Origin of the sequence: Arthrobacter flavus, from assembly GCF_039526005.1 — a bacterium.
GTDB classification, from domain to species: domain Bacteria; phylum Actinomycetota; class Actinomycetes; order Actinomycetales; family Micrococcaceae; genus Arthrobacter_D; species Arthrobacter_D flavus.
In genome coordinates, this window is sequence record NZ_BAAAIJ010000007.1 from 1 (window position 1) to 54,737 (window position 54,737).

At 62.5% G+C, this 54,737-nt stretch carries 58 protein-coding genes and 3 tRNA genes (1 of these 61 running past the window's edge); 24 read left to right on the plus strand and 37 right to left on the minus strand.

Annotation, left to right across the window (positions count from 1 at the left end; translation table 11 throughout):
• Positions 1-641: 641 nt before the first annotated feature.
• Entirely contained in the window at positions 642-1,493 is an 852-nt protein-coding gene (gene dinD / locus ABD059_RS02235; protein WP_343877510.1) for a DNA damage-inducible protein D, read from the minus strand.
• A gap of 221 nt (positions 1,494-1,714) precedes the next feature.
• On the opposite strand from dinD, the gene ABD059_RS02240 reads away from it, so the two are divergent.
• The gene (locus ABD059_RS02240) at positions 1,715-2,305 is read left to right on the plus strand and encodes a hypothetical protein (protein WP_343877512.1); all 591 of its coding nucleotides are present in this window, start codon (positions 1,715-1,717) and stop codon (positions 2,303-2,305) included.
• A gap of 807 nt (positions 2,306-3,112) precedes the next feature.
• Here ABD059_RS02240 and ABD059_RS02245 read toward each other — a convergent pair.
• The 12 genes from ABD059_RS02245 to ABD059_RS02295 all read right to left on the minus strand — a co-directional run bounded on the left by ABD059_RS02245 (position 3,113) and on the right by ABD059_RS02295 (position 8,050).
• A complete protein-coding gene (locus ABD059_RS02245; protein ID WP_343877513.1) occupies positions 3,113-3,457 on the minus strand; it encodes a terminase in 345 nt (114 codons plus the stop codon).
• A 177-nt stretch (positions 3,458-3,634) separates the two neighbouring features.
• Positions 3,635-4,474, minus strand: a complete 840-nt coding sequence (locus ABD059_RS02250) for a hypothetical protein (protein WP_343877514.1) — start codon at positions 4,472-4,474, stop codon at positions 3,635-3,637.
• A 59-nt stretch (positions 4,475-4,533) separates the two neighbouring features.
• Positions 4,534-4,728, minus strand: a complete 195-nt coding sequence (locus tag ABD059_RS02255) for a hypothetical protein (RefSeq protein ID WP_343877516.1) — start codon at positions 4,726-4,728, stop codon at positions 4,534-4,536.
• Positions 4,729-4,733: 5 nt separating this feature from the next.
• Positions 4,734-4,904, minus strand: coding sequence for a hypothetical protein (locus ABD059_RS02260; protein WP_343877518.1), 171 nt, complete (start codon positions 4,902-4,904; stop codon positions 4,734-4,736).
• Between the two features lie 5 nt (positions 4,905-4,909).
• Positions 4,910-5,122, minus strand: a complete 213-nt coding sequence (locus ABD059_RS02265; RefSeq protein WP_343877519.1) for a hypothetical protein — start codon at positions 5,120-5,122, stop codon at positions 4,910-4,912.
• Positions 5,119-5,346 (minus strand): hypothetical protein, encoded by a 228-nt coding sequence (locus tag ABD059_RS02270; RefSeq protein WP_343877520.1) that lies wholly within the window; start codon positions 5,344-5,346, stop codon positions 5,119-5,121. The genes ABD059_RS02265 and ABD059_RS02270 overlap by 4 nt, the downstream gene beginning before the upstream one ends.
• A gap of 125 nt (positions 5,347-5,471) precedes the next feature.
• Positions 5,472-6,707: an AAA family ATPase gene (locus ABD059_RS02275; protein WP_343877522.1), complete on the minus strand. Its 1,236-nt coding sequence runs from the start codon at positions 6,705-6,707 to the stop codon at positions 5,472-5,474.
• Positions 6,707-6,910 (minus strand): hypothetical protein, encoded by a 204-nt coding sequence (locus ABD059_RS02280; protein WP_343877523.1) that lies wholly within the window; start codon positions 6,908-6,910, stop codon positions 6,707-6,709. The genes ABD059_RS02275 and ABD059_RS02280 overlap by 1 nt, the downstream gene beginning before the upstream one ends.
• Positions 6,904-7,167 (minus strand): hypothetical protein, encoded by a 264-nt coding sequence (locus ABD059_RS02285; protein ID WP_343877525.1) that lies wholly within the window; start codon positions 7,165-7,167, stop codon positions 6,904-6,906. Before ABD059_RS02285 ends, ABD059_RS02280 begins: the two co-directional genes overlap by 7 nt.
• A 21-nt stretch (positions 7,168-7,188) precedes the next feature.
• Positions 7,189-7,413 carry a DUF6011 domain-containing protein gene (locus tag ABD059_RS17690; protein ID WP_377959510.1) on the minus strand — a complete coding sequence of 75 codons (225 nt, stop codon included), beginning with the start codon at positions 7,411-7,413 and terminating at the stop codon, positions 7,189-7,191.
• A complete protein-coding gene (locus tag ABD059_RS02290) occupies positions 7,410-7,781 on the minus strand; it encodes a hypothetical protein (protein WP_343877526.1) in 372 nt (123 codons plus the stop codon). Before ABD059_RS02290 ends, ABD059_RS17690 begins: the two co-directional genes overlap by 4 nt.
• A 53-nt stretch (positions 7,782-7,834) precedes the next feature.
• On the minus strand, positions 7,835-8,050 hold the full coding sequence (locus tag ABD059_RS02295) for a hypothetical protein (protein WP_343877527.1): 216 nt from the start codon (positions 8,048-8,050) through the stop codon (positions 7,835-7,837).
• Between the two features lie 408 nt (positions 8,051-8,458).
• Between ABD059_RS02295 and ABD059_RS02300 the strand changes: the two genes are divergently transcribed.
• Together ABD059_RS02300 and ABD059_RS02305 are read left to right on the plus strand one after the other, a co-directional pair.
• Positions 8,459-8,989 (plus strand): helix-turn-helix domain-containing protein, encoded by a 531-nt coding sequence (locus ABD059_RS02300; RefSeq protein WP_343877528.1) that lies wholly within the window; start codon positions 8,459-8,461, stop codon positions 8,987-8,989.
• The gene (locus ABD059_RS02305) at positions 8,976-10,139 is read left to right on the plus strand and encodes a tyrosine-type recombinase/integrase (protein WP_343877529.1); all 1,164 of its coding nucleotides are present in this window, start codon (positions 8,976-8,978) and stop codon (positions 10,137-10,139) included. Before ABD059_RS02300 ends, ABD059_RS02305 begins: the two co-directional genes overlap by 14 nt.
• A gap of 11 nt (positions 10,140-10,150) precedes the next feature.
• Here ABD059_RS02305 and ABD059_RS02310 read toward each other — a convergent pair.
• From ABD059_RS02310 to ABD059_RS02320, 3 genes are all read right to left on the minus strand, one after another.
• Positions 10,151-10,226: transfer RNA gene (locus tag ABD059_RS02310), tRNA-Phe, on the minus strand.
• A 57-nt stretch (positions 10,227-10,283) separates the two neighbouring features.
• Positions 10,284-10,357: transfer RNA gene (locus tag ABD059_RS02315), tRNA-Asp, on the minus strand.
• 87 nt (positions 10,358-10,444) lie between these two features.
• Positions 10,445-10,517 (minus strand) — tRNA-Glu (locus ABD059_RS02320).
• Positions 10,518-10,648: 131 nt separating this feature from the next.
• Here ABD059_RS02320 and ABD059_RS02325 point away from each other — a divergent pair.
• From ABD059_RS02325 to ABD059_RS02335, 3 genes are all read left to right on the plus strand, one after another.
• Positions 10,649-11,008 (plus strand): metallopeptidase family protein, encoded by a 360-nt coding sequence (locus tag ABD059_RS02325; RefSeq protein ID WP_019483327.1) that lies wholly within the window; start codon positions 10,649-10,651, stop codon positions 11,006-11,008.
• 43 nt (positions 11,009-11,051) lie between these two features.
• On the plus strand, positions 11,052-11,972 hold the full coding sequence (locus ABD059_RS02330) for a cation diffusion facilitator family transporter (RefSeq protein ID WP_343877531.1): 921 nt from the start codon (positions 11,052-11,054) through the stop codon (positions 11,970-11,972).
• 178 nt (positions 11,973-12,150) lie between these two features.
• Positions 12,151-13,674 carry a C40 family peptidase gene (locus ABD059_RS02335; RefSeq protein WP_343877533.1) on the plus strand — a complete coding sequence of 508 codons (1,524 nt, stop codon included), beginning with the start codon at positions 12,151-12,153 and terminating at the stop codon, positions 13,672-13,674.
• A gap of 51 nt (positions 13,675-13,725) precedes the next feature.
• On the opposite strand, the gene ABD059_RS02340 is transcribed toward ABD059_RS02335, so the two are convergent.
• Positions 13,726-14,748: a universal stress protein gene (locus tag ABD059_RS02340; RefSeq protein WP_343877535.1), complete on the minus strand. Its 1,023-nt coding sequence runs from the start codon at positions 14,746-14,748 to the stop codon at positions 13,726-13,728.
• 374 nt (positions 14,749-15,122) lie between these two features.
• Between ABD059_RS02340 and ABD059_RS02345 the strand changes: the two genes are divergently transcribed.
• Positions 15,123-15,656 carry an FAD-binding protein gene (locus ABD059_RS02345; RefSeq protein WP_377959511.1) on the plus strand — a complete coding sequence of 178 codons (534 nt, stop codon included), beginning with the start codon at positions 15,123-15,125 and terminating at the stop codon, positions 15,654-15,656.
• Between the two features lie 107 nt (positions 15,657-15,763).
• Here the strand turns inward: ABD059_RS02345 and ABD059_RS02350 are convergent, their stop codons facing one another.
• From ABD059_RS02350 to ABD059_RS02365, 4 genes are all read right to left on the minus strand, one after another.
• Entirely contained in the window at positions 15,764-16,675 is a 912-nt protein-coding gene (locus tag ABD059_RS02350; protein WP_343877540.1) for a glycine betaine ABC transporter substrate-binding protein, read from the minus strand.
• A gap of 64 nt (positions 16,676-16,739) precedes the next feature.
• Positions 16,740-17,684, minus strand: a complete 945-nt coding sequence (locus tag ABD059_RS02355) for an ABC transporter permease (RefSeq protein WP_343877542.1) — start codon at positions 17,682-17,684, stop codon at positions 16,740-16,742.
• Positions 17,681-18,898, minus strand: coding sequence for a quaternary amine ABC transporter ATP-binding protein (locus ABD059_RS02360; protein ID WP_343877543.1), 1,218 nt, complete (start codon positions 18,896-18,898; stop codon positions 17,681-17,683). Before ABD059_RS02360 ends, ABD059_RS02355 begins: the two co-directional genes overlap by 4 nt.
• Positions 18,899-19,445: 547 nt before the next feature.
• The gene (locus ABD059_RS02365; protein ID WP_343877545.1) at positions 19,446-20,051 is read right to left on the minus strand and encodes a copper resistance CopC family protein; all 606 of its coding nucleotides are present in this window, start codon (positions 20,049-20,051) and stop codon (positions 19,446-19,448) included.
• A 112-nt stretch (positions 20,052-20,163) separates the two neighbouring features.
• Here ABD059_RS02365 and ABD059_RS02370 point away from each other — a divergent pair, with 112 nt between their 5' ends.
• Positions 20,164-21,615, plus strand: a complete 1,452-nt coding sequence (locus ABD059_RS02370) for an NCS2 family permease (RefSeq protein ID WP_343877908.1) — start codon at positions 20,164-20,166, stop codon at positions 21,613-21,615.
• Positions 21,616-21,658: 43 nt separating this feature from the next.
• Here the strand turns inward: ABD059_RS02370 and ABD059_RS02375 are convergent, their stop codons facing one another.
• Entirely contained in the window at positions 21,659-22,489 is an 831-nt protein-coding gene (locus tag ABD059_RS02375; protein WP_343877547.1) for a 3-hydroxybutyrate dehydrogenase, read from the minus strand.
• Positions 22,489-23,889: an MFS transporter gene (locus ABD059_RS02380; RefSeq protein WP_343877549.1), complete on the minus strand. Its 1,401-nt coding sequence runs from the start codon at positions 23,887-23,889 to the stop codon at positions 22,489-22,491. Before ABD059_RS02380 ends, ABD059_RS02375 begins: the two co-directional genes overlap by 1 nt.
• 147 nt (positions 23,890-24,036) lie before the next feature.
• Between ABD059_RS02380 and ABD059_RS02385 the strand changes: the two genes are divergently transcribed.
• Positions 24,037-24,945: a LysR family transcriptional regulator gene (locus ABD059_RS02385; RefSeq protein ID WP_343877551.1), complete on the plus strand. Its 909-nt coding sequence runs from the start codon at positions 24,037-24,039 to the stop codon at positions 24,943-24,945.
• A 21-nt stretch (positions 24,946-24,966) separates the two neighbouring features.
• Here ABD059_RS02385 and ABD059_RS02390 read toward each other — a convergent pair whose 3' ends face one another.
• From ABD059_RS02390 to ABD059_RS02405, 4 genes are all read right to left on the minus strand, one after another.
• Complete coding sequence (locus tag ABD059_RS02390) at positions 24,967-25,824, minus strand: spermidine synthase (protein WP_343877553.1); 858 nt, start codon at positions 25,822-25,824, stop codon at positions 24,967-24,969.
• Positions 25,824-25,958 (minus strand): hypothetical protein, encoded by a 135-nt coding sequence (locus tag ABD059_RS02395; protein ID WP_343877555.1) that lies wholly within the window; start codon positions 25,956-25,958, stop codon positions 25,824-25,826. The genes ABD059_RS02390 and ABD059_RS02395 overlap by 1 nt, the downstream gene beginning before the upstream one ends.
• A gap of 32 nt (positions 25,959-25,990) precedes the next feature.
• Positions 25,991-26,479: a GNAT family N-acetyltransferase gene (locus tag ABD059_RS02400; RefSeq protein WP_343877557.1), complete on the minus strand. Its 489-nt coding sequence runs from the start codon at positions 26,477-26,479 to the stop codon at positions 25,991-25,993.
• 95 nt (positions 26,480-26,574) lie between these two features.
• A complete protein-coding gene (locus ABD059_RS02405; protein WP_343877559.1) occupies positions 26,575-26,916 on the minus strand; it encodes a thiamine-binding protein in 342 nt (113 codons plus the stop codon).
• A gap of 131 nt (positions 26,917-27,047) precedes the next feature.
• Between ABD059_RS02405 and pta the strand changes: the two genes are divergently transcribed.
• The 6 genes from pta to ABD059_RS02435 all read left to right on the plus strand — a co-directional run bounded on the left by pta (position 27,048) and on the right by ABD059_RS02435 (position 35,579).
• Complete coding sequence (gene pta, locus ABD059_RS02410; RefSeq protein WP_343877561.1) at positions 27,048-29,141, plus strand: phosphate acetyltransferase; 2,094 nt, start codon at positions 27,048-27,050, stop codon at positions 29,139-29,141.
• 141 nt (positions 29,142-29,282) lie between these two features.
• Positions 29,283-30,269 (plus strand): helix-turn-helix transcriptional regulator, encoded by a 987-nt coding sequence (locus tag ABD059_RS02415; RefSeq protein WP_343877563.1) that lies wholly within the window; start codon positions 29,283-29,285, stop codon positions 30,267-30,269.
• A 148-nt stretch (positions 30,270-30,417) separates the two neighbouring features.
• Positions 30,418-32,088: an MFS transporter gene (locus ABD059_RS02420; protein WP_343877565.1), complete on the plus strand. Its 1,671-nt coding sequence runs from the start codon at positions 30,418-30,420 to the stop codon at positions 32,086-32,088.
• Positions 32,089-32,130: 42 nt separating this feature from the next.
• Complete coding sequence (locus ABD059_RS02425; protein ID WP_343877566.1) at positions 32,131-33,660, plus strand: leucyl aminopeptidase family protein; 1,530 nt, start codon at positions 32,131-32,133, stop codon at positions 33,658-33,660.
• 10 nt (positions 33,661-33,670) lie between these two features.
• Entirely contained in the window at positions 33,671-34,726 is a 1,056-nt protein-coding gene (locus tag ABD059_RS02430; RefSeq protein ID WP_343877568.1) for an AI-2E family transporter, read from the plus strand.
• Between the two features lie 121 nt (positions 34,727-34,847).
• Positions 34,848-35,579: an META domain-containing protein gene (locus ABD059_RS02435; protein ID WP_343877569.1), complete on the plus strand. Its 732-nt coding sequence runs from the start codon at positions 34,848-34,850 to the stop codon at positions 35,577-35,579.
• Positions 35,580-35,646: 67 nt separating this feature from the next.
• On the opposite strand, the gene ABD059_RS02440 is transcribed toward ABD059_RS02435, so the two are convergent.
• Positions 35,647-36,036 carry a nuclear transport factor 2 family protein gene (locus ABD059_RS02440; protein ID WP_343877571.1) on the minus strand — a complete coding sequence of 130 codons (390 nt, stop codon included), beginning with the start codon at positions 36,034-36,036 and terminating at the stop codon, positions 35,647-35,649.
• Positions 36,037-36,167: 131 nt separating this feature from the next.
• Between ABD059_RS02440 and ABD059_RS02445 the strand changes: the two genes are divergently transcribed.
• Entirely contained in the window at positions 36,168-37,301 is a 1,134-nt protein-coding gene (locus ABD059_RS02445; protein ID WP_343877572.1) for an acetate/propionate family kinase, read from the plus strand.
• A 46-nt stretch (positions 37,302-37,347) separates the two neighbouring features.
• Here the strand turns inward: ABD059_RS02445 and ABD059_RS02450 are convergent, their stop codons facing one another.
• Both ABD059_RS02450 and ABD059_RS02455 read right to left on the minus strand, forming a co-directional pair.
• Positions 37,348-37,659: an AzlD domain-containing protein gene (locus ABD059_RS02450; protein ID WP_343877573.1), complete on the minus strand. Its 312-nt coding sequence runs from the start codon at positions 37,657-37,659 to the stop codon at positions 37,348-37,350.
• Complete coding sequence (locus tag ABD059_RS02455) at positions 37,656-38,378, minus strand: AzlC family ABC transporter permease (RefSeq protein WP_343877574.1); 723 nt, start codon at positions 38,376-38,378, stop codon at positions 37,656-37,658. The genes ABD059_RS02450 and ABD059_RS02455 overlap by 4 nt, the downstream gene beginning before the upstream one ends.
• Before the next feature lie 111 nt (positions 38,379-38,489).
• On the opposite strand from ABD059_RS02455, the gene ABD059_RS02460 reads away from it, so the two are divergent.
• Positions 38,490-39,665, plus strand: a complete 1,176-nt coding sequence (locus ABD059_RS02460; RefSeq protein WP_343877576.1) for a zinc-dependent alcohol dehydrogenase — start codon at positions 38,490-38,492, stop codon at positions 39,663-39,665.
• A gap of 106 nt (positions 39,666-39,771) precedes the next feature.
• On the opposite strand, the gene ABD059_RS02465 is transcribed toward ABD059_RS02460, so the two are convergent.
• Together ABD059_RS02465 and ABD059_RS02470 are read right to left on the minus strand one after the other, a co-directional pair.
• Entirely contained in the window at positions 39,772-41,571 is a 1,800-nt protein-coding gene (locus tag ABD059_RS02465; RefSeq protein WP_343877578.1) for a glycoside hydrolase family 15 protein, read from the minus strand.
• A 49-nt stretch (positions 41,572-41,620) separates the two neighbouring features.
• Positions 41,621-42,493, minus strand: a complete 873-nt coding sequence (locus tag ABD059_RS02470) for a glycerophosphodiester phosphodiesterase (protein WP_343877579.1) — start codon at positions 42,491-42,493, stop codon at positions 41,621-41,623.
• A 194-nt stretch (positions 42,494-42,687) separates the two neighbouring features.
• On the opposite strand from ABD059_RS02470, the gene ABD059_RS02475 reads away from it, so the two are divergent.
• Entirely contained in the window at positions 42,688-43,893 is a 1,206-nt protein-coding gene (locus tag ABD059_RS02475; protein WP_343877910.1) for a DUF445 domain-containing protein, read from the plus strand.
• 135 nt (positions 43,894-44,028) lie between these two features.
• Here the strand turns inward: ABD059_RS02475 and ABD059_RS02480 are convergent, their stop codons facing one another.
• Positions 44,029-44,778 (minus strand): hypothetical protein, encoded by a 750-nt coding sequence (locus tag ABD059_RS02480; RefSeq protein WP_343877580.1) that lies wholly within the window; start codon positions 44,776-44,778, stop codon positions 44,029-44,031.
• Positions 44,779-44,886: 108 nt separating this feature from the next.
• A complete protein-coding gene (locus tag ABD059_RS02485; protein WP_343877581.1) occupies positions 44,887-45,156 on the minus strand; it encodes a GlsB/YeaQ/YmgE family stress response membrane protein in 270 nt (89 codons plus the stop codon).
• Positions 45,157-45,529: 373 nt separating this feature from the next.
• Here ABD059_RS02485 and ABD059_RS02490 point away from each other — a divergent pair, with 373 nt between their 5' ends.
• From ABD059_RS02490 to ABD059_RS02515, 6 genes are all read left to right on the plus strand, one after another.
• A complete protein-coding gene (locus ABD059_RS02490) occupies positions 45,530-45,784 on the plus strand; it encodes a DUF6458 family protein (RefSeq protein ID WP_343877582.1) in 255 nt (84 codons plus the stop codon).
• A gap of 147 nt (positions 45,785-45,931) precedes the next feature.
• Positions 45,932-46,699: a DeoR/GlpR family DNA-binding transcription regulator gene (locus tag ABD059_RS02495; RefSeq protein ID WP_343877583.1), complete on the plus strand. Its 768-nt coding sequence runs from the start codon at positions 45,932-45,934 to the stop codon at positions 46,697-46,699.
• Positions 46,696-47,706 carry a 1-phosphofructokinase family hexose kinase gene (locus ABD059_RS02500; RefSeq protein WP_343877584.1) on the plus strand — a complete coding sequence of 337 codons (1,011 nt, stop codon included), beginning with the start codon at positions 46,696-46,698 and terminating at the stop codon, positions 47,704-47,706. The genes ABD059_RS02495 and ABD059_RS02500 overlap by 4 nt, the downstream gene beginning before the upstream one ends.
• Positions 47,706-49,760, plus strand: coding sequence for a PTS fructose transporter subunit IIABC (locus ABD059_RS02505; RefSeq protein ID WP_343877585.1), 2,055 nt, complete (start codon positions 47,706-47,708; stop codon positions 49,758-49,760). The genes ABD059_RS02500 and ABD059_RS02505 overlap by 1 nt, the downstream gene beginning before the upstream one ends.
• Before the next feature lie 22 nt (positions 49,761-49,782).
• A complete protein-coding gene (gene ptsP / locus ABD059_RS02510; RefSeq protein WP_343877587.1) occupies positions 49,783-51,480 on the plus strand; it encodes a phosphoenolpyruvate--protein phosphotransferase in 1,698 nt (565 codons plus the stop codon).
• Positions 51,481-51,504: 24 nt separating this feature from the next.
• Positions 51,505-51,780, plus strand: coding sequence for an HPr family phosphocarrier protein (locus ABD059_RS02515; protein WP_343877589.1), 276 nt, complete (start codon positions 51,505-51,507; stop codon positions 51,778-51,780).
• A 12-nt stretch (positions 51,781-51,792) separates the two neighbouring features.
• On the opposite strand, the gene ABD059_RS02520 is transcribed toward ABD059_RS02515, so the two are convergent.
• The 3 genes in view from ABD059_RS02520 to ABD059_RS02530 are tightly spaced (at most 5 nt apart) and all read right to left on the minus strand, a layout consistent with a single transcriptional unit that may run on beyond the window.
• Positions 51,793-53,349 carry a tripartite tricarboxylate transporter permease gene (locus ABD059_RS02520; RefSeq protein ID WP_343877590.1) on the minus strand — a complete coding sequence of 519 codons (1,557 nt, stop codon included), beginning with the start codon at positions 53,347-53,349 and terminating at the stop codon, positions 51,793-51,795.
• The gene (locus ABD059_RS02525; RefSeq protein WP_343877591.1) at positions 53,342-53,884 is read right to left on the minus strand and encodes a tripartite tricarboxylate transporter TctB family protein; all 543 of its coding nucleotides are present in this window, start codon (positions 53,882-53,884) and stop codon (positions 53,342-53,344) included. Before ABD059_RS02525 ends, ABD059_RS02520 begins: the two co-directional genes overlap by 8 nt.
• A 5-nt stretch (positions 53,885-53,889) precedes the next feature.
• Positions 53,890-54,737, minus strand: the 3' portion of a protein-coding gene (locus tag ABD059_RS02530; RefSeq protein WP_343877593.1) for a Bug family tripartite tricarboxylate transporter substrate binding protein. 148 nt of this gene lie beyond the right edge of the window; 848 of the gene's 996 nt are visible here — the last part of the coding sequence; its start codon lies off the right edge, out of view; its stop codon occupies positions 53,890-53,892.

Consider the following 54,737-nt stretch of genomic DNA (forward strand, 5'->3'; position numbering starts at 1 on the left):
GTATCCTATTGAGAAGCGCCGCTAGAACAGCCGCCTGAACATCTCCTCAGCAGCGGAAATCACCACGAACCGCGAAGAGCCCGATTGGTCGGCCCAGTGGGTGGTGCCAATGCCTGCATCGGTACCCGCGGACAAACTCATCACGCCGCGGTCCTGGACCACGTTGGTCGCAGCTAGGTGACCGAGAGTTCCCTACAACACCCGCCGGCTATCAGGCTTTTAGGTGCCTGGCTATCCCGACATGGTCAGCTCGAGCGCTTCGGGATAGAAGGCACAGGCAACTATGGTGCTGGGATCGCCCGGTACCTGAAAGACATCAGGATGACAGTAGTGGAAGTCAATCGGCCTGATCGCTCAGCGCGATGGGCAGGCGGCTCGAGGGCTTGATTTGAAAGTGCGGGGTTTATGCGGCGTGGCTAACCGTTAGAAAAGAAAAAACCCCCGGATAATCCGGGGGTTTTAGCTGGTGGCTCCGACCGGCGTCGATCCGGTGACCTTTCGATTTTCAGTCGAAGACAATCGGCCCAGAACAGGCCAGATAGACCTCAAGTCGTTGGATTTACAGGGTTTTTAGGGCATTCAGCATCACGCAACATCACGCTGTTTACCGTGATGTGTGGGCAGAGTGTGGGCACGGGCGCTTACTGGTCCAGAGCCGGAAGAGAGCTCTTTTTGAGGTTGTCCTGCGCTTGCTTGTGCTTGCGTTCGATCTTAGTTATGTCCTCTTCAGCAGGAAGATCCTCTGGGGTGATCCCTCTTTGACCCAACATGTCGCGCACCGTGGTGCTGTTGTTGACATGCTCCTTGGTTACCGCCGATTCTCCCTGAAGGCTTTCACGGTCGATGTTGTACTTGGACATCTCGTTGATGAGGGTCTTGGCGGAAAGAGTTAGGGACGGGAGGAAGTCGCCAAGCGGGCGAGACTTTGATATCCCATACCTAGTCTTCATCTGTTGGGTCGTCTGTCCTCCAAAGAATGCCCGGTCGCCTTTTGACCGAATTATTCCGAACGCTTCCCCCTTGATGCCATGGCCAGCGAAGACGTCAGACAGTGCCTTTTCCGATAGTCGGAGTTGCTCGCGATATTCCAGACGCTCTACGGTCCGAATATGGTCTTCAATCAGTTCCATTTTTCGGGTTTGAACTGCAAAGTAGGCTTGGGCGACTGCCACCTGGGTTTTTTTGGAGTCACCATTTTGGGCAACTAGGTAGCTTGCAAAGCGACTCAACATGATGTCTTCAATCGGCCTGGACGCGCCGGAACCGATCGCAACCATTTTCGTCGCTTGACGAAAATGGTTGTCTTCTGGTAGGCCAGCAAGCCGACAAGATTCCTGGGCCTTCTCTACAACTTTGGCGAAACTTTCCCAATTGGTGTACCCCAAGGCGGGCATAAGATCCCGGGCAAACCAGAACTCATATTCGGTCTCTTCGTCTGATCTGCGGATTGAATCAAGATCATCGGAGACTGTTGATAGTTCTGATGCTTCCAAGGTTTCCCCCAAGGTTTGGATGTGACTTACCTCAAATCAGCATAAGGCCTGGGGCGTACACTATGAGATCTGCCACACTCCAGTCTGGCCACACAGAAGCTCAGATTTTCCGTGTGTGAAACCCTAGACCATGGGGAAAGATGGCCTCCCGGGGGTGAGGAAGTCCCGGGTGGAGATCATAAGAAAACAGTATCGGGCGATCCGGACGAAAGGATGTATCCATGGCATTGGGCATGCGCTTGCTTAGCAGACTGTCGGACAAGGGCACGCCCGCTCAGACAGACGCCGACAAGCAAAGAGCGAATAATCTCCTAATGTATGAAGCCCTGCTCTTGCGCGAGGTCGAGAAGGACAGCCTCCTCTGGCAAGCACCGTCTCTTGCGCTCACAGCACAAGCTTTCCTACTCACCATCGCATTGGGCCAAAACGTCGAGCCGGCGGCTGTGCTCATATCCGCATCGCTCGGTCTGATCATCGCTCTTCTATCAATGCAGCTCATGGCGAGACACCGGCTGCTCACGCATTTGGATCGGACCCTCATGCACTATCTCGAAGACCAACTAGGCATTCATCACCTCAGTAACCGGGCGTACTTTTACCAGAACGGCCTCCTAGACAAGAAATCCGCCGAACCAAGACACGAAGACGGGGAGTATCGGATACCGATCTGGCTCAACGGGCACGAAGCGCCCAAACGAGTCAATTGGTTCTCTGCGCAGAAAAGCTTCTATATCTGGTTCTGGGGTCTTGCCAGCTTCGGCCTAGTCAATCTCGGAATCATAATCAGCGAAGGCCTCCAGCTGTTCGCTTGAGGCTGTCCGTTGCGCACTCTGTCAACGCTAGGGGCTCAGGTTCCCTGCATATGTATCCCGAGGTGGGACGACAAATGAAGCTTTTGGTGGAGGTCCCGGTGATGGTCATCATGAAAGAGCGGTCCCGAAACTCTAAAGAGATCCGGGACCACTTATGCCGTGCCGCCGTGACCGTGAGTGGACGAAAGGCATACCTTTCAAATTATGCCCCGGCCCATTTCCGGCGGCTGGCGCTGACGGATCACTGCGCAACGAAGGAACGCTAACCGCCATACTTCGGCACTTGCACTGTTGCAGCCCGCCATGAGCTTCACGCCAAATCATGAATCTAGGGTGAGCTACGTGTGGGGTGATTTGGGCTGGCTGTCGAGAGCTGCCCGGCCCTCAACAGTGTCTGGAACCGCAATCAACCAAGCAACATCCCCGCGAACGTAAGGCATCTGGGGAGCGCTCCCCCAAAGGCGGCATATGACCCTACTTGCCCACGGACGCCACACATCGGCGTTAGCTAACCACTCCGACTGATTCTCCATATACAAGACCACGAGTTCTTCCCTACGCTCGACCTTCACAGGTCCCCCTGATTCCAAGGTCGGGACGGCAACCGGGGCATCGTCTGGATTAGTTCATCAAAGCCCGCCGGCATGTGCTTTTCTGCCCAGTCTCTTGCCGCTGACCACCAGCTATCCCATCGCTCCCACGGCTCGACTCCCGGCCAATCATCAGGGTGAAAGGTGAGAGCCCAGTCTGGAATGTTCCCGTCCCACGGCTTCCCGTCGTCCAGGAGCACAACCTTCTGCCGGCGCTTCACCGGATGGCCGATACGGAACGGATGCTCACGCGCTTCTGCGGCGTCCTGGTGGCCTCCTGGTCATCCTCGAATGGAATGCGCAAGGAAGCAACAAGCTTGGCTAGGGTCACGCGCTGCTGGCGGGCCTCCACCAGGGCGGGATGCGCCCGGACGCCTTGCGGGCTGACGTTGGTCACGCCTTCGTCCCTCACTATCCGCTCCAGCTCATCCAAAGCGTCCAATGTGCGTGCGGCTTCGAGCAGAATTGATAGCTCATGCTGGCCTAATTCGTAATCATCTGTGACAGATCGCCACAATTTGCGGCCTCCAGTCTTCAGCCCAGACGGGGTTTTGTGCTCCATTACGTGGTCCTTTCGGGGAAGTCGTGTTGTGGGAGGGGTGGAATAGGCCGATTCATCCAGAACGGCGGAGATGTCTAGCTGTACCGGGGGGAGCGGAAAAGAGGGTGAGGGTCAGGGCGTCCCCCGCCCGTGGGGTACTTCGTGGGCCGGTCGTGGTGACCGGCCCACGGTTACTGGTTAGCTGGCGTTGGCTTGTGCGAAGTTGTGGGCGAGGTTGTCCAGTGCTCCCTTGTTGCCCGCGATCCGGGCCGCTTGTCCGCCGTGTCCCCACTTCTCGGCCTCCAGGGCTGCGGCGTGTTCGCTGTCAGTCTGGCGTTGGAGGCTGGCGAACCGGGATTCGACTTCTTCGGGGTCTGCGGCGAGGTCGAGCGAGACGCCCATTACTACCAAGTCCCACGCGGCCGGGTCTGCGCCGTGGAGCTGGTTCTCGGTCCACTGTCGGAGGGTTGGTGTGGCGGCTTGGACGGTCTTTGCGTAGGGGTTCCGGGAGCCGTTGTTGAGCATGTAGTGGATGATGCCCCATACAGAAATTACCTTGGCGATCCTTTTGGAGGCTTCGAGGACTTCGAGGGCTGCCTTGCCCACGTTGAGGGGCATGTTGGCTGGGGCGAGACTGTCCAGGGGGACGGGGCCGATGGTGTCGATGTGCTTTTTGAGGGTCGCGGCGTCGGTGGCGAACATCTCGGCCAGTTGGTCGAGGATGGCGGGCACGGCGTCGCGGAACGCTTCGAGGGCAGCCTGATCCCGTTTGGCTTCGAGAGCTTCGTCAACGCTGTGAAGATTGGCGACGTAGGCGCGTGTGACGAGTGCCTGCACGGTCTTGTCCTGGCCGGGGTCTTTGCCGGCTTCGAGTGCCTTGGTTACGGCGTCGGTAATTTCGTCAGGGTCGGGGGCAGTGATGGATAGCGGCTGCGGGGTGCTGGCGGCGTCGACGGGAAGGGTGATGTTCAGGTGCCGGGCTTCTTGGCGTACGAGCATTATAGCAGCGGCTTGGTTGGAGGTGAGTTTATTCTGCATGATGTGTTGCCTTTCGGTCAGGGGTTGCTTGTGGTTGCGGGGGGCTTCGGGAGCGTCGGTCACTGCTCGAACAACTCCCGGGTGAAAGCGCGGAGCGGGCTTTCCATAACCTTGTCGGGTGTGCGCTCCTGACCGGTGATTATGGGGCCGGAAACGGGCTCCTGCGGGACTGCCGGCGCTTGTTCGGGCTCCGGCTCATCACCGCGGAAAAGTGCTCTGACAAAGGCCTTATCGGTGTCGGTTATTTCGTCCATAATTGCTATTCCTTTTCTTCGGTGGCGGGAGTTTCGAACCAGCTAGTCCAGCGTCGGAAGTGCGCGATGACCTGCCCTTTGCGGGTGATCTTGAGTACTGGCCCTGTCTGGCTGACTTCTTCGGGCTTGGCATCGAACTGGTGTGTTCCATCGGGGGTGATGATCGTGATTGGCATGGGTGTTATTCCTGTTCTGCTGTGGTGCTGGGTAGGGGCTGTTCGGGGTTGCCGGCGGCGTCAGTGAGGTCGTGGAGCCTGTCAGCGAGAGCGCGGGCCTCATTGGGTGTCAGGTGAGCTTTGACGCTGCCGCCGTGCATAAGTGCGACGCCGGGCGTCTGGTTGCCGTCGCGGTCGCGCCATGTCCAGGGACGGGCTTTGATGTACGGGCGAGTCATTTGCTCTCCTGCATGGGTGGGGGTGTCTTGGTCGAGGGTGACTGCGGGGGCTCATATGCGGCTCTGAGCGTCGATAGTTGGGCTTCTGCGACGAGTGCCCGGGCCATCCATTCGCGGGCCTCGTGGTGGGCCTTCTGCGCTTTGTCGCGGAACGTGTCAGCCAGTTCGATGTACTGATCCTTTGAGAGCTTCATGCTCGCGACAGATGGTTCGGTGTGGGGCATTTTGAGTGTTCCTAACTGGGGAGGGTGTCACTAGGAAGTTAGGAAGTTCAGGAACTCTAGGAAGTCCAAAAGAAGTGTTCCTAGACTCCCTAGAGTTACTAACTTCCTGATATATAGGGCGAGGGTTAGGAAGTCTTAGATTTGGTGAGAGTGAACATCCATTTCCCGCCCCTGGTTGCTGGCGCTGATTCCCCGGTGGCTCGCATCGCTTCCTCGATCGCGGTCTTCCCATACCCGGCTTTCCTCAGATGAACCTTCAAGTCATTGCTCGGAACCGGTTCCGTTTCGCCGTCCATGTACTCTCTGATCGCGTCTTCGGCCTGATCGGTCTTGGACGGTTTCCTGTCAGCTTCCTGCTCTTCCCGCTTCCACTCAGAGAGCAACTGGCCGATAGTCATCAGCGCATCTTGAGGATTAGCGAGGAGCGCAGTGGTGCCGGGGTCATCGTCGGTTTGCGTCCGAACCTGTTCGATCTGGACGTTGAACTTCACCGCGTCGACAATTCCGGTGGTGTTCGCTTTGTCCGGTCCAACCCATAGGTGTTGCCGGTCGCCATCTTCGAGTGGTGGGCGGGCCGCGAAGAGGACCATGCGGGCCTTTTGCCGGAGTGCTGCTGTGCCGCCCATAAGGTCGCGGGTAGATACGGTATCCATCCGGTTGGTGTGGGTCACCAGGAGGACAGCGAGGTCGTGCTTGGACGCGAGCTCCTTCCAGGGGTGGAGTGCCGCCCTGGCTTGCTGGGTGTCCCTGATATTGAGGTTCCCGGCGACGGTATCGAGCCACGCATCCACCACCAGCAGCGCGGGGGTGTCGTCCAAGTCGTCCAGTAGGGCGTCGAGTAGGAGCATGTCCCCGGTTTTGCCGCCGGTGAAGATCGGCGTGCCGGAGCCGTCATCCTCGGCGCAGAAGAAATGTACCCGGTTCAGGTCTGCCCCTGCTGTGCGTAGGCGTGCTTCCACTTCGGCGGCTGAGTCCTCGGTGACGATGATGACCACATCGGCGGGTTTACGTTTCGCCCAGTTGAACATCGGGAACGCTCGCCCGGTGGTTACGAGCATCGCCATAAGGACCCATAGCAAGGATTTACCGATACCTTCTGCTCCTACCAGGACAGTCAACTCCCGGCGCGGTAGCCATCCCCTACCAAGCCATTTAGTGGGCGGCGGTAGCCGTAGATCCGTGGTGCGGCGGAGCTTTAAGCCTCTGCCCGGACCCTTAGAATTTGAGTTTCCGGTCGTGGCTTCAATCTCCTCGACCACTGCTGCAAACTCTGCCGGGATGCTGGCGAGAAAGCCTCCCGGTTCCGGGCTCCATTCGTGCTCTTCCAGTGGTGCAGCCCAAGCGGGCTGGGTGTTAGACATTAGGCGGCCTCCGCGAGGTGAAGGCCGTCCCAATGGACTGGGCCTCCGAAGTAGATCGTGTGGTGGGCTGCTGCTGCTGCCCGGTGGTGTCGTGCGTCGATGCCGGCAATGCAGAAGCGGATGGTGGACCGGATGAAGTCGTCAAGGTCGCTAACATCGGCGAGGAAATCATCACCGAATGGTTCAGGGTCGACGGTCAGCATGGAACCTCCAAGTACTCCTGCTGAGCGGCAACAGCAATGGCGCAGGTATCCCAGGCTTCGTGTGCAAGGTGCCGGTCCGTCGCTGCGCGTTCCATCAACCACATTGCGGCGGGAAGGTTGCCCTTCTGGTAGGCGCGGACAGCCTGACGTGCGCTGTCGGCTTCAAGCCTTTCGTGCCGCATCGCGACATTCGCGAGGGTCTCGTGCCGGCTCTTTCCTGCAGGTGTTTGGGAAGCCGTATGATTAGCGGTAGACATGGGTTGTGCTCCGTTTCTTACTTAGCCGTTTGAACGGGTGCCGGTGACGGTCTGGACTGACTTCTTGGCGGGAGTGTCCAGACCGTTTTCTTTTGCCCTGCAAACCGGGCCTAAATGGTGATGCAGACTCTTCGGATTCCAGAGCGGTGCCTTACAACGGGTGCAGCGTGTAGTGAGAACCAGTCCCACGGAATCGGCGTAACGCTGCATCTCAGCTATCACCGCTGCTGTTGGGGCGGCGATCATGCGGTCTGCTCTGCGTCGCCCTGGGAAGCGCGAGCAACAGCAATCAGATCGGCGGCGAACTCGAAAGCGTCAACAGGTGACAAGTTCGCGTAGGTTGGGGCCGTGTGATCTGCCATCCACACCTCGATGGAGTGGGAGCTGGTAGTCGAGTTCCACACTGGGGTGATAATCCAACCGCGATTCACGCGTTCCGGCCCGATCCAACGATCATCGGATTCTTCCGCGAGGGTGTAACCGGTCGGCGGCATCGGAAATGGGCCGAGATCCCGCTCCAGCTCTTCAAACAGTTCTGAGGACTTCATGCCCCTCTGGTCAGCCAGATTGCCGAATTCCCGAACGGTGGCAGGCCAGTTGGTAGTCTTAGTCATTGGAATCATCCTTTTCGTGGTGGTCGTTGTGGCATCAGTGCTGGCGTTCTGATTCATGCGGGCACTCTCCTGTTTTCAATGTTGTGGATTGCCTGGCGGGCGGTCGGGTCGTTGTGGGTAAAGATCCGCTCCAACGTCTCGTCGTTCATCCGTGCTTGGCGCTTACATAGTTGGTGGGCCATCCGCTGCGCTTTGGAGCGGCTGATCTGGCGACCATGCTCAGCGGCGTAACTGACAATGAACTTCTCGAAACCGGTAGTCGTCATCATTTCGGGCATCGCAAATTTGGCCTCTCTTCGTCAGTGGCGAACCTCTGAGCGGATGGTGCGGGTGGGGTGGTGATTACGCTGGGATTGATTGAGTCCCGGTCTGTTGCCGCGTCTGGGCATTCAACCAGGCATCCACATCGCTGCGACGATAGCGAACCGCTTTACCGCCGATCTTGATGAACTTCGGGCCAGTGCCCATGTATCGCATCTGAGCAAGTGCTCCGGTGGTGGTCCCCCACTCGCTAGCAAGAACTTCCGCTTTGACTAGCTCTTGATCCATTTCGTGACTTCCATTCTTCGACGGTTGACCTTCATGTTTTGAAGGTGTGCGATCATCATAATCATGTAAATCACACTACGTCAAACTTTGAAGGTGCACCTTCATCTTTTGTATGCCAGACTGGATGCATGGCTGGACAAAAAATGAAACTAGGGCCGACAGGCCAAACCGTTGCCGCGAACATAACGCGAGTCCGAGAACTCCGCGCCCTCAATTACACAGAGCTCTCTCGAAAACTGACCGAATCGGGTCGGGCAATCTCGCCGTTGGCAATTCGTCACATAGAGGAGGGCACTCGCCGCGTCGACGTTGACGACTTGATCGTGCTCGCCAGCGCCTTAGATGTGCCGCCAATCATCCTTCTCTCCCCAAATGTTGACCTACCTGACGCGAAAGTTGAAGCAACAGGGCTGGGGACTCTTACTGCCACGAGACTTTGGGACTGGCTCCGCGCCGAAAAGAAGCTCACAGAAGAGGAAACATTTAAAGATTGGCTCGACGCCCAGAGGGCTGCGCCCCAGTGGCGACTCAACCAAATTTACGAGGGTGCCTCGAAGATCATTGAGATAAATCGTGCCGAGCTAGACGCAAGGGAAGGTGACAGCAGTAAGTTGGACCGAATCCTTTCGGAGCATAGGAAAATTGATGGCAACGATTGAGTCCTACCAAACGAAGGCCGGGAAACGTTACCGCGTGCGATACAGGACTCCTGAGAGGACGCAAACCGATAAGCGCGGGTTCAAAACGAAGCGTGACGCGGAGAACTTCGCTTCATCTGTTGAGGTATCGAAGCTTCGGGGTGAATGGGTTGATCCAACTAAATCGCGGGTAACCGTCACTGAGTGGGCAGAACAATGGTTTGCGGCTCAAGTACACCTGAAACCAACAACCTTGTCCGGTTACCGCCTGGGCCTTGATAAGCACGTCTTGCCGCGTTGGGGGTCAACCAGGATCACGGCAATCACTCATGGCGCAATTCAGACTTGGGTGAATGAACTGTCGATGAAGTTGGCTCCGTCTACAGTTCGCCAGACTCATTTAGTACTATCCGGTGTGTTGAAGTTCGCTGTGCTTGATGGGCGTCTGAATAAGAATCCGTCCGACGATATACGACTGCCCCGCATAGTCCAGAAAGATCACGGGTATCTCGATCACGGGCAGGTCGCTAATCTTGCGTCTGCTGTTGGTGACTACGGCGATGTGGTGCTGTTCCTCGCGTATACCGGCCTACGGTGGGGTGAGATGGCGGGACTGAAGGTTGGCCGGCTGGACATGTTGAGGCGGCGTGTAGCTGTTGTTGAGGCAGTCTCAGAGCCACGCGGGACTATCGTCTGGGGTACTCCAAAGAATCACGAAGGCCGGTCGGTGCCGTTCCCTGAGTTTCTTAGCGAGATCCTGGCGAAGCGCTGCGAGAACAAGAAAAGGGAAGACCTGGTGTTCACTTCCTCTGAAGCGTCAGTTTTGCGTGGTGGAAATTTCAGGCGGCGACACTTCGACGCGGCGGTGAGGAGCCTCATGGAGTCGGACCCTGACTTCCCGAAGATCAGCCCTCACGATCTGCGCCATACGGCGGCTTCACTTGCCGTTAGTGCTGGTGCGAATGTGAAAGCTGTTCAGCGGATGCTCGGGCACAAGTCCGCTGCGATGACCTTGGATGTGTACGCTGACCTGTTCGACGACGATTTGGATGCAGTCGCGGTCATGCTCAATCACGGTGCTGCATCTGCGAATGTGGGCAAAATGTGGGCAGAAAGCCAGAACGGGTTAAATAGCGAAGCCCCTAGGTTGAGGGAAATCCCTGCAATCTAGGGGCTAACTGCTGGTGGCTCCGACCGGCGTCGATCCGGTGACCTTTCGATTTTCAGTCGAACGCTCTACCAACTGAGCTACAGAGCCGTGCAACTATCCTACGACAGTCACCGCGGTCAACCAGTCGAAACTGATGAACCTGAGCGACCCTGACGGGACTTGAACCCGCGACCTCCGCCGTGACAGGGCGGCGCGCTAACCAACTGCGCTACAGGGCCTTGCTTTTTTGCAAGAGCTTCAGCCTACCAGCATCTCTGCCGCTTCTTGACCGCTTCGAAGTGCTCCGAAACCGGCCTGCTCTTACGTACCCCCAACGGGATTCGAACCCGTGCCGCCGCCGTGAAAGGGCGGTGTCCTAGGCCGCTAGACGATGGGGGCCAGGACCACACGAGGCAAGAATTTTCCCCTGCTGTGGACCTATAAAACTATAGGGCCTGTTTCGCTATTCCACAAAACGGACCCGTCGATGGGCCTGCCACGACGGTACAGTCGGTGGTGTGCCCATCGAAATGACCCTTGCAGACTTCGAGTCAGCCGTGGATGACGCGATCGACCAGATCCCCGAAGATTTGATGCGCACCATGAACAACGTCGCCATCTTTGTGCGTGAAGAGTACGAGCCGGGCCCCGGAGAGGATCCCGACACCGAGCTCCTCGGGCTCTACGAAGGCACCCCGCTGACCGAACGGGACTCCTGGTGGGACGCGGGATCCCTGCCAGACAGCATCAGCATCTTCCGGCAGCCGCTGCTCCGCCACTGCGACAGCCGTGAGGAACTCATTGACGAGATCCTGATCACGGTCATCCATGAGGTGGCCCATCACTTCGGGATTGACGACGCGCGGTTGCACGAGCTCGGTTGGGGATAGTCCTGCTCGCACATTCTCGGCCCGACAGCGGATACTTGGTGCTATGAACGCGCACGATCACGGGTTGCCCCAGGGCACGGCGACCGGCAAGCATCGCCGGAAACTGGTGATCGTCGTCGCAATCACCCTGACAATGGTGCTGGTTCAGATTGTGGGGGCCCTTTGGTCCGGGTCACTCGCCCTGCTCGCCGATGCCGGGCACATGCTGTCCGATGCGACCGGCGTGTCAATTGCCCTCCTCGCCTCCTGGATAGCCACCCGCCCCGCCACCCGGCGAAGCACCTACGGGTACCAGCGGGCGGAGGTCCTGGCGGCGCTGGCGAACGCGATCATTCTGGCGGTGATCGCCGTCGTGATCCTGATCGAAGCATTACGACGTTTCAACACGAGCCCCGACATCCGTTCGGACATCATGATCATCACAGCCGTGGTGGGAGCCGTCGCCAACCTCGCTTGCCTCCTCATTCTCCGCGGCGGACAAGCCGAAAGCCTCAACCTCCGCGGCGCGTACCTCGAGGTGCTGGGCGACCTGCTGGGATCCGTGGCGGTCATCGTTGCCGCCGTCGTAATCGCAACGACCGGCTATCTTCCCGCCGACGCTTTCGCGTCGATAGCCATCGCGCTGATGATCCTGCCGAGGGCCCGGAGCCTCCTCAGGGATGTCATCAACGTACTGCTCGAATCGGCTCCGAAGGGCGTGGACTCGGAGATGATTCGCAGTCACATCCTTGGGGTGCACGGCGTCGTCGATGTCCATGACATTCACGCGTGGACCATCACCTCCGGTGTGCCGGTGTTTTCAGCGCACGTGGTGGTAGACGAAGCCACCCTCAACGCGGACGGCATGGACAGAGTGCTCGATCGGCTGACCCACTGCCTCCGTCACCATTTCGATACCCAGCATTGCACCTTCCAGATCGAGCCTGCGGAGCACGCCATTCACGAAAGCCACCAGCACGCGTGAGTTTCCGGCGATTTCGCGACACACCGAGATCAAACGCCACCAAATGACACTGCTGTTGTTTAGGGTACGTGTGTGACTAATGTTGCTAAAGTGACATGCATCCCATTATTGTCGTGACTGTTGTGTAATACGCCGCGCGGAGATTTGGGGAATAGTGCAGTCATCAGGAAAGCGGCGCATGCGCTCCTTTAGAGCGGTCGGCGTCCTCGCCACGGCAGTCCTACTCAGTGGTGTTGGCCTGGCCCCTGGAGTGGCCGCTCCCGAGACGAACGCGATCCCCACGGAAGCTGAGATCGCCGACGCTCTGGACAGCACGACGGCGAAAGCCGCGTTGGTGGACGAGATCGAAGGAATCCTCGCCGAGGCCACGGCAAACCTTCAGGATGCGCAGACAACCGCCATGCAGTCTCAGGGTGCCTACATTGATGCACTCGCTGCCCTGGACGAACGACGCGCCACCGCCGTTGCAACCACCGCCCTTGCCGAAGAGGCAGCGCTGACCCACGACGCTGCAGCAGTTGAGGTGGGGCAACTGGCTGGCGACCTGTACCGGTCGGGCGGCGTTACCCCCGGGATGACGATGCTGCTCAGTGGGGAAAACCCTGACGAGATGATGTCCCGGGCCTCCACCATGTATGGCTTGTCGGCCAACCGGGCCACTACCTTCACCAACGCGCAGACCGCTGCCAAGACGTGGGAAGCGCTCCGCCTGGATGCTGCCGCTGCCCGACAGGCGGCAGCAGATGCGGCCGAGACTGCCCAACTGGCTGGAGAAGACAACCAGCGGGCCACAGACGCTGCGGCTCGACTAGTCGAGGAGCGACAGGCCGAGCGCTCCGTTCTGGTTGACCAGCTCGCTTCGCTGCGCAACACCACAGCAGCACTCGAAGAGCAGCGCATCTCGGGAATTGAGGAGCAGCAGCGCGAGGAAGAGCTTGCTCGCATCATCGCAGAGTCCGAGCGTGCAGCAGCCGCCGCGGAGACGCAACGATCCGAAGGATCGGCATTGGCCACCCAACAGGCCGCACCCGCCGCCATTCGGCCACCGGCCCCCACCTCCGAGGCCCCTGCACCCAATCCCGCTCCGCCTGCAGCGGAGCGGCCGAGTCCCTCAGCCCCGGCACCCTCGACACCTGCGCCGTCGACGCCGGCACCAACAACACCCGCGCCCTCCCCATCGCCACCGGCCACGACGTCACCCCGCCCGCCCGCGCCAGCTCCCGCACCGGCACCAGCACCGGCTCCAGCTCCAGCGCCGGCTCCAGCGCCAGCCCCGGCTCCCGCACCAGCCCCGGCTCCCGCACCTGCCCCGCCACCCTCAAACGGTGGCTCGGTGTCGGCTGCGATCAGCTACGCCATGTCCAAGACCGGTTCCCCTCACTTTTACCAGTGGGGCGGGTCGGGACCGCGTGGATTCGACTGCTCGGGACTCGTGCAGCAGGCATTCGCCTCTGCCGGAATCTCCCTGCCACGGGTAGCCACCGCACAGTATGCGGCCAGCTCCAACCATGTCCCGCTGGCCCAGGCTCAGGCCGGTGACCTGGTGTTCTGGGGATCGCCAGGGAATTTCTATCATGTTGGCATCTACATCGGGAACAACAAGGTGGTCAACGCGCTCAACGAGTCGCAGGGAATCCTCGTGACCGATCTGGCGCACATGGGCGGTATGCCGAACCTGTACCCGATGGTCGCAAGGTTCTAGTCTTTGTGCCGGGCCTCACAGCCCGGCACAAAGGAACTGACGGTATGAGAACTAGCTGGTTGGGGCCACCATCGGCCCGAAGTTCTCGCGGTCGATCAACCGTGGATCATTGCCGTCGGGAACAACCAGCACGGGGCCCTTCGCATGATGAAGAACGCCCTGGCTGGTAGAGCCGAGCAGCATTCCAGCGAACCCGCCACGCCCCCGGGTGCCGACCACCAGCAGCTCGGAGGTCCGCGAACTCTCGATCAGCACCTCAACCGGTGGACCGTCGAGCAGCTCCACCGAGATATCAAGGCTCGGGAAGTGGCTCTGCAGCCATTCCTTGCCCGCGGTCAGCGAGATGCGGATGTCGGCATGGAGGGCCTCACGGTCCAACGGCGCGGGAACCCAGGCGAGGGATCCGGTGAAGGGCGGCAATGAGCAGACCACGCGCAGGGGCATCCGCCTGGATACGGCCTGCTCCGCGGCAGCCAGCGACGCCATCCGCGCCTGCTCCGAGCCGTCCACCCCCACCACCACAACCTGCTCCACCTGGTCCGCCGTGGGCCCCGGCTCCCCTTTCCCCTTCGGCGGCTCGACTCCCGCTTCATTCAGCCGACGAGCGGCGCAGAGGGGAATAACGACCGTCGGGCATTTTGCGTGGGCCGGAACCGCGCTGCTGACCGAGCCCAGGAGGCGCCCGACAAAACCTCCCCGACCACGAGACCCCACAACTATCAGTTCGGCTTCTTCTGACAGTTCCAGGAGGACACCCGCAGCATCTCCGGCCTCCACCCGCGGATCAATATCCACGGGAAGCCCCTGAACCCGTTCAATTGCCTGTTTGAGCACCGCCTCCGCACCCTCACGGATGACGGCGTCGTCAATGGTGGCATACCCGGCGTCCATGCTTGAGGCCGCGAACACCGGCACCGTGTAGGCCGTGACAACGCTCAGACGGGTGCCTCGACGCGCCGCTTCATGCGCCGCCCAGACCAGGGCGCACTGGCTCTGATCGGAGCCGTCCACCCCCACCACAATGCCGCTACCGTAGAGACTGTTCACACCATTCTCAGACTGTGCCTTTTCCATGGCCCCGCCTCTCTGCGGTTACAACTATCGGTGCCCGATCAGCGATCCAGGATCGCCGCCAGACTGTTTCAAAGCCTACTCTTCCGCAGAGGACTATTCACCGTGGTCAAAGTTCTATAGGCTTCGAGAAATCGTTACTTGAATGAGCCACAATTTGCTCAGGTGTAACGAATGCGCTTGGTTGACCCGTTCGCAGCCAAGTGTCCGCACAGCCCGGAAGAGGCGCCGGGCTGTGCGGAACCAATCCTTCCCTTTCGGAGGTCTACCCTGTGAGTTCGCCGTCGCCCATAACCGGTGCCTCGCGCTCAGACGCGCCCTGCGGCGCGGAGCTCACCACCACGGTCGTTATTGGATCAGGTCTTTCGGGATTGGCCGTGGCCAGCGAACTCAGCCGTCAGGGTATCGAGTCAATCGTTGTGGAATGCATGGACTCACTGGATACCGGGCAGCTGTCCCGTACGGTGATGACCGACTCGGTGTCCCTCTCGGAACGAACAGAGCTGCTTCGGCTGCTGCGCGGTTATGCGAGCAGCCACTCACTGGACATCCGGCACAGCACGATCGCGGAAAACCTGTGCGTGGTGGGCCATTCGAAGTTATTGCCCGCCCCGGTACTTGGATCCAAGAAATGGGCGGTCCAAACCGGAAATGGCGTGCTCCTGGCCGACCATGTGGTGGTGACCAAATACCCGCAGAACCAGTTGCGGCGGTTCCTGCTGTCGCTTGGTCTGGCAGTTGGCAATGATCTCAAGGCCGCAGCACGGGCGATTGGCCTGCATCTGGTCGGAGTCGGCGAGTTGCTCAGCCCCAGCACACGGGAAATAGTCAGGCAAGCAAAACTGGTCAGTGCTGCGATTGTCCAGCACCCTCCGCTACGGCTACCGCCGGTCCGGGCCCTCGGCGCCTAGGCTCTCAGCTGGCCACGCGCCTCCCTCGCCACCGACGACGACGGGAGGACCAGAAACATCCGGTCCTCCCGTCAGAGGGCGATAGCCCCTTGGGGATATCGAGGGTGTTAGCCCTTAAGCCCATCGATGAAGTCGGGGTTCTCCTCGAGCCACTGCTCGACGGCTTCAGCTTCCTGGCCTGAACCGAACTCGTTGACGACGAGGTTCTCCAGCTGACCGTACTGTTCGTCGTCCAGCTTGAAGTTGGACATCATCTCGGCGACCTCCGGGAAGTCCTCGGTGAACCCGGTCCGCGCCAACGTGTGCAGTCCCTCAACCGGGCCCAGCGCAGCCTCGGGATCCTCAAGATCCTTCAGGGGGAAGGAGCTGTTCGCCCAGAAAGGCTTCCACAGGGTCACCACAATGTCTTCCTCGGCGTCGACGGCGCTCTGCAGCTCCGTCAGCATCGCCGTCGTGGACGACTCGACAAGCTCATAGTCGTCCTCAAGGCCATACGCGGGCATGACATCGTCCTTGGTCACGGCCGTGAGGCCGGCTCCCGGTTCGATGCCGACGATCCGGCCGTCAAACATGTCGGCGTTGCCGGTAAGGTCAGCGATCGAGTCAATGTCCGTGTATTCCGGGACGGCGAAGGTGAGCTTGGCGTTGTCGTAGTACGCGCCAAGATCCTCGATGTCGTCGCCGTACTCTTCCATGTACTCGGCGTGGGTCGCTTCGGACCAGCCCGAGGGGTACACGTCAACATCGCCGTTCGAAAGGCCGGTGTAGAGCGGGGCAGCCTCGCTCAGTTCCTGGATCTCGACGTCGATTCCCTCGGCTTCGAGGATGTTCTCCCACAGGTAGGCGGTGCTCAGCCCGTCAGTCCAGGAGGGGATGATGCCCAGGGTGATAGCCTGTGCCGCATCTTCGGTTCCCTCGTCGCTGGACGCATCTGATCCGCCGCAGGCTGTCACTCCGAGAGCCACTGTCATCAGTGCCGCAAGTACTCCGACGCGTCGTGTGCCTAGTTTCTTAGTCATTGATCTTCTTTCCTTATTCATCGGAGGGTGCCCTTCGAAGGGCACCCGTGGAGTGGTTGGAGGGTCAAGATGTAGTGGTTTGTGGAACCGGCTTCGTCGCAGGCCGGCCGAATATCCTGGCCAGCCCTCTCATGAGTCGGCGGTCGCGGTCCGACCTGCCGTCGCCGACGCCCGCCGTCGCACGATCGAGGAAGATCGCTAGGACTACTACGGACAAGCCTGCTTCGAAGCCAAGCCCGATGTCGAGTTGCGAGATCGAGGAGGTCACGGCGCCGCCGAGCCCTCCAGCGCCCACAAGACCGGCAATGACCGCCATGGAGAGCGCGAGCATAATCACCTGGTTGACGCCCGCCATGATCGTCGGCAACGCCAGCGGAAGCTGGATGCCGCGCAGGATCTGTCCCGGGGTGCTGCCGAACGCGTGACCGGCCTCAACCACCTCGGAGTCCACCTGACGGATGCCCAGCTCGGTGAGCCGGACACCCGGCGGCAACGCGAAGATGACTGTGGCGACGACACCGCCAGCAACACCAATACTGAAGAGGGTGACCACCGGTACCAGCCAGACGAAGGCCGGCATGGTCTGCATCAGGTCCATCACCGGGCGGATCGCGTTGCTCATCGAATCCGACTTTGCCGCGACGATACCGAGCGGGATGGCTATCACCAGGGCGATAAAAGTGGCAATCAGCACGAGGGCAAGCGTCGTCATCGCGTTCTCCCACTGGTCGACGCCGATAACGAAAATGAGCCCCACAAACGCCACGAGGGCGAACTTCCAGTCCTTGACCAGTAACGCCAACAGGGAGAACAGGATCACCATCACGAGCGGAGCCGGGGTGTTGAGCGCGTCGGCCAGACCGTCGGTCGCGCCTAGAATCACATCGCGGACAGAGGTGAAGAAGCTGCCCAGATTATCGTCCACCCAGTCGAAGACCGTCTCGACCCCTTCGCCGACAGGGATGCGGGGCACAATTTCGCCGTCAGTGCGGCTGGTTGTGAGGCTCACGCCATCACCTCCTGATCGGGACCGATATGTTCGACTCTCGCGTTGGGGTCGCCGAGCGCGTTGAGCAGGGTGACCCGCGGGATCACTCCGGAGAGCCGGCCCTGGTTGTCGACCACCGCCAGGGCAACGACACTCTCCGCCGCGGCCGTCATCAGGTCGGCGAGCGGCGTATCCAGGCGAACCGTCGCAGCCGACCGCAGCAGGCCGTCGAGGTTGTCGGAGCCCCGCGAAACGGCGACGGCCACATCCTGCTCATGCACGATCCCCTGCAGGGTTTTGTCCCGGCTGACAACCATCAGGCTGGAGAGCTGATGCTCTCTCAGCAGCTTGTGGGCAGCCCGTGGGCCCTGCTCACTCCCGAGCACGGCCACGGCCGGCTCCATGACAGCGGATGCGGTAAGCACCCGGGTCCGGTCAACGTCCTGGACGAACTGTGCAACGTAGTCGTTGGCGGGATCATTAAGGATCTGTTCGGTGGTGCCGATCTGCACAATCCGCCCGTCGCGCATCATCGCTATCCTGTCGCCCAGGCGCATCGCCTCGTTGAGGTCGTGGGTGATGAACAAAATGGTTTTTCCGAGTTGGTGTTGCAGGTCAACCAGCTGGTCCTGCATCTCCCGCCGGATGAGCGGATCGAGCGCGCTGAACGCTTCATCCATCAGCATGACGTCGGTCTCCGCCGCAAGCGCCCGTGCCAGGCCCACCCGCTGCCGCATGCCACCAGAAAGTTCTCCCGGAAGGGATCCGCCCCACCCCTCAAGGCCGACCATCTGCAAGGCCACCTCAGCCTTTTTCTCACGTTCGGAGCGGTTCAGTCCCTGCACCTTCAGCCCATAGGCGGCGTTCTCACCCACTGTGCGGTGGGGAAGGAGCGCGAAATGTTGAAACACCATGCTGACCTTCTCCCGCCGCACACGCCGCAGGTCCTTGCCCTTCAAACGGGTGATGTCCTCACCGGCGATCTTCATCGTGCCTGCCGTCGGCATCAGGAGGCCGTTCACCATCCTGATCAGAGTCGACTTCCCGGACCCGGACAAGCCCATCACCACAAAAATTTCGCCCTCGGCAACGTCGAAGGTGGCATCGATAACGGCCGGGGTCAGCTTGTCTTTGCGGAGGTCCTCGCGGCTGGCGCCAGCCCTCATCCGCTCGACGGCGCGTTCGGGCCTGGGGCCGAAGACCTTATAGACCTCGCGGGCCTCAATGACTGGCACAGTTATCCTGCTCCTCGCTCTACGTTGCTTTTGATTTGCGCAGCCTGCGGCGGCTCAATTTACTCTTGCTACGGAACGCTAAATGGCACCACTGGGTGCACTGACGCAAAGAGGCTCAGGCAAGAAAATTGCTAGCCTCCGGGCCGCTGCTAAATCGGAAAATAGGTCCGCACATTTGCAGACGACGGACGGGCGATAATTGGCCCGCTCAAAATTCGGCGATCACTATCAGCGGTATTGAGTAACCCAATATACCGGTGGTGACTCGTCCCGGACGCGGCGAACCCCCGCCGGACGTCCCAGAACAAGCTCCCGGGCACGCTTGTCGGGAGCTGAACCGGCACCCCCGGAGAGCGTCGGATCCCGATGAACTCAGGGATTTTTGCAGAAGGAGTAACCGCCTGATTCACGTCAGCGAATCGATGTTCTTTCGTTATATACGAAGGCGTTCATTTGGTGCTGGCGCTGCAAATTGCGGCCTAATAGGCTCGGTGAAGAATGATGCATTGTGGGAATTGGGTTTTGACCCGGTGACTTAGCGACAGAGTTAAGAGTCGGCGCCTTGACGTAGCTTTTTCCGGGCGGTTGCTGCCAGGACCACTGCCAGCGCGATCAGGACCACGACCATCACCACGATGCTCCACGGGAAGTCATTCTGCGCCGCCTGCTCTGACTCCTCGATTTCGATTGGCCCCTGGGTGCCGACAACGGCGCCCGGGGCCTGTGCTGCCCCGCCCGCTGTCGCGGTAAACGCGAAGGTGCCTTCAATCGGATGCGAATCCGAGGAAACTACCCGCCAGTTCACTGTGTATTCACCCGCTGGCGCATCAGAGCGGAGGGGCTGGCTGGCCACCCGGTCGATGATCGTCACGTCACCTTCGGCCCAATTCTCGCCATTTGCGTCCAGGACCTCGACCTCCGACCCAATCCCCGACGGCACGTTGGAGAAGGTCAACTCCACCACCTCGGGAAGCATCTCGACGCTCGCCCCTGACGCCGGGGTGCTGCCGGTCATCTCGTCATGGGCGTTGGCTGCCGGGGCGGACCCGAGGATAGTCATCAGGGCCACCAGCAACATCGCGGCGAGCAGTGCAGCGACCCTCGGGAGGGAATGGACGACGACGGGGCCTGCTGCGGGATAGGTAGTACTCATGGGTCAACTCTACGTGGCGGGCCTGTCAGCATGCTGGGAGAGACGGTGCGCCCGGCATCGAGCGGATAGACTCGATCCGCAGACCACACCCCCCACCGTTCGAGGAATGACCATGCTCAAAAAGGGTTCCGTACTGGACCGCTATTTCGAAGTAACCCACCGCGGTAGCAGTATGTCGCGGGAAATCCGGGGCGGAGTAGCAACCTTCTTCGCCATGAGCTACATCGTTGTCCTCAACCCCCTGATCCTTGCCGGTGCCGATTCATCGGGCTCCGAGCTGGGTTTCGAACGGGTCGCCGCGGTGACTGCACTGGTCGCAGGAATCCTGACCATTGTGATGGGCGCGTGGGCCAAGTACCCGTTCGCCCTCGCGACTGGCCTCGGCGTCAACGCCTTCGTGGCCATCACCGTCGCCACCAACCCTGAGCTCACCTGGCCGCAGGTCATGGGTCTGGTGGTGCTGGCTGGCCTCACGATGCTCATCCTGGTTCTCACGGGATTCCGGACCGCCGTATTCAACGCGGTCCCTGAAAGCCTGAAAACCGCAATTGTGGTCGGTATCGGCCTGTTCATTGCGCTCATCGGACTCGTCAATGCAGGGTTCGTCAGGCGGGTGCCGGACGTCGCTCAAACCACGGTGCCCGTGGGCCTCGGTTTCGAAGGCGCCCTGCTGGGCTGGCCCACCCTGGTGTTTGTTTTCGGTCTGATTCTGACGATCGCGTTGGTGGTCCGCAAGGTGCGAGGCGGGATCCTGATCGGTGTGATTGCGTCAACCATTCTCGCCGTCGTCATTGAAGCTGTGGCCGACGTCGGGCCGAGCGTTGGCCCGGAGGGAACCAACGCCCAGGGCTGGTCCCTGGTGGTCCCTGAGCTTCCGACCGGGGCCTGGGTGGGAGTTCCCGATCTGTCACTGATCGGGAATGTGAGCCTGTTCGGCGCCTTCAGCACCATCGGAGCGACCGCTGCCCTGCTGCTCACGTTCACGATCCTGTTGAGTATCTTCTTCGACGCAATGGGCACCATGGTGGGCCTCGCCAACGAGGCAAAGCTCGTGGACAAGAAGGGCAACATTCCCGGCGTCAACCGGGTCCTCATCGTTGATGCCCTCGGCGCCGTCGCCGGCGGTGCCGGGTCGGTGTCGTCAAACCAGATTTACGTCGAATCGGGAGCTGGTATCGGTGAAGGCGCCCGCACCGGTATCGCCAACATCGTCACCGGCGTGCTGTTCCTACTGGCGATGTTCTTCACCCCCCTGATCTCCCTGGTGCCGTTCGAAGCCGTGGCGCCGGCGCTCGTCGTCGTCGGATTCATGATGGTGGCACAGGTCGGCCGCATCGACTGGCAGGACTGGGGGGTTGCCATCCCCGCGTTTCTGACCTTCATCCTGATGCCGTTCACATACTCGATCGCCAACGGTCTGGGCGCCGGGTTCATCGCCTACGTGCTGGTCCGCACCTTCCAGGGGCGAGCCCGGGAAATTCACCCTCTGATGTGGGCTGTAGCGGGCGCCTTCGTGGTGTTTTTCGGTATCGGACCGATCGAACTGGCGCTGGGTCTGCGATAGTCCTGGGCTGGTCCCGCGGTAGGGGCCAGCCCAGGCGGGACCGTCAGCGCGCGGACCAGCCCCCGTCCATCACATAGGACGAACCGGTCACCATGCCTGCCACGTCCGATGCCAGCCAGCACACCAGCGCTGCCACTTCTTCCGGTTCGACCATCCGTTTGATGGCACTTTCCGTGAGCATGATGGTGGACAGCACGTCCTCTTCAGTGATCCCGTGCAGACGCGCCTGATCAGAAATCTGATTTTCGACCAGCGGGGTGCGCACATATCCCGGGTTCACGCAGTTGCTGGTGACGCCGTGTTCGCCGCCTTCCAGCGCCGTCACCTTGGACAGGCCTTCCAACCCATGCTTCGCCGACACGTAGGCCGCCTTGAACGGTGACGCCCGCAGCCCGTGGATTGAGGACAGGTTAATGATTCGACCAAAGCCTCTGTCGTACATCGCTGGGAGCGCGGCACGGATCAGCAGGAAGGGTGCCTCCAACATCAGGGTGTGGATCCGTCGGAAGGCTGCCGGGTCGAACGTGTGGATGGGCTGTACCGCCTGGATGCCCGCGTTGTTGACGAGAATGTCGACGTCGAGGCTGAGGTCCTCAAGATCCCCGGTACCCAGCAGGTCCACGGTCCACGAGTCGCCGTTGACCTCCTCGGCCAGCGCGGCAGCACCGTCGCCATCCCGGTCCGCAACGGTCACGTGCGCACCCTGAGCGGCAAACGCACGGACGGTTGCCGCTCCGATCCCGCTGGCGCCGCCGGTCACGAGCGCCCGGCGCCCGGCGAGGGGTTGCTCGCCCGTAGTTCTGACCGGGCGCGCCGCCTCAACCGTCTGCTGGGCTGGTGCCCGGACTGGCACCTGCACCGGTGTCGATGCCATCAGGCGGTACCGTTCGGAACCGGGATGCCGTGGCGCTCCGCGTCCGCGGCGTCGACGTCGCGCAGTGAGATCCCCTTGGTTTCACGCAGGGTGACGACGGCGATGCCGGTCACCACACACGCACCCAGGACGTAGAGCGCAACCCCCACCCAGGAACCGGTCTCCTGCAGGATGGCCGTCGCGATGATCGGTGCCATCGACCCGGCAATAATCGATGTCACCTGGTAGCCGAGGGAAACCCCCGAGTACCGCATGCGGGTGGGGAACATTTCAGCCATAATGGCTGGCTGTCCCGCGTACATCAGGGCGTGGAAGCACAGACCGATGGTGACGGCCAGGATGATGATCACTGGGTTCTGGGTGTCAAACATGGGGAAGGCGAAGAACGCCCAGGTGGCGCCGAGAATCGCTCCGGCGAGGTAGACGGGTTTGCGGCCGAACCGGTCAGACAGCCGCCCCACCTGGGGGATCACCAAAAAGTGGACCACGTGGGCGATCAGCAGCGCGAGGAGGAGCTGGCTGGTGTCATATTCATGAACAGTCTTCAGGTAGACGATCGAGAAGCTGACGATGATGTAGTAGAGAATATTCTCGGCAAAGCGCAGGCCCATGGCGCCCAGGATTCCTTTGGGGTATTTCTTCACTACCTCGAGGACCCCATAGTTGATCGATTTCTCGCGCTCAACCTGTTCACGCGCCTCAAGGAAGATCGGCGCTTCACTGACGTGCGTCCGGATGTAGTAACCAATGACCACGATGACCGCTGATAGCCAGAACGCTACCCGCCAGCCCCACGCCAGGAATTCGTCTTCAGGGAGGATGAACGACATGGTGAGCAGGACCACGGTAGCCAGGAGGTTCCCGACGGGGACAGCAGCCTGCGGCCAGCTGGCCCAAAACCCGCGGGACTTGTTGGGGCTGTGCTCGGCAACCAGCAGCACAGCGCCGCCCCATTCGCCGCCGACGGCGAAGCCCTGGACGAAGCGCAGGACTACCAGCAGTGCCGGGGCCCAGTACCCGATGGTGTTGAAGCCCGGCAGGCAGCCCATCAGGAAGGTCGCTACCCCAACCAGGATGATGGTCACCTGCAAGGTGTGCTTGCGGCCGAGCTTGTCTCCAATCTGGCCGAAGAAGATCCCGCCGAGCGGACGGGCGATGAAGCCGACGGCGTAGGTCAGGAACGCTGCGATGATCCCATCGAGCGGGGTCGCCGCGTTGGGGAAGAACACTACCGCGAAGACCAGTGTGGCGGCAGTGGCGTAGAGGAAGAACTCGTACCACTCAACAACTGTCCCGACCATCGAGGCTGCGACAACTTTTTTCAAACCTGACTCATCGGTGCGGTCGTGCCCTGAGGATCCCTGGGGGCCGGGCTGGGTGGAGCGCTGATTGACGCTCATGGCTTTCTCCTTCTGTGTCGACGGTGACACGATGCCTACTGGGTGTTGTGACAGGCGTCACCCCAGGAACAACCTCATTGAGTATTGCTGCAGATGTTGATCGCTTCAATGACCAACTCCGCACCCCGAAGCTGCGAAAATGCAGATATGAGTTCCCCTAACCCCAGCGACCTGTTGATCCTGTTGACCGTCTCCCGCAGCGGCCGGTTCACCACTGCCGCCGAGGCGCTGGAGCTGAACCACACGACCGTGTCCCGGCGGATCGCTGCCCTGGAGAAAAGCCTCGGCGGTCATGTTCTAGTGCGGGCCAGCGGTGGGTGGGAGCTCACCGAGCTGGGTTTTCGGGCAGTCGCCGCAGCCGAACGGGTCGCATCAGCGGTGATTGGGTTGGCTGACGGCGACGACGACGCCCCGGTAGCCGGCGTCGTCAGGATGAGCGCCACCGACGGATTCAGCGCCTACATCGCCGCGCCTGCGTTCGCCAGGCTACGGCGTGAGCATCCCCGCCTGTCCGTCGAGATTGTCGCCGCCACACGTCGGGCCTCGCAGACCCGCAGCGGGCTTGATCTTGAGGTGGTGGTCGGTGAACCACAGGTGCATCGCGCTGAGGCGTTCCGGTTGGGTGAATACATGCTGGGCCTCTACGCCTCCCGGGAGTACCTGGCCGAATGGGGCACCCCGCGAAGTGTCACGGAGGCCGCTGAGCATCAGTTGGTCTACTTCATTGACTCGATGCTGCAGGTGGACAGTCTCGACACCCCCCGGCGGTTGCTGCCCACCATGAGGGATTCGCTCAGTTCCACCAATGTCTTTGTCCATGTCGAGGCCACCCGGGCTGGCGCCGGGATTGGGCTCCTGCCCTGTTTCATGGCCGACCAGCATCATGATCTGGTCCGTCTCCTTCCCGCCGAAATCGCTGAGCGGCTGGGCTACTGGCTGGTGGCCAGACCTGATTCGTTGCGGCAGCCAGCCGTAGCTGCTGTTGTTGCGGCCCTCCGCTATGCCACTGCAGCCTACGAAGACCACCTGCTGGGCAGAGCCAGTGCCCAGGCCTGACCTGCCTCACCCAGTTGCAGGTCATTCATCGTGGAGGACCTGCGCGCCGTTGCTGAACTTCCGCACCCGGGCGTCGTCCCACACGTGAGCTGGCACTCCCCCGCCCAGCAGCACGCGAGCCAGTCCCGGATCCTGATCCAGCGGTGTCTCGCTGCCGGCGATGATGACGTTCCCGTACCGTCGTCCCTTCAGCATGGCGGGATCAGCGATCACTGCAGTGTAGGTAAACGCCTCACCGATGGTGGCCGCCTCCCTGCGGGCGCCCCCCAGGTCCGGCGAGTCGCCACAGTTGACCAGGTAGAGGCCGTTCTCGCTGAGCACCCTCTTGGCCTGCTGGGTGAACTCAAGGGTGGTCAAGGGCCGTGGGGTTTTGCTGCCCGCGAAAACGTCACGGATGATCAGATCGCGGCTTCCGGCGGTGAGCGATTCCGTGACCTCGCGCGCTTCGCCCACCCTGATGCGCACCAGCGGAGCACGCGGGAGGTCAAACCAGTCCCGCACCAACCCGGCAAGTCTGCCATCCAGTTCCACCACCACCTGGCGAGCCTCCGGTGCCGATGCGGCGAAATACCGCGCCAGCGAACAGGCCCCGCCACCGAGGTGGAGCGCCCGCAGCGGCCCCCCGGCGCGGCGCTGGGATTCGACCAGCGCCGCGATCCACCTCATGTATTCGAAGTCCAGACGCAACGGGTCACTGAGATCGATGTGCGAACTGGGTACTCCGTTGACCTTGAGGATCCAGCCGTTGGGGTTGAACGGGTCGGCCTCCACTTCACAGGTGCCGGTGTCAATGTCGTAGGTTCCGGCAACCGGTCCTGAACCGGCCAGATCAGGCTGGGCCTTCGGGTCGCCGGGCCGGGCCGGTCTCTGCCGTCCCATTACTGCAGCACCAGACAGCCAGCGGTCAGCCCGTCGCCGATCGTGTCGGCTTCCCGGGTCCGGCCAGCGAGCGCCGCTCCGACGAGTTCGCCGTCGTCGTCGGGATAGGCGCGCCGAACTGTGGGTGTGGGCATAGGTGCCATGCTAGCCGCCCGAACGGGCACCATTACTGGCGGTGCATCCGGAACATCGGCCGATGGTGCCAGGTGGGCCCGCACAGAGTCTCGGTGCCGTCCGGTTGGAAGCCGTTCCGCCGGTAGAAGCGTTCAGCCCGCGGGTTCCCATTGAGAATCCACAGGTAGGCGGCCCGGCCTTCGAGGGCGGTATCCAGAAGCCGCTGGCCCAGCCCGGTGCCGTGGGACGCGGCGAGGGTGTAAATGTGGTGCAACTCGAAGTCGGGGCGATCCTCATCCCGGCCCGGCCCCGACGTCGCGATGCCCATGGCGGTCCCCGCTTCGTCAAACGCCACCCAACTGGACGCGCCAGCCTCGAGCGCCTCCCGTCGCTTGGCGATCAGGGTCGGCAGTTCGGCGTCGTAGTGCACGTGGAACTGGGGTGGCATGATCTGCGCATAGGTCTCGTGGAGGCCCTGCAGGTGAGTGCGGGAGTAGGTCTCTGCGTCGTCCGGCAGCGCCCGGCGGATGGAAAAAATCACCCACTCAGTTTATGCCGCGACGGCAGCGACCACGGCCACCGCGCACCCGTCCCGGCCAGAGTGGGAAGGGTGTCGAACGCTTGTGGCCCACTCAGTCATGAGTGGCCCTGGTACTCGTCCATCTCGTCAATGGCCTGCTCGAGGCGTTCCACTTTCCCGGTGAGCTCCCCCGAATAGCCTGGCCGGATGTCCGCCTTCAACACCAGGGAGACGCGGCTGCCATATTTGCCGACCGCTGCGGTGGCACGCTTGATCACGTCCATCACTTCATCCCACTCACCCTCGATCGTGGTGAACATGGAATCCGTCTGGTTGGGCAGGCCCGAATCGCGGACAATCCTGACGGCTTCGGCCACGGCGTCGTGGACAGAACCATCAGCGTTCTCCGCCGTGGTGGGACCGGTTCCGGCTGGGGCAACTGAGAAGGCTACAAGCATGGTCCAAGTCTGGCATATGGGCACCCCGGGGGAAGGGGTAGCAGCAAAATTGGTGGACAGCTGGTGAGATAGATCCTCTGGATGTGCCCGCCGTCATGGCTAGGTCGTCCACCGTTTGGCAGGATGGGGGAATGACTCGCGGAATATATGTCAGCGCCATGACCGAAGGCTCAGGGAAGTCCCTCATCTCGCTGGGGCTGGCAGACATGCTTCACCGGCACTCTGACCGGGTCGGGTTCTTCCGGCCGATCGTTGAAGGTGACGATGTGGAAGCGGACCCGATGGTCAACCTGATGCAGCGCTCCTTCGATCTTCCGCCAGCACGCGCCCGCGGCGGTCTCACGCGCGCCGAGGCACGGGCTCTCCTGGTCAAGGGGCAGCGGGAGGAAATCGACACCCGGTGCGTCGCCATCTACAGCGAGATCGCGCGGGACTGCGACGTCATCATCGTCGAAGGCACCGATCTCAGCGGACATGACGCTCCCCTCGAGTTCGATCTGAACGCTCGGCTCGCCAACAACCTTGGCGCCATGGTGTTGGCGGTGGTGAATGCCAAGGAGATGTCCGTGTCCGAAGCGGCCGACGCCGTCGACGTCGCCCGCCGGGAACTGGACGCCGCGCAGGTGTCGCTGCTGGCCATGATGGTCAACCGGGCAGCGGACGACGCCGTCGCTGAGATCAGCTCGCAGGTCCGCCCTGGGCGCTCCGGGCGTCCCGTGTATGTCATCCCGGAACTTGCGGAGATTTCCCGGCCCACCGTCGGTGAGGTGGCCCGCGCGCTCGGGGCCCGGCAGATTGCAGGCAGCCCCACCCTTGAACGGGACGTCGCGTCGATCAAGGTCGCCGCAATGAACGTCGGAAACTTTCTCCACAAGCTCACTGACGGGGCTCTGGTGATTGTCCCTGGAGATCGGGCCGACGTCATGGTGGCAACCCTCGCCTCCTCCTTCTCCCCGGAGTTCCCCGTGCCCTCCGGCCTGATTCTTACCGGTGGTCTCGCCCCGGATTCCACAATTCTTTCCCTCCTGGCGCAAGCACCCTTCCCCGTTTTTGCACTCGACGATGACACGTACACCGCAGCGCGGCGGGTCAGTGAAGTGCGCGGGGAGATCGCCACCGGGTTGAAGCGCAAGGCGGCGGCCGCCCTCGGCGCCTGGGCCCGCCAGGTTGATGAGAAGGAGCTTCTTGAGCGGCTGGAACTCCCCCGGGCGCTCACCATGACGCCCCTGCGGTTCCTCCACGACCTGATCGAGCGGGCGCGGTCCCAGCGCCGCCACATCGTTCTCCCCGAGGGGGAAGACCTGAGGATCCTTCGGGCGGCCGAGATCCTGCACCGCCGGGACGTCTGCGATCTGACCATTCTGGGGCCAGAGACCAAAATCCGCGAACTCGCAGCGGGGCAGGGCATCGACCTGGCCGGGCTCACTCTGGTTGATCCGGCAACGTCCCAACTGCGCGAAGAGTTCGCCGCCGAGTACGTGCGGCTGCGGTCCCACAAAGGCGTGTCAATCGAGAACGCCCGGGAACGTATGCTTGAAGGCGCATACTTTGGCACCATGATGGTTCAGCTCGGGAAAGTGGATGGCATGGTCTCTGGGGCGGCGCACACCACCGCCAATACCATTCGGCCAGCGCTGGAGTTCGTGAAGACCAAGGTCGGTGTGAAAATCGTGTCCTCGGTCTTCTTGATGCTGCTGAGCGATCGCGTACTGGTGTACGGCGACTGCGCCGTCAACCCCAATCCCAACGATGAGCAGCTCGCCGATATTGCGGTCGCCTCGGCGGAAACCGCTGAGCAGTTCGGCGTCGATCCACGGGTAGCCATGCTTTCCTATTCGACGGGCGAATCAGGTTCAGGCGGCGCAGTGGACGAGGTCCGTCGAGCTACTGAGCTGGTGCGGGAAATGCGGCCAGAGCTTCCAGTGGAGGGTCCGATCCAGTACGACGCGGCGGTCGACGCCTCCGTCGCGAAGTCGAAACTCCCCGGATCATCGGTGGCGGGTCAGGCTACCGTCTTCATCTTCCCTGACCTCAACACGGGCAACAACACCTATAAAGCAGTCCAGCAATCGGCCGGTGCCGTTGCTGTGGGACCGGTGCTGCAGGGCCTCAGGAAACCGGTTAATGACCTCTCCCGCGGCTGCACTGTTGAAGATATCGTCAACACTGTGGCAATCACCGCCGTCCAGGCGCAGCAAGCGGAGACGGTTCAGGACGCCGGGTAGCCTGCGAAAACACCCCGGGACCGCGTTCCCTGGGCCTGTCGGATCACCCAGAACGGGTGATCTCCTGCCCGAAGCGATATGGCACCGTAAGCGGTGACCGACGCGAATCCGCGCGTCCCGAATGGAGCGGTTGCGATTTAGATGACTCCGGGTTGGGTGCCCCTCGCGTTGCCTCTGGCTCGGCATGTTGCAGCACAATTGAGCGGACCGGATGACGTCTCCCCTGACCTCGTCACCGCGGTGCTCGACTGTGTATCGTCGCCGGAGCCGACCATGTTCCATTTCGCGGCCCAACGGCGTCGGATCGGCAACACGACGGTGATGTTCACCACCCAATCCGCGTTCCATTTCCGGGGGGCTCCTCGGTGGGACCAGGATGCAGTCCACATCGGATTCGTGCTCACCAACCTGGTCGCAGCGAGGGTGGATGGTCAAGCGGTCGCCCCACTGGGGCCGGGGAGTGCCTTCGTGGTGACCAATTGGGACGGCGTGGAGGTCGACAGTCTTCAGCCCACACGGGGGCTCCACATCCGCGTCCCGAAATCCCGCCTGCTGGAGCGCGGCGTACACTTTCGGTCGCGTGCGTTCAGGGCCGCGACCTCCACCTCCCTGGGAAGGCCGCTCAGAGCGTTCGCATCGGCCCTCGTCGACAGCGCCTGGGACCCCAGCGGGATCGGCGCTATAACCGCAGAACGGGGCATCGAGGACCTGGTCGCTGGACTTTTCCTCGAAACGCAGGGGTACGGGCTCGACGGCGAGGAGCTCCGGCTCGGTCTGCGCTGCCGTGCCCTAACCCACATCGCCGCAGCCCACCGTGACCCTGAGCTGATTCCTCGAGGAATCGCTGCACACCTGAGCGTCTCCCTCCGCCACCTCCAACGCGCCTTCGAAGGCACCGGAGCATCAATCACCAGCGAAATCAGCAAGAGCAGAGCGCACACAGCTTCCCTGCTGCTCTCCGCGTCGGGCACGAATACCTTGACCACCGCCGAAATCGCCCGCCGCTCGGGGTTTACCTCCACCTTTGAACTGCGCAGGGCGGTCAAAGCCCACTACGGGGTACTCCCTTCCGAGTACCGGTCCCTGGCCCACCTGGCAGCGGCGTCGGCAGCTGACAAACCCGCCTAGCCAGCACAGAGCACACCCCAGAGATGATTCGGCGCCATCCCTTGCTCAGTTCCGCGCCACAGCCGCCGGGGAGTTGAGCCTCCAGACCTAGCATGATCGTATTCCCGCTGCCCCAGCGATCACCTAGCCGTAGAGGAGATACCCGATCATGGCTTCGGAACCCGCTGCAGAACGCAGCCCAACACAGGAAGTGAACGCCTCCTGGCTCCCCCTACTGGTGGTGGTCCTCACCCAGATCCAGGCGTCATTCGCGGTCAACGCCCTGACCGTTTCAATGCAGGGGATTACCACCGACCTTGACACCGCAGCCACCAGCGTGGGCACGGCAATCACCGCCGGAACCTTCGCGATGGCAGCGTTCATTCTGCTCGGAGCGAAGATCGGCGCGAAGTATGGTTCACGCAAGGTCTTCCAAATCGCCGTCGCCGTCCATGCGGTGGCAATGGCGGCGGTCGCCTTCAGCGTCAGCCCTGCAATGCTGTTCATCGCCCAGGCGGCGTCGGGTGCAGTGATCGCGCTCATTGCACCCGCCCTCGTGGTCTTCATCGCCACCAGTTATAAAGGGGACCAACAGGCCAGGTCCATCGGCTATCTGGCTGCGGCAATTCCCGCCGCGGGTGTTCTGGCCCTGCTCATCGCGGGATCCTTCGCGTCGACCATCGGGTGGCGTTACTCATTCATCCTCGTGGCCATTCTGGGACTAGCCAATCTCGCCCTGAGCTTCAGGCTTGCACCGGTACCCCGGCAAGAGGGCGTGCACATTGATGTGGTGGGCGCTGTGCTCGCCGCCGGGTCGATCATTCTGCTCAGTTTCGGCTTCAGCGGCCTCAATGCCTGGGGTGTTCTCCTCGCCACTGACGCGGCGCCCTTCGCCGTCCTCGGCCTGTCCCCGGCGCCCCTCCTCATCCTTCTTGGTGCCATTGGAGGGCAGTTATTCTTCAGCTGGCTGCGACGCCAACGAGGGAAGAACAAGCCCCAGATCTTCGACCTTGAGGTGCTGAAGAGCAGTTCGGAGCGGGCCACCACTATCTGCATGGCGATCATGCTGTTCGTAGGGACCGCAGCGAATTTTCTCATCCCGCTGTACATCCAGATTGTCCAGGGCAGGTCCAGCTTCCAAACGTCGATCGCGATCATTCCCTATACGATTTCAATCTTCATCAGCAGCACCCTGGTGGCCAACCTCTATAAAAAGTTTCCGCCACGACAGATTGCCAGGGTTGCCTTCGCGGTGGTTGCCCTCGGCCTGATCGTTCTTGCCTTAACTATCCGCAACGATTGGACCCAGATCCTCGTGGTGATCGGTCTCATCACGCTGGGCCTCGGCCAGGGCGCCGTCGTCGCGCTGGTCTTCAACACACTCCTGAGCGCGGCTCCCAAACGGCTGGCAGGCGACGTCGGTGCCTGGCGCGGGCTGGTGCACAACATCTCGGGCAGCATCGGGATAGCCGTTGCGAGCGTCTTCGCCGTCGGCGTCCTCGCCGGGATCATCAATTCAGACCTGGTCGACAACCCGACGATCGACAATGAACTTAAAGTGCAGGTCAATCTCGACAACATCAACTTCATCACCAATGACCAGCTAGAGAACGTGCTGAGCCAAACCACTGCCACGTCCGCCGAGGTGGCAGAGGCGGTCAGGATCAATGAGGAAGCGCGTCTTCGGGCGCTGAATCTGTCATTGCTCGGCTTGGCAGGCATCACGCTCCTGGCAATCATCCCGGCCGGTCGGCTCCCTGACTACGTGCCAGGCGACATCCCCGAGGTGCTCTCCTCCGGGAACACCGAAAGCGAAGAGGCAGCCCCAGCCGCCAGCTAGGTTTCCAGCCCCTCAACCGCACCACGAATCTAGGAGAACAGCATGACCTTCGCATCCCGCAAGCTCATCTCCCCGGCCTTTTCACCCACCCCCTCCCTGCGACCCGGTAATACCGCCGAGATCCTCGTTTCCAGTGATGTCCCCGCGGGTATTGAAGCCGTGGGGTACCTGGTGGGCACAACCGGCACCGTCCCCGAGGAGCTTCGGGTGGATCGTGATGCACTCCGCCACGCCGGTTTCGAGGGGAAGGTGGGCCAGACGCTGCTATTGCCCCAGCCGGAGTCCCCCGCTCTGATCGCGGTTGGTGCCGGCGAGCGCACCCCCACTGTCTCCGCCTTGCGGGATCTGGCTGCGACATTCGCCCGGGCAGGGCACCGCTACCACCGGATCGGGCTGGTGGTAGGCGACGACGTCGGGACGGATTCGACACTGATAGGGCAGGCTCTCGCGGAGGGGGTCCTGCTCGCCCGCTACCGCTACACCGAGTTGCAGACAGCTCCCAAGCATGTACCGCTTGTCTCGTGTGACTTCGTCGTCGCGCCCGCGCGGATCGAACAGGTGGCGGCGGGCGCGGGAGTCGGCCGGATCCTTGCCCGCGCCACTAATCTTGCCCGGGACCTGGCCAACACACCGCCGGGTCATCTGACCGCCGTTGATCTCGGCGAACAGACCCTCCAGCTCGGCCAAACCCACGGCCTGGAGGTCTCCCTGTTCAACAAACAACACCTGATCGAACTCGGCTGCGGCGGCCTGCTTGGAGTCAACGCGGGGAGCGCCGAGGAACCACTCATGATCCAGATCACCTACCGGCCGCCAGCGTCCGCGAGCGCCGCCGCACCCACCCATCTTGCGTTGGTAGGCAAGGGCATCATGTATGACTCCGGAGGGATCTCCCTGAAGCCCTCGGACCCGATGCATTTCGCCATGAAAATGGACATGGCTGGTGCGGCGGCCGTCCTGGGCGTAATGACTGCGCTCGGGGAACTCGATTGCCGTCACACGGTCACCGCCCGCCTGATGTGCACAGATAACATGCCCTCCGGCTCGGCTATGAAGCTCGGGGACGTGCTGACGATTCGTGGCGGCACCACAGTGGAAATCAAGAACAGCGACGCTGAAGGGCGGCTGGTCATGTCCGACGCCCTGGCGCTTGCCGCCGAAGAGGGGGCCGATGCGATTATCGACATCGCCACGCTGACCGGTGCTGCCCTGATGGCGCTCGGCACACACACCGCCGCGTTGTTCGGCAACAACCAGGTGTTGATCGATCAGGGTCTCGCCGCATCCTTGGCCACCGACGAGAGCGTCTGGCAGCTCCCCCTCGAGCACCGCTATCGCGAGCAGCTCGACTCACATGTCGCCGATATGTCCAACATGGGCGGCAAATATGCGGGCTCGACTACCGCTGCACTGTTCCTCGAAGAATTCGTGGACGGCATCCCCTGGCTGCATTTCGACATCGCTGGCACCATGCAGGCGGAGAAGGACGACCTGTGGAGATCCCAGGGGGCCACCGGTTTCGGCACCAGGCTCCTGATTGAACTCATCCGGCGCTTCGTCCCGGTGCGGTGACCAGGCCGCGATGCGTTCACTGGGAATCCTGGGTTCCGGCCCCTTCCGGTTGGGGTTTGTCACCACGCTCGGCGTCCTCCTCGCGTTGGTTCTGGGCGCCGCTATCGCCTCACTGGGGTACGCGCTCACCCTGATTTTCATTGCGCTCTTTGTAAGTCTCGGGCTGTATCCACTGATCCTCAGGCTCGAATCAACTGGGCTCTCCAGGACCGCCGCGGTCCTGGTGGTGATGGCGGGCTTCCTGATCGCCGTCGTACTGCTCCTGCGCCTCCTTGTTCCAGTGATCCGTGATCAGGCCGCCGAGCTGATCCGGCAGGTCCCCGGCGGTCTCGCCAACGTGAGCAATCAGGTGTGGTTCAGTGACCTCAACAACGCGTTCGACGGCGCCCTGTCACCACTGCTTGACGCACTGCAACGATCGGCGACTGACCCGGCAGTCTGGCTGGCCATCAGCGGGGGAGCCTTGAACGTGGGGTTCACCCTGGTCAACGGAACCTTCGGGCTCATCTTCGTGGTGGCGCTCACCCTGTACTTTGTTGCATCCCTGGAAGCGATGAAGCAGAGCCTCTACGTGCTCGTACCGGCTTCCCAGCGGGAGCGATTCGTTGAGATCGCCGAGCAGATCGCCCAGTCAGTGGGAAAGTATCTCAGCGGCATGTTCCTTCTCGCAGTGATGAACGCCGCGTTCACGTTCATTCTCCTGACCCTCTGCGGTGTCCCTCACGCCGGAATCCTTGCGGCGTTCGCCCTGCCAATCACCTTGATTCCGTTGGTGGGCAGCGTCATCAACACCATTATTGTCTCAATCGTTTCGCTGTTCACCTCCCCGGGGGCGGCGTTGATTGTGCTGATCGTCATGGTGATCTACCTGCAAATCGAAGCGTACGTCCTGACTCCACGAATTGTCGGCAAAGCGATAAGCATTCCCGGTTCCCTGGTCCTGATCGGCGCGTTGTTCGGGGGGACCCTGCTGGGCCTGCTCGGCGCTCTGGTCGCCTGCCCGGTGATGGCTTCAATCCTGCTGATCATCAAAAAAGTGGTGGTTCCTGCCCAGGAGGCCAAATGACGGCCTGGCACAGTGTGTTTTGTCGCCAGCAGGGAAGCGGATCCGCGCCACCCTGGCTATCACCGTCGACGATCAGCAAGATAATGACAGCACCTAATGACTCCTGTGAAAGGGCGCTCGGATGAAAGCTCAACGACACCCAGCAGCGCTGGTGACTATCCTGTGCTGCGCGGCGATGGCGGGGTGCACCGCGACGCCGTCGGACGACGCCACTTCACCACCAGAGGCCCTGCAGCCAGGCATCCTCGTAGGCACCTGGACGGTCGAGGAAACCTTCGACACCCTTGAGCAGCCCTATGTGGCGTTCGTGCAGGACAACTCCTGGAGTGCCTCGGATGGCTGCAACCGGGTGCAGGGAACCTGGGACCTCGAAGAAGACAACGCACTCACCACCACCATGCGCCCGCAGACCCTGATGGGGTGCGACGGCGCTGCCCTTCCGTCTGCGGTATCGCTGGCGGCCACCGTCGCCGTCGACGGCGACACGCTCACGCTGTATGACTCCGACGGATCGGTGAGCACCGAACTGGTCCGCTCCACCGACTCCAGCGTGGGCCCGCAGGGCCTGCCGATCGGGTACTGGACCGAGGAAAGGACACCCACGTCGCCGTTCCTTTCCATCCAGGTGGACCGGACCTATTCCGGCAGTGACGACTGTGGAGAGGTTGCCGGGACCTGGGAACCCGGAGAGGAGAGCGACTCGGTCACCCTGACTCCCGACCCCGCCGCGACCGCCACCTGCGACGATGCCGAGGGGTGGCTGGGCCAGGCGACACTCGGACGGGTGCGCTCAGGCGTGATGACCCTCCAATCGGAGGACGGCACAGTGCTCGGCGAACTGTCGGCGATGTGAGCGTACGCCCGAGGTAAGGCAGAACAGTCTCAGTAGAGTCTCCGGTTCGGCTTACCGGACGCTGATCTCAGGAGGGAATGTCGCCAACGGTGCTGTATTTGCGCCGCCAGTCGCGGCCTTCCTCCCCGCCGTAGAGGGTCCAGTATTCGCGGCCCGAAACAATAACGCCGTCGGCGACGGTCCACATCGAGACCACACGGAAGATACCGACGTCCTCCTGAGGCACCTGCACCTCGGACACCACGACGTCGCCGGCGTCGTAAACATTCAACACGTCAATGCTCCACCCGTTGGGATGCTCTGAATTCACCGCAACCAGGTTGTCCCTGCCACGGATGATTTCGCGCGTGACGGGCCAGAAGACCTCCACGTCGTCGGCAAGTGTTCGTCCAACAGCGTTCCAGTCCCGGCTCCACACCGCCGACCAATACCGCCGAACCACCTCGGTAGCTTCCATACGCCGATGCTACTCGACTTGCCATCCTTCTACATCGGAAATGGGTCTTTTGCTGGTGCCCCAGTCGCCGGCTGTAAGACGCCGCCGGACGACGTCAGCAGCCTCCAGTAGAGTTTCTGGCAGGAGGCATCATGATCATTCTTGTCATCAATTCGGGCTCATCATCGTTGAAGTACCAGGTGCGCGACACCGAGACCGGTGAACGGCTGGCCGAGGGCACCGTGGAACGGATCGGTGATTCCACCCACGGGGGGCCCATCGACCACCAGGAGGCGCTCGACCGGGTGACCGACGACGTCGAGCAGGCGCTGCAGGGCAAAGCCATTGACGCTGTGGGGCACCGGGTGGTGCACGGCGGTGAACGGTTCAGCGAACCGGTCCTGGTGGACAACGAGATCACGAGATCCATTGAACGCCTGAGCCCGTTGGCGCCCCTGCACAATCCGGCAAACGTTCAGGGCATCCGGGCGATAACCACTAGGTGGCCCGATATGCCGCAGGTCGCCGTCTTTGATACAGCGTTCCACCGCACCCTCCCCGAGCAGGCCTGGCGCTACGCAGTCCCCGACGAGCTCTACACCAGGTTCGGGATCCGCCGCTATGGGTTCCACGGCACGTCCATTGGCTATGTCACCCACCACGCAGCTTCACTGCTGGGGCTGGCGCCCTCCGAGTTCACTGGAATCATCGCCCACCTGGGCAACGGTGCCTCCATCACGGCGGTGCAGGCCGGCGCCAGCATCGATACGTCCATGGGGTTCACCCCCCTCGAGGGCCTGGTCATGGGCACCCGCTCCGGTGACATCGACCCGTCGATCCTGCTGTTCCTCAGCCGAGAAGGCTACTCCGCCGAGGACCTTGACCAGCTCCTCAACCGCGAATCCGGTCTGTTGGGTTTGACCGGACAAAACGACATGCGTTCAGTCGTCGAGTCGGCTGCTGGCGGGGACGCGCGAGCCGAGCTGGCGCTGGATCTGGCCTCCTACCGGCTGGCCAAGTACATCGGCGGATACCATGTGGCCGTCGGCGGTGCCCAGGCGCTGGTGTTCACCGCAGGAATCGGCGAGAACTCCTGGCAGTTCCGGGAGCGCGTGGTGGGACGGCTGGGCGCTCTGAACCTCCACCTCGACGACGCCGAGAACCGTAAGAAGAGTTCGGCCCCCCGCCAGATCAGCACCGAGGACTCTGCGTTCCCGGTGCTCGTTGTGCCCACTGACGAAGAAGCAGCAATCGCGGAGGCGACCGCCGTCGTCGTCGGACGCTGACACTGGCGGTGCCGGGCCGCCGGCAAAGCCACGGCCGGTGGGTGTGTCAGGGCATCCCTGCCAGCCGGGCCAGCGCAGCGCCCACCGCTCCCGCGAGCACCACCACCAGAAACGGCGCCCTCAGGAGCAGCGCCACCGCTGCGGCCGCCAGGGCGACGATCCGGGCGTCGAGGGCCAACTCCTGGCCCGAGGCGAACGTGTTGACGGCTGTCAGCGACGCGAGCAGACCGATGGTCAGCGTGCCAGCGACCCGGCTCATCCGAGGGTTGTCCATCCACCGCGCCGGGACCAGGTAGCCGGCCAGCTTGGTGAGGAACGCGACGACGCAGGCAAGCAGGATCCAGAGCCACAGGTTCATCGGTGATCGCCTCCGTCAGCGTAGGGGTCGACGTCGGGCTCAAGGCCCTCGGTGGGCCGGCCGTGACCAAACCAGCCAATCGCAGCGGCAACCGCCGCCGCAATCAGGATGGGCAGCCCCGGCGCCACCAGTGGCACCGCGACGACCGTTACCAGTGCACAGACCACCGCGATCGCTGCCGGCTCCCGTCCCTTCAGACGCGGCCAGAGAAGGCCCAGGAACGCCGCGACCGCAGCCCCGTCAAGCCCCCACTGCGCCGGGTCGCCGAGCGCACCCCCGAGCAGCGCGCCCGCGACCGTGAACACATTCCACAGGATGAAGACACCGATCCCTGCACTCCAGAAACCCAGTCGCCGTTCATCCGGATCCGTCTGCCCGCTCGCGGTGGCTGCCGACTCGTCAATGGTGACCTGCGCGGCGGCGAACCGTCGCCAACCGGTGGGCCGCACCAGCGCGTTCATTTGCATGCCGTACACCGCATTGCGGATTCCCAGCAGCGAGGCCGCAGTCATCGCGGCGGCCCCGGTGCCGCCGCCTCCCACCACTCCGATGAAGGCGAACTGCGAGCCGCCGCTGAACAGCAGCAGGCTCAGGGCCATGGTCTGCCAGAGGTCGAAGCCCGAGGTGACCGACAGCGCTCCGAAAGAAAGCCCGTACAGCCCCGTGGCAATCGAGATTGAAAGACCAACCCGAACGGCGGGCGACTGCAGATATTTCACCACGTTAGCGTAGGGCTCCGACGGGCAATCGGCCACTCGGCTTTCAATCCGGGTCGATCAGGGCAATACTGAAGATAGTCAGCTTACTTACTACTCATCGGAGCGTGAATCATGAAGGCAGTGACATGGCAGGGCCGTAGCACCGTCAGCGTTGAACAGGTCCCGGATCCCGTGATCCAGGAACCCACTGACGCTATCGTCCGCATCACCTCCTCAGCAATCTGTGGATCCGACCTGCACCTGTACGAGGTGCTCACCCCCTACATGAACAAGAACGACGTTCTCGGCCACGAGCCGATGGGGATTGTCCAGGAGGTCGGCAGTGCCGTCACGAACCTCAAGCCGGGCGACCGAGTGGTCATCCCCTTCAACATCTCCTGTGGTCACTGCTGGATGTGCGTCCGCGGGCTCCAGTCGCAGTGCGAGACGACGCAGGTCCGCTCGCAGGGATCCGGCGCGAGCCTCCTTGGCTTCTCGGAGCTCTACGGCTCGGTGCCGGGTGGACAGGCGGAGTTCCTACGCGTCCCCCACGCCGACTACGGACCGGTCAAGGTGGGCCACGAGCTCCCCGACGAGCGGTACCTCTACCTCTCCGATATCCTGCCCACCGCCTGGCAGGGCGTGAAATACGCTGACGTTCCCGACGGCGGAACCCTCGCCGTCTTCGGCCTCGGTCCCGTGGGGCAGTTCGCCGCACGGATCGGACGCCACTTCGGACAGCGTGTCATCGCCGTCGAGCCTGTCGCGGAGCGCCGTGCCATGGCCGAACGCCACGGCATCGAGACGATCGATTTCACCAAGGATATTGGCGACGAACTGCGGGAAATGACCGACGGTCGCGGACCGGACGCTGTGGTGGACGCCGTCGGGATGGAATCCCATGACTCCCCACTGGGCGCCTTCGCCCAGAACGCCGTCAACCTGCTGCCTGACGCCCTCGCGAAGAAGGCAATGGAAACTGCTGGAGTGGACCGCCTCACGGTGCTGCACGCAGCGATCGACTCGGTGCGCCGCGGCGGAACCATTTCCCTGAGCGGCGTCTACGGCGGCACTGCCAGCCCGATGCCCCTGCTGAACATGTTCGACAAGCAGATCCAGACCCGCATGGGCCAGTGCAACGTGCGCCACTGGACCGATGAGCTGCTGCCCATCGTCGAGGACCCCTCCGATCCGCTGGGCGTCATGGACCTGATGACCCACACGATCGGCATCGACGAGGCGCCGGCCGCCTATGAGAAGTTCCAGAAGAAGCAGGACGGCTGCATCAAGGTGATCATCCGCCCCTAATCACAGGCCGCCTGAGGCAGGAAAGTGCCGGCCCCGCAGAGCAGCTGTTGCGCAACAGCGAACCTGCGGGGCCGGCACTTTTCTGTGGGGATTTCGGCGGTGAACGCTAGAGCGAGCCGCTGTACACCCCATGGATGGCATCGGCGGCACGCACCAGGGCCAGGTGCGAGAAGGCCTGCGGGTAGTTGCCGGCCATCCGGAAGCTGTCGGTGTCGTACTCCTCGGCGAGCAGGCCCAGGCCGTTGGCATAGCCCACCAACTGGTTCATCAGCCGCTTGGCGTCGTCGATCCTGCCGGACCTGGCGTACTGTTCCACCAGCCAGAAAGAGCAGGCCAGGAAGGGGTGCTCGCCCGGTTCCAGTCCGTCCATGCCGGCCTCGGTGCGGTATCTCAGCAGTAGCCCCTGTTCGTTGGCCAGCTCCTTCTCCAACCGGGCCACGGTGCCGAGCATCCGGGGATCGTCGTAGTCCAGGAAACCGACCTGCGGGAGCTGCAGCAGGGACGCGTCAACCTCGGGGCTGCCGTAGGTCTGGGTGAACGAGTTGATGGTGGGGTCGAAACCCTTCGCCAGGATGTTCTCGCGAAGCCGGTCACGAAGTTCCGCCCACCGTTCCGCGTGCCCTTCAAGCCCGTGCTCACGGACGGCCCGTACTCCGCGATCGAATGCCGCCCACATCATCACCCGGGAATGGGTGAAGTACTTCAGCTCACCGCGCATCTCCCAGATGCCGTGATCGGGATCGTCGAAATGGTTCTCGGCGAAGCTCAGCAGCGCCCGCTGCAGCGGCCAGGAAAAGCTGTCCTCCAGCACTCCTCTGTTACGGAGCTTCTCCAGCACCACCATGACCTCCCCGACGACGTCTGCCTGGTACTGGTCGACTGCCCCATTGCCGACCCGGACCGGCGTGGACGCTTCGTAACCGGGCAGGTGATCGAGAATCTTCTCGGGCAACTCGCGCTCACCGCCCACTCCGTACATGATCTGCAGGTCTTCCGGGTCGCCGGCGACGGCACGCAGCAGCCAGTTGCGCCATTCCAGCGCCTCCTCCTGGTACCCGTGGGTCATCATCGCCTCAAGAGTGAGCGCCGCGTCGCGGAGCCAGCAGAAGCGGTAATCCCAGTTCCGGGCGCCACCGAAGTGCTCTGGCAGCGAGGTAGTGGGGGCGGCGACAATCCCGCCAGTGTCCTCGTGTGTCAGTGCTCGAAGGACGAGCAGCGAGCGTTTGACGATGGGATCGTACTCCCCCTGCTGCTCAAAGCTGGCGGCCCAGCCAGCCCAGTAGTCAATCGTCTCCCGGAGAGCGGTATCGACGTTGATCGGCTCGGGCATGGGCCGGTAGGAGGGGTACCAGACGAGTTCGAGGTCGACGGTTTCTCCTGCGGCGACAGTGAATTCGCCTTCGTGTCGGCGATGGGAGGCGTGCGGCAAGTGCTCACCGCGCAGCGCCAGGGCGTCAGGACCCGCTATCGCCGAGATGGCCTCGCCGCTGTCGTCGGCCTGCCTGCTGACCCAGGGGAGGATCTTCCCATAGCCGAAACGAACCACCAGTTCCTGGCGCATCTGCACAGTGCCGCTCAGCCCTTGGATCCTCCGTACCAAAGACGCGCGCCGGTCGCCGACCGGCATAAAGTCGGTCACCTGTACGTCCCCGGCGTCGGTCTGCCAACGGGTCACCATCACAAAGGTGGAATCAATGTAGCGCCACTCCACCACCTCGGCGGAGCCTGCTCCGGGCGCGGGAGCGATCAGCCATCGACCGTGGTCCTGCTCGCCCAGGAGCGCGGAGAACAGGGAATCAGAGTCGAACCGCGGGAAGCACAGCCAATCCACACTCCCGGTCTTCGAAATCAGCGCCCCGGTGTGCATGTCGGATACGAGTGCGTAGTCTTCGATCGGAGATTGCATGATTCAACTCAATCACATTCGCCCCCGTCGCCCCTGATCATGGCGGGCATCATGGCGGCCAGCGCGTGCCATCCAGTTGCGCGCGGACCACTGCGGGACGGTTGGTGGTGATTTCCTGGATGCCTAGTTCACGCATGAGTTCGACGTCGTCGGCGTCGTCGACCGTCCACACGCGGAGACGGATTCCCTCAGCCAGCCAGCGGCGCACCCTGGCTGGATGCGTCTTGACATAGTCAATCCCGGGGCCCGCCATGCCCGTCGAGTGGGAATCGATGTTCCGCTCGCCATCATTGAGAGCCCGGCGAAGCAGCCCGATCACCGCTGCCGCAGTCAGAGCACCCAGATGCAGTTCAGCCCGCAATTCGATGGGCCGCACGTCGGAGACCAACTGGCAGACGATGTGCGCCGGCACCTTCTCGAGCAGATGCTTCACGGAGTCGGGGTTGAAGCTCATGAAGCTGATACTCACGTTGGCGAGGGTTGAGCTGACCGGATCCCACCCCTTTTGCATCAAGAAGGTAATCAGCTTTTCTTCGAGTTTGAGCCCAAAGGGGCTGGGGTGCTTGAGCTCGATGGCGAGGGAAACGTCCCGGCCTGCCGCCAGCAGCAGTTCCAACAGATCCCCTAGTGAGAGGAACTGGTCGGCGATCCCACCATATTCAGGAGGGATGGTGGCACCCTTCCACGACGCGAAATCAAGATCCCGCAGTTCCCTCAGCGTATGGTCCGCAACGTCACCGGTTCCGCTTGAGGTCCTGTCGAGGGTGGAGTCATGGATACATACCAGCTGTTGATCACGGGTCATGTGGACATCGCATTCGACGCCGTCGGCGCCCTCAGCGAGCGCCTGGAGGTAAGCGGCCCGGGTGTGTTCGGCGAACTGGTGGCTGGCACCGCGGTGGGCGAAAATCGTGTACACCATGCCCCCTCCCGTCGGCAACCAGCATCTACCTGACACGGTACGCGAAATTGGTCAGCCCGGCGTGACTTACCCGGCCATACGCTGCTTTACTGGCTCAGACGGATGCACCCATCTGGCGCACCGCAACCCCCGGAGGATCCTTGAGCTCTCACCTAGCTGGCACTGACGCAGAACGGGCCGCCGGGCTGCGGCGCATGAAAATTGTTGCGACCGGACTGCTCGGTGTCATGGCGCTGATCTTCATTGTCGCGTTCGCGCTGCAGGACCAGTATCCCTGGCTGCAGTATGTGCGCGCCGCTGCGGAAGGCGGCATGGTCGGCGCTCTGGCCGACTGGTTCGCCGTGACCGCGCTCTTCAAACATCCAATGGGCGTCAAGATCCCCCACACAGCCATCATCCCCCGCAAGAAGGACCAGATCGGCGCCTCCCTGGGCCAATTTGTCGAGGAGAATTTCCTCTCCGAAGCGGTGGTGCAGCAGAAGCTCGCCTCGGTGGGAATCGCGCAGAAGGCAGGTGCGTGGCTGGCCACTCCGGGGGGTGCGGATCGGGTAGCCCTTGAGGGAGCAGCCTTGATTCGGGGCGCGTTCACCGTGCTCGACGACGACGCGGTGCAATCCGTGATCGAGTCGATGGTCCGGAAGCACCTGCTCACGCCCCCTTGGGGGCCGCCGGCGGGGAAAATCGCCGAGCGGATTTTTGAGGACGGCCATCACCATCAACTGGTGGACCTTCTGGTGGACCGCGCCGCCGACTGGGTGGACACCAACTATGACCTCGTGTCCGGCCTGGTTTCCCAGCGATCCCCTACCTGGGTGCCCCAGTTTGTGGACGGCCTCGTGGGGGACAAGGTGTACGTGGAGCTGACCAAGTTCATGCGGGCTGTTCAGACCAACCCTGACCATGATGTGCGGCTGGCCCTGGACAAATATCTCAAGGACCTGGCTCAGGACCTGCAGCACGACCCGGTCGTCATCGCCAAGGCCGAAGACATCAAGGCGCAGGTGTTGGGCGACCCTCAGGTGCGCGATCTGGCTGCACGCACCTGGACCACCATCAAGCAGGCCCTGCTGGAAGCGGTGGACGATCCGGACAGCGAGCTGACCCAAAACTTCAAGACGGCTGTCCGGGACTTCGGTCGCCGGCTGTCCACCGACGCGGAGCTGGCCGGGAAGGTCAACCGGTGGATTGCTGATGCGGCGGGCTACCTGGTGCGCACCTACCGCAGCGACATTGCGGCAATCATTACCGAGACCGTAGGCCGCTGGGACGCGGTCGAGACCTCACAGAAGATCGAACTGCAGATTGGAAAGGACCTGCAGTTCATCAGGATCAACGGCACCGTGGTCGGCTCCCTGGCCGGGTTGCTCATCTTCTCTGTTGCGCACGCCGTCTTCGGCTGACTCTCCGGTTCTCCTGGCGGTCAGCCACAGCACCCGGTTCCGGCGAACGCACCTCATCTATCGGGGGCGTTCGCCGGTTTGAGGCGCGGCAGCGTTGACCGGGCGCGTTAGCCGATATGAGGCGCAACCATCGGATCAGCGATCGAGGTCCTTCAGTAGTTCGCCGGGGACCACGTTCGGCGCGGGACCGAAGGCCTGAGCTGTTGCGGTGATCACCGCACGTCCCATGATGTGGTTGCCGGCTCCACCGACGACGGCCCCAATACCAAAGGGAAGAGCCCTACCCAGCAGCGCGCCGCCCTGTTTGGCCAGCATTTTACGGACGAAACGTCTCCGGATGCTGTGGCCGATGGTGCGTGCAATCGGTGAGGATACGCTTCCGCCCAGCACGGTACCCCAGTGCTCTGACGCTCCGCCGCCCGAGCCGCGAAGTACCGACTGAATGAGCGCGAGGCCCTCCTCGCCCATGAGGATGGCCATCACCAGGGTCCGGGCCCGTTCAGGATCACCGGTCTGGACGCCGTGAAGTTCAGCAATGGATTGGGCATACAGAGCCGTGGCTTCGAGAAACCCGACGGTAGCCGCAGCTGAAAGACCCAAAGATGCAATTGTTCCGACGGCGGGCACCACCGCCGTCGCTCCCACCGCTGCGCCGGTGACGGTAATGACTGCCAGATAGTGGCGTTCAAGGTCTGCGCTAATCTCAGCTGCGGTGGCCTGCGGGTGCTTTGCATACATCCGGCGGAGATTCGCAAGCACCAGCGGCCGCTGCACCTCGATGGCCCGCTCAACGGTGCGCTGGATGCCCGCCTTCGGCTTTCCCTCCTTGTCGAAGAGCGCTCCATTGGCCATCCTGGACGCCGGATTAAGATTAGGCAGTTTCATGGCTGGCTTCCTTCACTTGAAAGTGTTCAACACGGCACTAAGGCCGGGGATAGATCACGACAAAAAACGCCGCCGGGTTGCCCCGACGGCGTTCTTTGCACGTCTGAATTAGGCGCGTGACTTGTTCCGGCCGGTGATGGCACCGTAAACAACCAGAACGATCAGCGAGCCGCCGATAGCCAGCAGCCATGACTCAAGCGAGAAGAATTCGTTCATGTCGGCACCGAACAGCGCGCTGCCGATCCAGCCGCCGAGCAGTGCGCCGACAACGCCCAGGATGAGGGTGATTACCCAGCCGCCAGCCTGCTTGCCGGGAAGGATGAGCTTGGCGATTGCGCCAGCGATGAGGCCTAGAAGAAGGAATGCGAAGAAACCCATGGAATACTCCTTGTAATCGGGTCTTGTCTACGAGTGATACGTATAACAAAAGTGCTGTAATGCAGGATGTCCCCACACAAGCTTTCAACCATCCTACTTCATCAGCGTGCTTAGCTTTGAATTAGCGCGGTGCTGAGTTCATTAAACCTCCAAGGCTGGGTTTTTCAATAGACCACGCCGGTATTGATTTGATAACAGTTAGTCGTTTTGGTAGTCGCGGCGCGCGGGGTCAAGCAGCCCAGTTAACGGCCATAAACTGGAAGCACAGTATGCTGACGACTACGTCACACTGATACGCCGGGCGGATCACCGGATTCGCCCCGCCGGCCAATTCAGCCGCCGCCTGCGTTATATCGAAGGAGTAGTAGACAGAATGAGAATCGGTTCTTCAATCGTCCTTATTGCACTGGGTGCAATTCTTGCTTTTGCCGTCGCGGATGGCGTCGACTTCGTCGACCTCACCCTGGTGGGTTACATCCTGATGGGTGTCGGAGTACTCGGGCTCATTATTTCACTGGTAATGAATGCGCCCCGCAGCCAGCGTCGGGTCTCCGAATCCCGTTCGGTCCAGGACCCCAACACCGGCGAGACAGTCACTCGCAACGAGACACGCGATGGCGGCATCTAGCACCACCCCGCAAAGAGAAGGCGCTGCCAGCCCAGGCTGGTGGCGTTTTTTCTGCCAAAAAATGATTGACAAACAAAGATAAACACAGATATAGTCACTCAATCAGACATTTACTGTGATGATAGTCACCGCCGCAAGGAGGCCGCAGTGTTCGCCGAAGAACGCCATAGCAGGATCGCCACACTCGTCGTAGCCGAGGGTCGCGTCAGCGTCGCCGAACTCGCTGAGCGCTTTAACATCACCAGGGAGACAGTCCGGCGCGACCTGGCACTCCTGGAAGATGCCGGGGTGTTGCGCCGGGTTCATGGGGGTGCGGTTACGGGCGGCTACAGCAGTACCAGCGAATTGAGCCTAAACAGCCGCGCTGGTCAACATCAGAATGAAAAGGCACGCATCGCCAAGGCCGCCCTGAGCATGATTCCCGATGCCGGATCAATAGTCCTCGACGCTGGCACCACGACCGGCCACCTCGCCGAATTGCTGGCACACGAGGCCAGAGCAGACCTGGTGGTCATCACCCACGCCGTTCCTATCGCGCAGTCGATCGCGTCCTCCAATCTGCACCTTGAACTGGTGGGAGGGAGGGTACGTGGCCTAACGAGCGCCGCTGTCGGAAGCCACACCATCGATCGTTTCACCGGCTACCGCCCCGATATTGCCTTCGTGGGGGCGAACGGCGTTCACTCGACCTTCGGGCTGAGCACACCTGACCCCGACGAAGCTGCAGTAAAGACCGCCATTGTCAGGTCGGCACGCCGCGTGATCGCGGTGGTGGACGCTTCCAAACTGGAGCAGGAGACTCTTGTCGGCTTCGCTTCCCTGACCGACATTGACACCTTGGTTACCGACCGGACACCCACCTCAGTCCTGGCTGCGGCTCTGGCGGACGCCGATGTAGAGGTGGTGGTCGCGTGATCATCACCCTGACCGTGAATCCCAGCCTCGACCGGACTGTCGAGCTTGCCGATGAACTGGTGCGCGGCAGCGTCCAGCGTGCCACCACAGCGCATCAGGAATCCGGGGGCAAAGGCGTCAACGTCTGCCGGGCCCTCAATGCCTCAGAGGTGGCGTCGACAGCTGTGCTCCCCGGCGATCCCGACGACCCGGTGCTCGCAGGCCTCCGCGCCGCTGGCGTACCGTTCCGGAACGTGCCGATCGGAACCTCACTCCGTAGCAATATCACCCTGACGGAACCTGACGGCACCACCACCAAGATCAACGAGCCTGGGCCGATCCTCGGATCGGCCCAGCTTGACCTCCTACTGGAAACGGTGGTGTCTGAATGCTCAGGAGCCACCTGGCTGGTACTGGCCGGTTCGCTTCCGCCGGGAGTCCCGACCACGTTCTACGCAACGGTGATCCAGGCGGTCAGGGCTCGCTACCCCGGGAACTCACCACTGATCGCTGTCGATTCCTCTGGTGCGCCGCTCACCGACAGTCTGGCCACTGGGATTACGCCGGATCTACTGAAACCCAACGCCGAGGAGCTCGCCGAGCTGAGCGGCGTAGCCGACGGCGAGGCGCTTGAGGCTGACCCCGCCCTGGCTGCGGCCGCTGCTACCGCACTGGTCGATACCGGCGTCGGCGCGGTCTTGGCCACCCTGGGGGCCCGCGGAGCACTTCTGGTCACCGGCAACGAATCGTGGCAGGCAACGCACCCGCCGGTCGCGGCCCGGTCCACCGTTGGCGCCGGGGATTCCGCCCTCGCCGGATACCTGCTGGCCCACACGGCCGGCCAGTCCCCTGAGGACTGTCTGAAACAGGCGGTCGCCCACGGATCCGCGGCTGCCGCGCTGCCCGGCTCGACGGTTCCGGCACTGCACCAGACCACGCCGGACGCCGTCGTTACCCACCGCCTTCCACACACCACCACCCCCACCCATACCCCGCTCGATGCACCACTTCCAAAGGAGGAAGATTAATGGCACAGCTGATTACGACCGAGCTCGTCACACTGGATCAAGACCTGGGCTCTGACCGTCAGCAGGTGATCCGCCGGTTGGCGGATCAGGTTGCTGCCACCGGCAGGGCAACCGCCGCAGACGGCCTCTACGCCGACGCGCTGGCCCGGGAGGAGAAGACCGCCACTGGCATTCCGGGCGGCATTGCCATCCCTCACTGCCGGTCCACCTCGGTTACCGAGCCGACGCTCGCGATGGCCCGGCTGAACCCCGCCGTGGATTTCGGTGCCAAGGACGGCCCCGCGGACCTGATCTTTTTCATTGCAGCACCCGATGGCGCGGACCAGGAGCACCTGAAGCTGCTCTCGAAACTGGCCCGTTCCCTCATCAAGAAGGACTTCACAGCGGCACTGCGTTCAGCGGCCACCGAACAGGACGTGGTTGACCTCGTCCAGGGCGCGCTCGATGCCGGTCCACGGCAAAGCAGCCAGGCAACACCGGCAACTCCAACCCCATCCAGCGAAGGTGAGCCAGCCCCCGCGGGAACCGGGCATGATACGCCGAAACCCCGCCGGATCGTCGCCGTCACAGCCTGCCCCACCGGCATTGCCCACACCTACATGGCAGCAGATTCGCTGGTTGCCGCTGCCAAGGAGCGCGGGGTGGACCTTCAGGTCGAAACCCAGGGTTCCTCCGGCGCCACTCCCCTACCGGCAGACGTGATCGCCGCAGCGGACGCCGTGATCTTCGCCGTCGACGTCGACGTCCGGGACCGGAACCGTTTCGCCGGTAAGCCCGTCATCACCTCCCCCGTCAAACGGGGCATCGACGAGCCCGGCATGATGGTTGACGAGGCACTGGCCGCCGCCGACAACCCGAACGCACGTCGCGTACAGGGCACCACCGAATCCCAGTCACAGCAGACCGACGACGGCGGTGAAGGCATCGGACGCCAGCTCAAGCGCGCGCTGCTCACCGGTGTCAGCTACATGATTCCGTTTGTTGCGGGCGGCGGTCTTCTGATCGCCCTGGGCTTCCTGCTCGCGGGCTACGAGATTGCCCTGACGAACGCCGACGGTGTTGGTAACGCCGACGCAATGCTGACCCAGTACACCCTGCTCAATTTGCCGCCGGAGGGCCTCGGCGTCTTCCTTGGTGCGGTCTTCTTCAAAATCGGCGGCCTGTCGATGGACTTCCTCATTCCGGCGCTCGCCGGCTACATCGCGTACGCGCTGGCTGACCGGCCGGGCATCGCCCCGGGCTTTGTCGCCGGTGCCGTTGCAGGGTTCATGGGAGCCGGTTTCCTCGGCGGTATTGTCGGCGGCCTGCTGGCAGGCTACATCGCCTTGATGATCGGCCGGATCAAGGTGCCCCGCTGGCTCCGCAGCCTGATGCCCGTGGTCATCATCCCGCTGCTGGCCTCCATCGCCGCGTCAGGGCTGATGATTCTCGTCCTCGGTGGACCGATCGCTTCGCTGACCGCCTCCCTCAATGACTGGCTCTCGGGCATGACCGGCGCGGCAGCTATCCTTCTCGGAGTGATTCTCGGCCTGATGATGGCCATCGACCTGGGCGGACCCATCAACAAGGTCGCCTACTCCTTCGCCGTCGCCGGACTAGGTGCCGGTGCTGTGGCCAATCAGGCACCGTGGGAGATCATGGCAGCAGTCATGGCCGCAGGAATGGTTCCACCGCTCGCCATGGCACTCGCCACCGTGCTCGACCGCCGCCGCTTCTCGGTGGCCGAACGGGAGAATGGAAAGGCTGCATGGTTGCTGGGCGCAGCGTTCATCTCCGAAGGCGCAATTCCCTTTGCAGCGGTCGATCCACTGCGCGTCATTCCCGCCAGCATGCTGGGCTCAGCAGTGACTGGAGCCATCATCATGGGCTCCGGGGTCACCTCACAGGCACCGCACGGTGGTATCTTCGTCTTCTTTGCCATCGGGAATGTCGCTATGTTTATTGTGGCAGTCCTTGTGGGCACGATTATCTCGGCGCTCACGGTGGTAGCCCTGAAACGCTTCGCCACGCGGAAGACCGAAGACACCCCCGTCATCGAGACGGTCGCCGCCTAACCGAACCCGGGAGGGTCTTTCAATGACGAAACTTACCGGAGTCGGGGTTAGCCCCGGCCGCGTGATCGGGCCTGTCCTGCAGATGCCTGCCAGCGCAAGAGAACCGCGCGCTGACGAGCGGTGGGGGGCGGACACAACCGCCGAGGCAGAGACCGCACGGCTGAAGACGGCCTCCAAGGCTGTCCAGGCCGAGCTGAAGCGACGCGCCGATGCCGCGACGAAGGACGCGAGCGCAGTGCTGGAAGCAACAGCAATGATGGCAGCCGACCCGATGCTACTGAAATCAGCGGCCAAACTCATTGCCGCCGGCACCTCAGCTGAACGCGCCGTGTGGGAAGCCGGTTCGGCCGTGGCAGAGATGTTGTTGAGTCTCGGCGGTTACATGGCCGAACGGACGCAGGACGTTCACGACGTGCGGGCGAGGCTGGTGGCTGAACTGCGCGGGCTTCCAGCTCCGGGAGTTCCGACCTCCGAGCAACCCTTCATCCTCGCGGCAGAGGACCTTGCCCCGGCGGACACGGCAACCCTCGACTCCACCCAGGTCCTGGCTCTGATTACCAGCAGCGGTGGCCCTCAGTCCCACACCGCGATCCTTGCCCGCGCGCTGGGCCTCCCGGCAGTTGTGGCAGCAACCGGTGCTGACGCCATCGAGGCCGGGACGAGTGTGTACGTTGACGGTGCGACCGGCACCATCATCACCGACCCCGGCGACGACGAGCGCGCTGCGGCGGCCCGATGGGTCGAACAGACGGCTGCACTCGGGACGTTCAACGGAACGGGTACCACGTCCGACGGACACTTGGTGCCGCTGTTGGCGAACGTGGGGTCCGGCAAGGATGCTCGCGCTGCAGCAGCTGCCGGGGCCGAAGGCGTGGGTCTGCTCCGTACCGAGTTCTGCTTCCTGGATCGTGAGACGGAGCCCAGCGGCGAAGAGCAGGCGTCAGCCTACCGGGAAGTGTTCGATGCGTTTCCGGGCCGCAAGGTGGTGGTCAGGACACTCGACGCGGGCGCTGACAAACCGCTACCGTTCCTCACCGACGCCTCGGAGCCCAACCCTGCGCTGGGAGTCAGAGGGTACCGGACCGGAACCGTCAGCCCCGGAGTGCTAACCCGCCAGCTTCAGGCGATCGCCAGGGCCGCCGCCGACACGGAAGCGGAGGTATGGGTGATGGCACCGATGATCTCGACTGCCGCCGAGGCCAAATCCTTTGGTGAAATGTGCCTGGCCGAGGGTCTTGACCAGCCCGGCGTGATGGTCGAAGTACCTTCGGCAGCGCTGACGTCCGAAGCCATCCTGCAGCATGTGGGGTTCGCCTCGCTGGGCACGAATGACCTCACCCAGTACACGATGGCCGCCGACCGGCAGCTGGGACAGTTGGCCACCCTCAACGACTCGTGGCAGCCTGCCGTGCTGCAGCTGATCAAACTCACTGTCGCCGGCGCTGAGTCGGCAGCCGCAGGCACTGCGGAGGCGAAGCCGGTGGGGGTGTGTGGCGAGGCCGCGGCTGACCCCGCCCTCGCCGTCGTGCTGGTCGGTTTGGGCGTGCAGACGCTCTCCATGTCAGCTCGATCGCTCCCCACCGTCGCGGCGGTCCTCGCCTCAGTGACCCGCACCGAAGCCCAGGAGCTGGCAGCCCTGGCCCTCGCCGCTCCGACAGCCGACCTCGGACGCACCGCCGTCCGTGAACGGCTCCCCATTCTGGAAACCCTGGGCCAGTAAGCGCCCCAACCAAGGAGGAACCCTATGTCAGAACGCAAAGCCACAGTCGCGAGCCGGGTCGGCCTGCATGCACGGCCAGCAGCAATCTTCGCTGAGGCGGCAGGTGAGCTCCCCCTGGAAGTCACCATCGCCATGGAGGGTGAACCAGCTGAAGATGCGATGGATGCCTCAAGCATCCTGTCGCTGATGGGGCTCGGGGCCTCCCACGGCGACGTCGTCGTACTTCGTGCAGACGGCGACGGCGCCGAGGAGGCCCTCGAGTCCCTGGCGAAGATCCTGGAAACAGACCACGACGCCTAGACGGATCTACGCCTAGGCTCGGGCCTGGTCTCCCCCTCCACTGGTGATCGACGCGTCAGCCATTGACGATTCCATCGCCTTCTGGCGCTTCTTCATCCAGAACGACAGGGCGAAGATCAGCGCGAGGGTCGCGTAAATCACCGCCGCGATCGGTGAGGTAATCAGCGCGGTTGGATCACCCTGCGAGATGGCCATGGACCGGCGGAGCTGATCCTCGAAGATGGGACCGAGGATCAGCCCCACCACCAGCGGTGCGATCGGGTAGCCGTAGCGGCGCATGAAAAACCCGAGAATGCCGATGATTAGTAGAATCCAGACATCCACCGGCGTGAAGTTCACCGAGAACGCCCCCAGCGCTGCAAAGACCAGGATCCCTGCGTACAGGTAGGGACGGGGGATCTGAAGAATTTTCACCCATAGCCCCACCAGCGGCAGGTTCAACACCAGGAGCATCAGGTTGCCGACGTAGAGGCTGGCAATCAGGGCCCAGACCAGCGCGCCTTCGACCTCGAACAGCAGGGGGCCAGGCTGGATCTGGTAGCGCTGGAATGCCACCAGCATAATCGCCGCCGTGGCGGTGGTGGGGATGCCCAGCGTTAGCAGCGGAACCAGCACCCCCGCAGCGGCAGCGTTATTGGCCGATTCGGGGCCGGCGACCCCCTCGATGGCACCCTTTCCGAACTGCGCTTTGTCCTCCCCCTTGGCGAGCTTGCGTTCAGCCGCGTAGGAGACGAAGGTGGCGACGTCGGCGCCGCCTGCCGGAATGGTCCCAATGGGAAACCCGATGAAAGTGCCCCGTAGCCAGGGCTTCCAGGACCGGCGCCAGTCCTCACGCTTCATCCACTTCCGCCAGTTGCCGCTGACCGGGATCACATCGACCGCCCCGTGACGCATCCGCGAAGCGATGTAGAGCGCCTCGCCCATCGCGAAAAGCGCCACAGCAACCAGCACCACATCGATACCGTCGGTGAGGAAGGGATTGCCAAAGGTATAGCGCTGCTGGGCCGTCAGGGCGTCAACACCAACCAGGGCAAGGAACAACCCGATACACAGTGAAGCGAGCCCGCGCAGCACCGAGGCGCCCAGGAGCGCGCCCACGGTCAGGAAGGCAACGACCATCAGCGCAACGTACTCAACCGGACCAATCTGAACGGCGAACTCGGCGAGCATTGGGGCGAGGAAGGTCAGCAGAACTGTGGCAATGGTGCCCGCGACGAACGAGCCTAGCGCCGCCGTCGCCAGCGCGGCAGCCCCGCGACCCGCTTTGGCCATCTTGTTGCCCTCAAGGGCAGTGACCACGGACGCCGATTCACCCGGCGTGTTCAGCAGGATCGACGTCGTCGACCCGCCGTACATGCCGCCATAATAAATGCCGGCGAACACAATGATTGCGGCAGTCGGGTCGAGGCTGTAGGTGATGGGCATCAGCAGTGCGATGGCCATCGCCGGGCCGATCCCGGGGAGCACCCCAACCGCAGTTCCCACGAGCACGCCGCCCAGGGCGAACAGCAGGTACATCGGCTGCATAGCAACCGAGAAACCCTCCATCAGGGCCATGAAGTTATCCATTGAAGATCTCAACCCCTTCCAGGAGGAACCCGGCGGGCAGCGAGACACCCAGGAGACCGGCAAACACGAACTGCAGCACCAGCGCCATGACGACGGCGATCACCGCGTTGCGCCACCATGACAGGCTGCCCAGAGTCCAGCTGGCCCCGAAGAACAGGACCGCAGCGGCAACCGGCCAGCCTGCCGGCACGATGAGCAGGATGTGCAGCGCGACGAACCCCACCAGCTTGGCAACCGTCAGCCAGTCGGTTTTCGCGTTGGGGTCCACGTCTTCGCCCTCTTCGGGTGCGCCCCGACGGCCTCTCAACAGCTGAATGATGATGGCGGTGCCCAGGAAAATCAGCAGACCTGACACGATGAATGGGAATTCGCGGGGGCCGATACCGGTGGCTGACGGCGGCGTCTTGATGCCTGCGCCAGCAACCAACCCGACAATGCCGAGGCTGAGGACCCCAGCCGCAAAAATGATTTCTCCGATGGGCCGACCGGCGGCGTGACTGCCGCCAGCCTGGACCTCTGGTGAGTGAGTGCTCATAGCGGCTACAGCAGACCGATGTCTGTCAGGGTCGTCTTGACCGTTTCAATGTCCTCGTCGAGGAATGTCTGGAACTCCTCGCCGACGAGGAAAGCATCAGCCCAGTTGTTCTCGGTCAAGGTCTCCTGCCACGATTCAGTTTCGTGGAGGTCGGTGATCAGCTCGGTCAGGACGGCTGTTTGCTCCTCGTCGATCGTGCCTGGAGCAACGACGCCGCGCCAGTTGGTCAAGACCACGTCTATACCCTGATCGGTGAGGGTCTCAACCTCGGGCACCTGACCGGCAGGTTCCCCGCCGGAGACTGCCAGTGCGCGAACCGTTCCGGCTTTGACCTGCTCGGCGTATTCGCCGACGCCTGAGATACCAGCAGATACCTGGTTGCCCAGCAAAGCAGCCAACGATTCGCCGCCGCCGGAGTACGGAATGTAGTTGAGCTTGTCGGGGGCCACGCCCTCGGCCTCGAGGATCATTCCAGCGAGGATGTGGTCCGCACCTCCGGCCGAGCCGCCAGTGATCGATACTGCCTGCCCGTTCTCGTCGATGTCAGTCACCAGGTCCTCAATGGTCTGGTACGGGGAATCAGCTGGCACGACGACGATCAGCGGCTCGTCGGTAAGCCGCGCAATTGGCGTGGTGTCCTCAATCCGGGTTTCCGCGGAATTGGTCTCCACTGCACCCACCATGACGTAGCCCATCACCATGAGGGTGTTGGGGTCCTGTTCGGTGGCGAGTTGGGCCAGGCCGTTGGTGCCGCCGGCACCGCCGACGTTGACCACTGAGGCGCTCCCAACCAGCTCGTTCTCTTCGAGATCGGCCTGGATGGCTCTTCCGGTCTGATCCCAGCCGCCGCCCG

What these genes read in the sequence shown, in the direction of transcription:
- ABD059_RS02240 (WP_343877512.1), top strand. Translation starts at nt 1,715, where the DNA reads ATGGCATTGGGCATGCGCTTGCTTAGCAGACTGTCGGACAAGGGCACG.
- ABD059_RS02245 (WP_343877513.1), bottom strand. Translation starts at nt 3,457, where the DNA reads ATGGAGCACAAAACCCCGTCTGGGCTGAAGACTGGAGGCCGCAAATTG.
- ABD059_RS02250 (WP_343877514.1), bottom strand. Translation starts at nt 4,474, where the DNA reads ATGCAGAATAAACTCACCTCCAACCAAGCCGCTGCTATAATGCTCGTA.
- ABD059_RS02255 (WP_343877516.1), bottom strand. Translation starts at nt 4,728, where the DNA reads ATGGACGAAATAACCGACACCGATAAGGCCTTTGTCAGAGCACTTTTC.
- ABD059_RS02260 (WP_343877518.1), bottom strand. Translation starts at nt 4,904, where the DNA reads ATGCCAATCACGATCATCACCCCCGATGGAACACACCAGTTCGATGCC.
- ABD059_RS02265 (WP_343877519.1), bottom strand. Translation starts at nt 5,122, where the DNA reads ATGACTCGCCCGTACATCAAAGCCCGTCCCTGGACATGGCGCGACCGC.
- ABD059_RS02270 (WP_343877520.1), bottom strand. Translation starts at nt 5,346, where the DNA reads ATGCCCCACACCGAACCATCTGTCGCGAGCATGAAGCTCTCAAAGGAT.
- ABD059_RS02275 (WP_343877522.1), bottom strand. Translation starts at nt 6,707, where the DNA reads ATGTCTAACACCCAGCCCGCTTGGGCTGCACCACTGGAAGAGCACGAA.
- ABD059_RS02280 (WP_343877523.1), bottom strand. Translation starts at nt 6,910, where the DNA reads ATGCTGACCGTCGACCCTGAACCATTCGGTGATGATTTCCTCGCCGAT.
- ABD059_RS02285 (WP_343877525.1), bottom strand. Translation starts at nt 7,167, where the DNA reads ATGTCTACCGCTAATCATACGGCTTCCCAAACACCTGCAGGAAAGAGC.
- ABD059_RS17690 (WP_377959510.1), bottom strand. Translation starts at nt 7,413, where the DNA reads ATGATCGCCGCCCCAACAGCAGCGGTGATAGCTGAGATGCAGCGTTAC.
- ABD059_RS02290 (WP_343877526.1), bottom strand. Translation starts at nt 7,781, where the DNA reads ATGACTAAGACTACCAACTGGCCTGCCACCGTTCGGGAATTCGGCAAT.
- ABD059_RS02295 (WP_343877527.1), bottom strand. Translation starts at nt 8,050, where the DNA reads ATGATGACGACTACCGGTTTCGAGAAGTTCATTGTCAGTTACGCCGCT.
- ABD059_RS02300 (WP_343877528.1), top strand. Translation starts at nt 8,459, where the DNA reads ATGGCTGGACAAAAAATGAAACTAGGGCCGACAGGCCAAACCGTTGCC.
- ABD059_RS02305 (WP_343877529.1), top strand. Translation starts at nt 8,976, where the DNA reads ATGGCAACGATTGAGTCCTACCAAACGAAGGCCGGGAAACGTTACCGC.
- ABD059_RS02325 (WP_019483327.1), top strand. Translation starts at nt 10,649, where the DNA reads ATGACCCTTGCAGACTTCGAGTCAGCCGTGGATGACGCGATCGACCAG.
- ABD059_RS02330 (WP_343877531.1), top strand. Translation starts at nt 11,052, where the DNA reads ATGAACGCGCACGATCACGGGTTGCCCCAGGGCACGGCGACCGGCAAG.
- ABD059_RS02335 (WP_343877533.1), top strand. Translation starts at nt 12,151, where the DNA reads ATGCGCTCCTTTAGAGCGGTCGGCGTCCTCGCCACGGCAGTCCTACTC.
- ABD059_RS02340 (WP_343877535.1), bottom strand. Translation starts at nt 14,748, where the DNA reads ATGGAAAAGGCACAGTCTGAGAATGGTGTGAACAGTCTCTACGGTAGC.
- ABD059_RS02350 (WP_343877540.1), bottom strand. Translation starts at nt 16,675, where the DNA reads ATGACTAAGAAACTAGGCACACGACGCGTCGGAGTACTTGCGGCACTG.
- ABD059_RS02365 (WP_343877545.1), bottom strand. Translation starts at nt 20,051, where the DNA reads ATGAGTACTACCTATCCCGCAGCAGGCCCCGTCGTCGTCCATTCCCTC.
- ABD059_RS02370 (WP_343877908.1), top strand. Translation starts at nt 20,164, where the DNA reads ATGCTCAAAAAGGGTTCCGTACTGGACCGCTATTTCGAAGTAACCCAC.
- ABD059_RS02375 (WP_343877547.1), bottom strand. Translation starts at nt 22,489, where the DNA reads ATGGCATCGACACCGGTGCAGGTGCCAGTCCGGGCACCAGCCCAGCAG.
- ABD059_RS02380 (WP_343877549.1), bottom strand. Translation starts at nt 23,889, where the DNA reads ATGAGCGTCAATCAGCGCTCCACCCAGCCCGGCCCCCAGGGATCCTCA.
- ABD059_RS02385 (WP_343877551.1), top strand. Translation starts at nt 24,037, where the DNA reads ATGAGTTCCCCTAACCCCAGCGACCTGTTGATCCTGTTGACCGTCTCC.
- ABD059_RS02390 (WP_343877553.1), bottom strand. Translation starts at nt 25,824, where the DNA reads ATGGGACGGCAGAGACCGGCCCGGCCCGGCGACCCGAAGGCCCAGCCT.
- ABD059_RS02395 (WP_343877555.1), bottom strand. Translation starts at nt 25,958, where the DNA reads ATGCCCACACCCACAGTTCGGCGCGCCTATCCCGACGACGACGGCGAA.
- ABD059_RS02405 (WP_343877559.1), bottom strand. Translation starts at nt 26,916, where the DNA reads ATGCTTGTAGCCTTCTCAGTTGCCCCAGCCGGAACCGGTCCCACCACG.
- pta (WP_343877561.1), top strand. Translation starts at nt 27,048, where the DNA reads ATGACTCGCGGAATATATGTCAGCGCCATGACCGAAGGCTCAGGGAAG.
- ABD059_RS02415 (WP_343877563.1), top strand. Translation starts at nt 29,283, where the DNA reads ATGACTCCGGGTTGGGTGCCCCTCGCGTTGCCTCTGGCTCGGCATGTT.
- ABD059_RS02420 (WP_343877565.1), top strand. Translation starts at nt 30,418, where the DNA reads ATGGCTTCGGAACCCGCTGCAGAACGCAGCCCAACACAGGAAGTGAAC.
- ABD059_RS02425 (WP_343877566.1), top strand. Translation starts at nt 32,131, where the DNA reads ATGACCTTCGCATCCCGCAAGCTCATCTCCCCGGCCTTTTCACCCACC.
- ABD059_RS02430 (WP_343877568.1), top strand. Translation starts at nt 33,671, where the DNA reads ATGCGTTCACTGGGAATCCTGGGTTCCGGCCCCTTCCGGTTGGGGTTT.
- ABD059_RS02435 (WP_343877569.1), top strand. Translation starts at nt 34,848, where the DNA reads ATGAAAGCTCAACGACACCCAGCAGCGCTGGTGACTATCCTGTGCTGC.
- ABD059_RS02440 (WP_343877571.1), bottom strand. Translation starts at nt 36,036, where the DNA reads ATGGAAGCTACCGAGGTGGTTCGGCGGTATTGGTCGGCGGTGTGGAGC.
- ABD059_RS02445 (WP_343877572.1), top strand. Translation starts at nt 36,168, where the DNA reads ATGATCATTCTTGTCATCAATTCGGGCTCATCATCGTTGAAGTACCAG.
- ABD059_RS02450 (WP_343877573.1), bottom strand. Translation starts at nt 37,659, where the DNA reads ATGAACCTGTGGCTCTGGATCCTGCTTGCCTGCGTCGTCGCGTTCCTC.
- ABD059_RS02460 (WP_343877576.1), top strand. Translation starts at nt 38,490, where the DNA reads ATGAAGGCAGTGACATGGCAGGGCCGTAGCACCGTCAGCGTTGAACAG.
- ABD059_RS02465 (WP_343877578.1), bottom strand. Translation starts at nt 41,571, where the DNA reads ATGCAATCTCCGATCGAAGACTACGCACTCGTATCCGACATGCACACC.
- ABD059_RS02470 (WP_343877579.1), bottom strand. Translation starts at nt 42,493, where the DNA reads ATGGTGTACACGATTTTCGCCCACCGCGGTGCCAGCCACCAGTTCGCC.
- ABD059_RS02475 (WP_343877910.1), top strand. Translation starts at nt 42,688, where the DNA reads ATGAAAATTGTTGCGACCGGACTGCTCGGTGTCATGGCGCTGATCTTC.
- ABD059_RS02480 (WP_343877580.1), bottom strand. Translation starts at nt 44,778, where the DNA reads ATGAAACTGCCTAATCTTAATCCGGCGTCCAGGATGGCCAATGGAGCG.
- ABD059_RS02485 (WP_343877581.1), bottom strand. Translation starts at nt 45,156, where the DNA reads ATGGGTTTCTTCGCATTCCTTCTTCTAGGCCTCATCGCTGGCGCAATC.
- ABD059_RS02490 (WP_343877582.1), top strand. Translation starts at nt 45,530, where the DNA reads ATGAGAATCGGTTCTTCAATCGTCCTTATTGCACTGGGTGCAATTCTT.
- ABD059_RS02505 (WP_343877585.1), top strand. Translation starts at nt 47,706, where the DNA reads ATGGCACAGCTGATTACGACCGAGCTCGTCACACTGGATCAAGACCTG.
- ptsP (WP_343877587.1), top strand. Translation starts at nt 49,783, where the DNA reads ATGACGAAACTTACCGGAGTCGGGGTTAGCCCCGGCCGCGTGATCGGG.
- ABD059_RS02515 (WP_343877589.1), top strand. Translation starts at nt 51,505, where the DNA reads ATGTCAGAACGCAAAGCCACAGTCGCGAGCCGGGTCGGCCTGCATGCA.
- ABD059_RS02520 (WP_343877590.1), bottom strand. Translation starts at nt 53,349, where the DNA reads ATGGATAACTTCATGGCCCTGATGGAGGGTTTCTCGGTTGCTATGCAG.
- ABD059_RS02525 (WP_343877591.1), bottom strand. Translation starts at nt 53,884, where the DNA reads ATGAGCACTCACTCACCAGAGGTCCAGGCTGGCGGCAGTCACGCCGCC.